The organism is Catellatospora tritici, assembly GCF_019083965.1.
Classification (GTDB): domain Bacteria; phylum Actinomycetota; class Actinomycetes; order Mycobacteriales; family Micromonosporaceae; genus Catellatospora; species Catellatospora tritici.
Genome location: NZ_JAHRCY010000011.1, coordinates 1 through 56,597 on the forward strand (window position 1 = coordinate 1; position 56,597 = coordinate 56,597).

Here is a 56,597-nt window from a genome sequence, read left to right on the forward strand (position 1 = left end):
TTCTACCTCTACCTGGCAGCAGCCCTCATCACCACACGCCAACTCATCCGACAAGCCCGCACCCACTACCGATGGGACAACCGCCCCACCACCCGACGCCTCAAATGAACCAATTGCCGGTCGCTCTTATCGCTTTGCGATGTAGAAGGTGCCCTTCCTTACGTCAGAAGACTTGGGTGAAGTATTCGCGGCTGAGGATGCGGAAGTAGATCCAGGATGGGAGCTTGTCGTATCCGGGTTGCACGGCCTGGAGCACGCCGACCTGGCTGACGTGCGCGTCGAGCGCGGCGCGCTTCTCGGCGGCGACTCCGTCGATCGCCATGGCGGCGGTCGGTACGGGCAGGCCCTGGGCCGGGTCGGCGGGGTACATGTCGCGGAAGGTGGGGGAGAGCTTCTTCGCCACCGTGATCATCGACTCGGGCAGGGTGGCCTGGTAGAAGTGGTGCACCGGGAAGCCAGGCTCGTGGCGTCGCTCGGCGAGCACCTGGTCGACCCATACGCCGACCTGCTCGTGGTCGGGGTGGCCGTAGAAGCCGACGCGGTCGTCGAAGCTGATCACGATCGTCGGCCGGTAGCGGTCGATCAGGTCGGAGATGGTCTTCTTCGGCCCGGCCGGGTCGGTGGTGGGCAGACCGCTGTCGGGGTAGTCGAACAGTTCGAGGTGGTCCACGCCGAGCGCCTTGCGCGCGTCGTCGACCTCGACCGTGCGCCGCGCGGCCAGATCCTGCGGGGACGACTTGGGCACGTTCGCGGCTTCGCCGCGAGTGAGGTATGCCAGGGTCAGGTCGGCGTCGGGTTCCTCGCTCATCACCCGCAACGAGCCCGCGACGGTGATCTCGTCGTCGGGGTGCGCGAAGATCGCGAGCAGCCGTTTGGGCTCGTTCTCCGGGAAAAGGCTGTCAACCAGTGGCACGTCGGTGTCGTTGACGTAGCGGTTGAGCCCGAACACCACGGCGGCGGGTAGGAGCACCAGGCACGCCAGCACCGAAACGATAATCTTCTTGCGGCGGGTGAGGTGCATGGCGGGTCCATTCGAGGTGGGGCGGGGTCCCCACCCTAGATCATCGCTCCAGGTCAGCGTTGCGGGCCGGTGTACCGGAGGAAGGCCGGGACCGCGAGGGCCATCGCCGCCATCGCGACCATCACCAGGATGCCGCCGCCGGATACGGCCAGGGTGACCCCGGCGGCCGGGGCGGCCACCCCGTGCAGCAGGTCGGCCAGGCGCGGGCCGCCGGCGACCACGACCGTCTGCACGCCCTGCATTCGGCCGCGCATCTCGTCAGTGGCCGCGGCCTGCAGGATCGCGCCCCGGAACACCATCGACATCATGTCGGCGACGCCCGCGAGCCCGAGGAAGAACACCGCCACCCAGATGGAACCGCTCAGGCCGAAGCCGATGATCGCCGCACCCCAGCCGCAGACCGCGATGGTCACCATCAGCCCGTGCCGGCGCAGGTGGGAGAAGGTGCCGGAGAGCAGGCCGCCGAGCAGGGCGCCGATGGGGACCGCGGCGTAGAGCAGGCCGAGCGCGAAGTTCTCGTTCACCCCGGGGTAGGCGGTGTGGGCGAGTTCCGGGAACAGTGCCCGTGGCATGCCGAAGACCATCGCGATGACGTCGGCGGCCATGGAGATCAGCAGCAGGCGGTGGGTGGCCAGGTAGCGGAAGCCGTTGATCACGTCGCGCAGCCCGGCCCGCCGGGCCGTGCCGTTGAGCGGGGGTATGGACGGCAGTCGCCATACGGCCCACAGCGCCGCGCACAGGGCCAGCGCGTCCAGCAGGTACAGCAGTGGCAGGCCGAGCGCCGGGATCAGGGCCGCGGCCAGCATCGGGCCGAAGATCTGACCACCCTGCATGACGGTGGAGTTGAGCGCGCCCGCGGCGGGTAGTTCGGCGGCGGGCACCAGCCGGGCCACCGAGGCCGTACGCGCGGGCATGTTCATCCCGAACAGCGCCTGCTGCACCGCGACCAGGACCAGCAGCAGCGGGATCGAGCCGAGGCCGAACGCGGACTGCACCCAGAACAGCGTGCACAGCAGGGCGATGCCGCTGTTGGTGCAGAGCAGCATCTTGCGGCGATCGACGGTGTCGGCGATCGCGCCGCCCCACAGCGCGAACACGATCAGCGGGATCAGGCCGGCGGCACTGGCGATGCCGACCCAGGCCGACGAACCGGTCATGTCGTAGATCTGCTTGGGCACGGCCACCGCGGTGAGCTGACTGCCCACGGCGGTCACGATGGTGCTGCTCCACAGGCGCCGGTACGGCCGGTGTCGCAGCGGCCGGGTGTCCATGAAGAACCGGCGGCGGGGCGGGGCCTGCGCCGGCTCTTTCTCCGTCGTCACAGCCTCGCTCACGGGCGGCACAGTAACCCAGCCCGTACCGCTTCCACCAGGGACAGTGGCGCACGAGACGCCCCAGCCGAGGGTGCGGAGATGAAACGGACTCACTAGAGTGCCCGGCCATGGGGACGATGAGCACTCTCAGTGACTGGCGGATGAAGTTCTTCAAGTGGGTCGGCCTGCCGATCATCGCGTTCATCGGCTTCTTCGGCGGCGCCACCGACCTGGTGCCCGCCTGGCACGCGCACAACGGCCACGGCACGGTGGGGACGTTCACGGCGCTGCGTTACGAGTGCGGTCGGCACGACTGCGACTTCCACGGCTCCTGGGCGGCCGACGACGGCAGCAGCCGCCGCGAGGACGTCATCCTGTACGACGAGCCGGACGCGCTCCGGCTGGGCGAGACCATCCCGGCGCTGGACAGTGGCGCGCGGGCGGGCGTCTTCGGCACCGAGGGCGGCACGACGTACCTGCTCATGGCAGGTCTGACGCTCGGCGGCGTCGCCGCGCTGATCGGCTGGGGCTTCGTGCTGTCGGTGCCGCTGCGCAAATGGCGGGCCAAGCGGGCGGCACGCGAGGACGCCAAGGCCCTGTTCTGAGCGAGCCGCTCCAGGGGGCCTGGCGCAAAATCAGTCACCGATCACCGGCAACCATTCCGCGTTCGGGTGTCCTCTAGTACGCCGACATCCGGCATCGGCGACGATGCCGCCGCTCACCAACGGGGAACCCACGATGGATGCACTGTCAGCAGAGTTCGAGACGTTCGTCCGGCATCGCGCGCCGTCGCTGCTACGCGCGGCCTACCTGCTCACCGGGGACCAGTACCTGGCCGAGGACCTCGTCCAGGTCGCGCTCGCGCGCACCCACCTGGCCTGGCGCAGGCTGCATGACCAGGGCAACGCCGAGGCGTACACGCGCAAGGTGATGTACCACCAGCAGGTCTCCTGGTGGCGGCGACGCCGGAGCGTCGATGTGCCGATGGAGACCATGTCCGTGCGGGCCACCGCGCCCGACCATGCCGCCGACGCGGCGTTGAAGATCACCCTGCGGGCGGCGCTGCAGAAACTGTCGGACAAGCAGCGGGCCGTGCTGGTGCTGCGGTTCTTCGAGGACCGGACCGAGGCGGAGACCGCCGACTACCTGGGCGTGACCGTGGGCACGGTCAAGTCGCAGACGTCGAAGGCGCTGGCCAGACTGCGTACGCTCGCGCCCGAACTCGCGGAACTCGCGGGCGACGTGCGGCCGGTGGATCTGGCGGAGCGGGCCGTGCGCACCTCCGGTCGGCTCCGGGCGCGCCAGGCGGTGGCTGTCTCGGCCGCCGTGGTGGCGGCGATCGCGGCGGTCGTGAGCATCGTGCTGGCCGTGCTGCCCCCACGCGACCAGGCACCCGACCCCGCCGTGCCGGTGTCCCCGTCGGCGTCGACGTCAGCGGCCCCGCCGGTCTCGCCGACGCCGTCGACCAGGCCGCCCGCGGCGGTGCTCGGCGGCTCCGCCTACTGGTTCACCCCGGCTTCGGGCGGTTCGGACCGGCTCATGGCACTGGTCGACGGCCAGGTGCGCGAGCTGCGCAGCCTCGGCGCCGACGAACCCTGCGTGCGAACCTCGGTGCGGGTGTCCCCGGACGGGGCGACGGTGGCGTGGGTCCGCGGCGCCGGCGAGGACATCATGGGCGAGCTGGTGGTGGGCGCCACCACCGGCGGCTCGGCGCGGCCGCTGGTCACGAACGTGCTCTGCGGCGGGCTGCTTTGGAGCCGCGACGGGGCGAGGCTGTTCGTGCAGGGCGGCGCCACCGGTCAGGGCGTGGTGACGGTGTCCAGTGGGAAGTTCACCCCGATGGCGCGGGCCGCCTGGGATATGGCACGTGGTCAGGAGCTGGACGGATACGTCGGGGGCGTCAGTGGCACGGAGCTGACCGTGCGGCGTGCCGATGGCGGCGACCCCAGGACTGTCGCCTACACGCCGCCTCACGTCGGTGACACCGAAGTCCTTTCGGTGTCGGCCGATGGGCGCTATGCGGCGGTCGGCTTCCCGCACAGTGACCCGGACACGAGCCCGGTGGTGTACGCGGTGATCGACATGACCAGCGGACAGAAGGTGCGGTTCTCGATGGCGGGCGTCGACTCCGTCTTCTTCCAGGCGGACGGCACGGTGGTGGTGGCCGCCGGGGCGCGGCACCGGATCTATCACCTCGCGGCGGACTTCTCGGTGCTCTCCGAGGGGCCACTGCCGACAGGGGCTTCGGCGGACCGGCTGTTCCAGTACCTGCCCTGACGCGACGACGCCGGTGGGCTGCTCGAAAGGGCAGCTCACCGGCGTCCGGGCATCGTCGGCCGACGATCTTGTTTCACGTGAAACAAGAACTTATGGGGCTAAAGGGTCATACTGCGCAGGTGTCGTCGTCGCAGGACTCGCCGCGCGGGGCCAGGTCCTTGAGCAGCGGGGCGGCCGACTCACGGCGGCGCACCTCGTCGAGGACCTCGCGCAGCGTCGACGGGTCCTGGGCGCCGCTGATGGCGTACTTCCCGGCGAAGACGAACATCGGCACGCCGGTCACGCCGAGTTCGCGTCCCATGGCGAGCTCGTCGAGCACCTCGTCGGCGCCCGCGGTCGAGCCGAGGAAGTCGCGTACCGCCTGCTCGTCGTGGCCCAGGCCCACCGCGGCCCGCACCAGATCGTCCTGGCGGCCGAGGTCGAGGCCGTCGGTGAAGTGGGCGCGGTGCAGCGCCTCCACCATCGGCCGCTGGTCGCCCTGCTCCCCGGCCCACCAGATGAGCCGGTGCGAGTCGAAGGTGTTCGCGCCGATCGCCCGGTCGAAGTTCATGACCAGGCCCTCCTCGGCCGCCACCGAAGTGACCTGGCCGAACATCCGGCGGGCGTTGGCCTCGCCGCCGTAGCGGCGGCCGAGCCACTCCACCAGCGGAGTGCCGGTCGATTGCGCGGACGGGTCGAGCTGGAAAGCGCGCCAGCGCACGGAGACGTCCGGGCTGTCCGCGAGCGCGCGGTAGAGCCGCTGCTCGCCGATCCAGCACCAGGGGCACACCACGTCGGAGTAGATCTCGATCTGCACGCGGACTGCAACAACGCCGGAACACCGGCGATTCCTGGTGTTAGGAAGAGCACTACCCGCAGGCAGGTGCCCCGGTGGCAAGATGGCGCGGTGAGTTGGAGCAGGTATGTGGCGTTGGGCGACAGCTTCACCGAAGGCATGGACGACCCGTACGCCGACGGTGTGTTCCGCGGCTGGGCCGACCTGGTCGCGGGGCGCCTGAACGAGCTGTCCGGCGGTGACTTCGGTTACGCCAACCTCGCCATTCGCGGCCGCCTGTACGACGCGATCGTCGGCGAGCAGCTGGAGCCCGCCCTGGCGATGAAGCCGGACCTGGTCAGCTTCGCGGCAGGCGCCAACGACGTGCTGCGCCGCCGCTGCGACCCGCCCGCGCTGATGGCACGCTTCGACGCGACCGTGGCCCGGCTGCGCGCCACCGGTGCGGACGTGCTGCTGTTCCGGTTCGCCGACGTGATGTCCCGGCTGCCCGGCAACAACCTGGTCGCCCCGCGCATCCGCTATCTCAACCAGGCCGTCGGCGACGTCGCGGCGAAGAACGGCGCCCGCCTGGTCGACCTGTGGAACGACCACGAGTACGCCAATCCGGCGCTGTGGAGCATCGACCGCCTGCACCTGTCCGCCGCCGGGCACCGCCGCACCGCCGCGCACGTGCTGGCCGCACTGGACGTCCCCGCCGATCCGACCTGGTGGGACCTGCCGCCGTGGCCCGAGCGCAGGTCGTGGCTGGTCACCAAGGGCGACGACCTGGCCTGGGCGGGCCGCTACCTGGCTCCGTGGATCAAACGGCGGCTGACCGGGCGGTCCTCGGGCGACTCGGTCACCGCCAAGCGCCCGACCATGGGCCCGATCTGACCTCTCGGACCGACCTGTGCAGACGTTGTGAAGCGACGGAAAACAGGTCCGCGTCGGGTGGCACGGCGCCGATATGCTCCCGCTGCCGACGGCGACAACCGCCGTCGCAACGGGGAGGAGTTCTCGGCGTGCGCGCACGAAAGTTGCTTGCCGCGTCAATCGGGACTCTGCTGGTCGCAGGGTTCGTCACCGTCATCGCATCACCGGCCCAGGCCTTCTGGGTCCAGAGCATCTCGGCCACCAGCCGGGCGTACACCGACTCGAAGCTGCCCACGCAGTCCTTCGTGAACGTCGCGGGTGACGTCCCGCTCGGTGCCTGGTCCGACGGAGCCGGTGCCAAGCACCGGTCGCGGGCGTACTTCACGTTCGACATCTCCCGCTACGCGGGCAAGGTGATCAGCAAGGCGGACGTCGTCGTCAAGGAGGCCTCCGCGGCCGACTGCGCCGTCGCGCAGCCCATCGAGCTCTGGCGTACCGATCCCATCACGAGCACCACGAGCTGGGACGACGCGCCTCGGCGGCGCGAGCTGATCGGCACCACCAACGCGGGCGGCCCGGATGCCACCTGCCCCGGCTACCTGGTCTGGGATGCGCGGGCGGCGGTGCAGCGCGCGGCCAAGCGCGGTGACGCCACGTTCACCATCGAGATCCGGGTGCCGCACGGGTTCGAGGGGGACCTCACCCACGGGCGGAAGCTGAAGCCGTTCGCGACCGCCAATCTGGAATGGAACACCGCGCCGGTCAACGGCACGCTGGCCGTCGAGTATCCGGTCGCCGGCTGCACCACCCGCCAGGACCCGGTCGTGGTGCCGCCGTACCACATCACGCTTACGCACCGGTGGACCGATCCGGACACCAACGACTACGGCCGGGCCGAGTTCGCGGCGTGGCCGGTCGGGCACGAGGACCAGCGTATCGAGGCGCCGGGCAGCGGCTACGGGCCGAACTTCAGCAAGGTGGCCTGGGACATGTCCCGGTATCCGCACGGCACCGTGCTGGCGTGGACCTCGCGGGCGTACGACGGGCACGACTACTCGGCCTGGGCCAAGCCGTGCTTCGTCAAGATCGACGCCAAGGCGCCCCCGGCCCCGAAGGTGACCTCGGCGCAGTACCCGAACGACGGGCAGCCGCACACCGGTGCGGGCCTGCCCGGCACGTTCACGTTCTCGGCCCGCGGCACCAAGGATGTGGTCGGCTACTACTGGGGCCGGTACGGCGACACGTACAACTACGTCCCGGCGCCCGCGCCGGGTGCCGACGCCACCCTGCAGTTCACGCCGACGTCGTTCATGGAGAACCTGTCGGTCCAGTCGGTCGACAAGGCGGGTAACCGGTCGCCGAAGACCGAGTACGAGTTCTACGTCCGCTCTTCCGCGCCCTACGTCGTGGTGGAGGCCGTCGGTGTCGGCGTGTCCGGCAGCACGCTGGACATACACCGCGGCGACCCGGACACGACCGAGTTCGGCTACAGCATCGGCGGCGGCCCGGAGACGCGCGTTCCGGCCAACGCCGACGGCCCGACCCACGTCGACGTGGTCTTCTCGTCCCTCGGCTACACCGACGTGACAGTCAAGGCGTACGCCGGGACCGAGCTCATCGGTGCGTCCCGCCAGGACGTCATGGTCCGGGACCTGCCGCGGATCGAGTCGGCCGACTTCGCCTGGCCGGAGGTGGAGGGCCAGGTCGGCAGGCCGGGCACGTTCACCTTCCGCCCGGGTCGACCGGACGTGGTGGCGTACGAGTATGGGTTCCTGTACCACAGCGACCTGCAGCGCATCGACGCCGCCGCCGACGGCACCGCCACCCTGACCTGGACCCCCACCGAGCCGGACTGGTACATGCTCAACGTCCGCAGCATCGGCGCCGACGGGACGGTCTCGGAGACGAACCAGTTCCAGTTCAACGTGATCGACACCAAGCCGGTCGTGCGGTCGAGCACCTACCCGGACTACTGGGCGGGTGGCGGGGTGGGCGTCCCCGGCGAGTTCGAGTTCGACACCGCCATGCCGGACGCGGCCGCCTACGTGTACCGCTTCAACGACGGGGCCGAGCAGGTCGTCGAGATCGAGTGGCCGTACACCATGGCGCAGGTCACCCTCACCCCGGACCACTCCGGGACGAACACGCTGTCGGTGCAGACCCGGTTCGCCGACGGCACGTTCTCGCCGGTGCGGGAGTACGTGTTCCAGGTCAGCGACGCGCCGGTGGTGACGTCGACCGACTACCCGCAGTACAACCCGGCCGGCCGGCCCGGCCAGGCGGGCGACTTCACCTTCCACCCGGGACGCGCGGATACCGTGGCGTACCAGTACTCGCTGGGCTACGGCGATGAGCCGCAGACGGTCGCCGCCGGTCCGGACGGGACGGCGACGGTGCGGCTGACGCCGCAGTACTCCGGCTACCAGACGCTGATCGTGGTCGGCGTCGCCGCCGACGGCAGCCTCACCGCCGAGCGGCGGTACGAGGTGGTCGTACGCAACCCGTACGTCGACGTGACCAGCTACTACGACTCCTACGGCCCGACCGGCGGCCTGGGTGCCGTGGGCTGGTTCGAGTTCCGCACCGAGCTGAGCGAGGTCACCGCGTACGAGTACCAGATCAACGGCGGTGCCTGGCAGATCCTCACGCTCGACGGCAACCCGGCGCGGATCGAGGTGACCATGGACCGCAACGGGGAGAACCTGCTGTCGGTGCGCGGTCGGGACGGCGCCGGTGTGATCACGCCGCAGACCGACTACCCGTTCCTGGTCGGCGTCCAGCCCCGCCTCACCTCGACCGACTACCCGGCGGGGGAGTACAGCGGCGGCCCCGGCGTCGCCGGGCAGTTCCACTTCCTGCCCGGCAGCCCGGACGTGGTGGAGTACGAGTACCAGGCCGGTTACACCGCCCCGGTGGTCGTGCCCGCCGACGCCGACGGCACGGCCACGGTGACGTGGGCGCCGCCCTCGGGCGGCTACTACGGCTGGTACCTGCGGGCGCACCTGGCCGACGGCACCTGGTCCGAGCGCGCCTACTACGGCTTCGGCGTGGATAGCTGAGGTCTGACCCAGACGGCGGCCCGCTCCGGAGCGATCCGGGGCGGGCCGCCGTCTGCTGTCACGGCGCGACGTTGAGGTGGGCGAGCACCCGCTCGCCCAGTTCGGTGTCACCGCCCACCCACACCTGCTGTCGACCGCGGTCGCCGCGGCCGGTGCTGAGCAGCGCGAACCCCTGCCAGGTCAGCGTGATGTGGGTGGTGCTCGAGTGCGTGTCGGCGGCCGCGACAGCGGCGCGACCCTGGTCGTCCACGTGCACCGCGAAGTCGGTGGGCACCTCGCCCATGACCGTGAAACGGACCGTCGAGCCGGCCGGGACACCGGCGCCCTTGGCCACCACCTTGGGCAGCGCCTGCAGGATGAGGTCTCGCGAGATCCGCGCCCCGGGTGAGGCCAGACCGCCCGGCCGCCGGATGGCCCGGCGGACGTCCTGTTCATGCGTCCACAGGTCGAAGGCGCGGGCGGTCAGCTGCACCACGAACGGCACCGGCGAGTGCGACCAGATCCACCAGCCGATCGCGTCGGCCGGGGGCAGGCCCGAGGTGAGTTGGAGCTCGCGCTGGGCTCGTACCTCGGCCAGTTCGGCGAGCACGGCCGCGCGTCCGGCACCGCGACGCTGGGCGACACCCTGGTCGATCCAGGCCTGCGGCGGCCCTGGCGGCAGGGGCAGGCCGCCCTCGGCCATCCACTTCTCGCCCGCGACGACGTGGGCGTACACGTCGCCGACCGTCCACAGCGGCAGGTCCGTGGCCGCGTCCCACTGTGCGTCGGTGAGCTCGGCGCCCAACGCGACCAGCGAGTCGAGGGTGTGGCGGCAGGCTTTCGCCGCGCGTTCCAACGATGACATTCCCGGAGCCTCTCCGTTGCCCGACGACATTTCAAGGGGCTGATACCCGCCGGGGCCAATACCGCACGCGATGTCGGGACCGCGGGCTCGGCAGCTGTCGCCGTCGCCGGGTACGGTGTCCCGCGTGAACCTCTCATGTCAGGTCGATCCGGGCGGCAGCCCTGGCCTCGACCGGACCGGGCCGTGCCACACCGCCGACGCGCAGAGCCGCGCGTCATGACCGGGCCAGAGCACGTACGCGAACTGATCGACCAGTGCTGGAACGCGCCGCGCGGCCCCGCACAGGTGGCGCTGGCCGAGGAGGCGATCGCCCAGGCTGACGCGATCGGCGACGACGAGCTGCGGTTCCAGGCGCGGATGGCGGCGACCGAGGCCTACTACCGGGCGGGTTCTCCGGCGCAGTGCTTCGCCGCGTTCTCGTGGTGCCTGGCCCGCTACGACGAGCGGCCCGAGCGATACGCCGACAGTGAGAGCCTGCTGCTGTGGCACTTCAAGTACCAGGTCCATGCGCTGCCCCGGTTCCCCGAGGTGCCGTTGGAGCGCGCCTACACGGTGCTGGAGGACATGCAGCGCCGCTACCAGCAGGGCGGCCACAGTCTGCAGGCCGTACACAAGCTTCGCTGGCTGGTGGCGGCCCACCTGGGCGACCTGGACACGGCCGGATACCACTACGAGCGGTGGCAGGCGGCGGCCCGCGACGAGAACTCCGACTGCGACGGCTGCGACCCCACCGCGATGGCGCAGCACCTCAGCCACGTCGGGCGCGACGAGGACGCGATAGCGCTGACCGGCCCGGTGCTGGAGGAGCGGCTGTCCTGCGTGGAGCAGCCGCAGGAGATCCTGACCGCGCTGCTGCTGCCGTACCTGCGTACCGGGCGGGAGGAGGAGGCGCGCCGGGCGCACCAGCGGGCCTACCGCCTGCTGCGGTCGCAGCACGGCAAGCTGGCGAGCATCGCCGAGCACGTCCGCTTCCTGGCGCTCGGCGGCGATGTCGCCCGGGGTCTGCAGGTGGTGGAGCGGCATCTGCCGTGGCTGGAGGAGGCGCCCTCACCGGCGGCGGAGATGGAGTTCGCCGCCGCGTCGGCGCTGCTGCTGCGACTGCTGGGCGCGGTCGGGCACGGCGAGCTGACGGTACGCGGGTCCCGCCGCAGCGTGGCCGTGCTGGCCGACGAGCTGGCCGCGCGGGCGACGGGTCTGGCGGCCCGCTTCGACGCGCGCAACGGCACCGGTGCGCAGAGCGCCCGGATCGCGGCGCTGCTGCAGGCCGAGCCGGTCGTCGCGCCGACGCCCCCGCCCGCGGGCTGGCGCGTGCCGTTGCCGCGTACCTCCGGGCAGGCCACGCCCGACCCGCTGCCGGACGTGCCCGCCGACGCCGACCTCGACGCGCTGCTGGACCTGGTCGAGGAGGCGCTGCGGCGCGACCTCGAACCTCGGGTGGAGGCCCTGTGGCTGCGCATCCGCCCGTTGAGCGAGCGGAATCCGCTGACCGCGCTGCAGCACGGCCGCCTGGCCGACCTGGCCGGGATGCGCCTGCACAGTGAGGCCACCGAGGAGACCGAGCGGGCGTGGGCCGAAGCGCTGGAGTGGTACGTCCAGGCCGGTGACCTGGTGCGTCAGCACCGCATCCGGGGTCGGCTGGGCCTGCACCGCTGCCGCCAGGGCCAGGTGGAGGAGGGCCTGGCCGAGGTCCGTGCCACCACCGACTACCTGCTCGAGCACGCCGACGACCGGGACCGCGCGGGCGCGCTGCGGCGGCTTGCCGTGGCGCTGCTGCACGCGCAGGAGCCCGCCGAGGCGTTGACCGTGCTGGACCGGGTGGCCGGGATCGCCGAGCCTGACCCGGGCGCGCGGGTCCGACTGCAGGTGATGCTGCTGCGGGCGCAGGCGCTGGGGGCCGACGGCCGGGTGCGCGAGGCCGCCGACGCGGCGCAGGAGCTGGTCACCCAGGCGACCGCCGACGACGAGCGCGAGCTGATCGGCCTGGGTGAGTTCTTCCTGGGGCAGGGGTTGACCATGTTGGACGACGCGGCCGGGGCGGTCCGCGCCTACGACCGGGCCCTGACGCACACGCTGCCCGAGCCGCTGGAGCGGGAGGTGCGCGAGCGCCGCGCGGTGCTGCTGGCCGGCACGCCGCGCGCGGCCGAGGTGGTCGACGACCTGGCCGCGATGGTCGAGCGGATGGCCGACGACACCGACGAGGACGAGGACACCGACCACATCCGGTTCCACCTCGCGGTGGCGCTGTTCAACGCCGGGCGGACCGAGGAGGCGGCCGAGGAGGCCGAGGAGGCGGTGGCCGGCGCTGACGAGGTGGGCAACCAGCACCTGGCCGATCAGGGTCGGCACCTGCTCGCCGCGGTGCACCAGCGACTGGGCGACCCGGACCGAGCGGTGTCGTACCTCGACCAGCTGGCCGACAACCTGGACGGGTTCGACAACGCCGCGGCTCGGGCCAGGGTGCTGGAGCAGGCCGGTGAGCTGCTGTTCGACCTCGACCGCGACGATTTCGCGGCGGTGCGGCTGGGCGCGGCGGCGGCGGCCTACGCCCTGGCGCGGCTGCCACTGGACGAGATCCGGGCGCTGCGGCGGCAGACCGTCGCGGCGATGTTCGCCGACGACAGCGCGCAGACGCGGGCCACCCTGGCCCGGGTCGACGCGGCCGCGCGGGCGGTGCCGCCGGGCCTGGCCGCCGAGCCCGAGGCCGGGTACGAGCTGGCCTGGGTCGCCCTCGACGGTGCTCGCGCACTGGCCGGTATCGGCGAGTCCGAGGCCGCGCTGTCCCGGCTGGCCGGCGTGGCGCGGCGGTTCGAGGAGCTGGAGTCGTTCGGGGAGGCGCTGCTGGCCGAGCTGACCGAGGGCGAGGTGCTGCTGGCGGTGGGCCGGGCCGAGGCCGCCGAGCCGGTGCTGCGCGCGGTGGTGAACCACCTGCCCCGCGATTCGGCGACGCTGCCCCGCGCGGCGTACGTGCTCGCACACGCGCTGCTGCTCACCGGTCAGGGTGACGAGGCCAGGAGATTGGCCGGGGAATATGGGTTCGAACTGGACTAAACGGACGTTAAGTCGGCACTTGACCGGCGAGTAGCATGTCTCGGGTGACGGCAGTTGAGCAAGACGTAGCAGCACCCCCAGCAGCGGCGACCCCCACCAAGGCGCCCCGCCGGTCCCGTCGCGAGGAGATCCTCGAGATCGCGGTCGGCCTGTTCGCGGCTCGCGGCTACCACGGTGTTTCCATGGACGACATCGGCACCGCCGCCGGAGTCACCGGACCAGCGCTCTACCACCACTTCGCCGGCAAGGAGGCGATGCTGGTCGCCGCGTTGATGCCGGTCAGCGAGGGCTTGCTCGCGGGCGGCCGCGGCCGCGTCGCCGACCACGGCGCCGACCCGCGTGTCGCCCTGGAGGCACTGGTCGACTTCCACGTCGACTTCGCCCTCGCGCATCCCGCCGTCATCGCCCTGCACCTGCACGAGCTGGACCGCCTGCCCGAGGAGCCGCGCCGGGAGATCCGCCGCCTGCAGCGCCAGTACGTCGAGGAGTGGGTGCAGGTGCTCACCGCCCTGCGGGCCTCGCTCAACCCGGGCGAGGCGCGAGTGCTCGCGCACGCCGCGTTCGGTCTGATGAACTCCACCCCGTTCCTCGGCGGTGAGGTCGACCGGCAGCGGCGGGCGACGCTCCTGCGCGCTGCCGCCCTGGCGGCGCTGCTCGGCTGAACCATCGTTAAGGCCCGCCTCCTTCCGTGTTCGGCCGACCGTCTAGCCTCAGCGATGGTTGTCTGAGCATCGGGAGGGGACCTAAATGATCGAGTCGCTGCTCGTCGCGAACCGGGGAGAGATCGCTCGGCGGATCATCCGCACCGCCAACAGCCTGGGCATCCGCACGATCGCGGTGTACTCCGAGGCCGACGCGGAGCTGCCGTTCGTGCGCGAGGCTGACGAGGCCGTGTGCGTGGGCCCGGCCAATCCGGCCCAGTCCTACCGCAACGCCGAGGCGATCCTGGCGGCCGCCAAGCAGACCGGCGCCCAGGCGATCCACCCCGGCTACGGCTTCCTGTCGGAGAACGCGGACTTCGCTCGTACCGTCGAGGCCAATGGCCTGATCTGGGTCGGGCCCGGCGCCGAGGCGATCACCGCGATGGGCGACAAGATCAATGCCCGCAATCTGATGGCCGCCGCGGGCGTGCCCGTCGCGCCCGGCACCGCCGACCCGGCCACCTCGGTCGAGGTCGCCCTGACGGCCGCCGCCGAGATCGGCTACCCGGTCATGGTCAAGGCCGCCGCCGGTGGCGGCGGCATGGGCATGGGTGTCGCCAACGGCGAGGCCGAGCTCACCGAGCAGTACGGCAAGGTGCGCGCGTTCGCCGAGCGCATGTTCGGCGACGGCTCGGTGCTGATCGAGCGCTACTTCCCCCGGGTACGCCACGTCGAGGTGCAGATCCTGGGCCTGGCCGACGGTCGGGTCATCGCCCTCGGCGAGCGCGAGTGCTCGGTGCAGCGACGCAACCAGAAGCTGGTCGAGGAGTCGCCGTCCCCGGCACTGTCCGGCGAGCAGCGCACCCTGCTGCTGGCCGCGGCGGTGCGCGCGGGCGAGGCGGTCGGCTACCGCAACGCGGGCACGGTCGAGTGCCTGTTCGACCCGACCACCGGCGACTTCTTCTTCCTGGAGATGAACACCCGGCTCCAGGTCGAGCACCCGGTCACCGAGTCGGTGTTCGGCGTCGACCTGGTCGAGGCGCAGTTGCGGGTCGCGGCCGGACTGCCGGTGCAGTTCGACCCGGACGCGCTGGTGTCCCGGGGCCACGCGATCGAGCTGCGGATCAACGCGGAGGACCCGAAGCGGTTCCTGCCCGGCCCCGGCGTGATCACGACGTGGGTGGAGCCGGGCGGCGAGGGCGTGCGCGTCGACTCCGGGTACGCGCAGGGCAACACGGTCACGCCGAACTACGACTCGCTGCTGGCCAAGGTCGTCGTGTACGGCGTCGACCGGGCTGAGGCGATCGCGCGGGCCAAGGCTGCGATCGCGGCGTTCGAGCTGGTCGGACCGAAGAACAACCTGCCCTTCTTCGCCGAACTGATGAACAACCCGGAGTTCGTCTCAGGCGACTACGACACCGCCATCGTCTCCCGAATGCGCTGACCCGCCCGCCCGCCCCCCGCCCGCCCGTTCGATCATCGGGTCCAAGTTGCCGGGCAACTGGGCGTATCTTGCCCGCTCATTCGCCCCACTGCCCGGCAACTTGAACGATCTTGGGGGCGTTCGCGGGTGCGGGGTGGGCGGAGAACTTAACGAGCGCTAAGGTGACGGCATGGGTGGTGTGCTGCCGAGCAAGGTGTCGATTCGTGAGGTCGGGCCGCGAGACGGGCTGCAGAACGAGGATCCGGTGCCGACCGCCGACAAGATTCGGCTGGTCGAGGCGCTGAGCGGCACCGGCGTGCGGCGGATCGAGGCCGTCTCGTACGTCCACCCCAAGGCGATCCCGCAGATGGCCGACGCCGACGAGGTGTGGGCGGGCATCGCCCGCGACCCCGGGGTGCGTTACAGCGCGCTCGTGCCCAACCTGCGCGGTGCCGAGCGGGCGCTGGCGGGCGGGTTCACCGAGGTCGAGGTGGTCGTGTCGGCCAGTGACACGCACAACCGCCGCAACATCAACCGGGCCACGGCCGAGTCGCTGGACGAGATCGCGCCGTTGATCGAGCGGCTGCACGCGGGCGGTGCCACCGCCGAGGTGATCATCGCGACGAGCTTCGGGTGCCCGTACGAGGGGGACGTCGATCCGGTGCGGGTGGCCGGGATCGTGGACCGGGTGGTCGCCGACGGGGCGGACCGGGTCGCGTTCGGGGACACCACCGGGATGGCGACGCCCCGCCGGGTGCGGGAGCTGCTCACGGCGGTGCGCGACCGCCAGCCCGACATCCCCGTGCTGCTGCACTTCCACAACACCCGCGGCACCGGCCTGGCCAACATCCTCACCGCGCTGGAACTGGGCATCACCGAGTACGACGCCAGCGTCGGCGGACTGGGCGGCTGCCCGTACGCGCCCGGCGCCTCCGGCAACGTGGCCACCGAGGAGGTCGTGCACATGCTGCACGACATGGGCGTCGACACCGGCATCGACCTTGACGCGATGATCGAGGCCGCCCGGCTGGCGGAGAAGATCGTGGGCCGCGAACTGCCCTCGGGCGTGCTCCGCGCCGGTCCGCGCTACCGCACCATCTCCTGACCTCGAACCGCGTCGCACCACCGGTGCGTCGCGGCCTGGATGGCGGGGTCAGCCGCGATGATCGCTATTGACGGTCAAAAGGTGGCCTTTAGCTGCATCTTTTGACCATTGATTCCGATCATCGGCCGGAATCCGATTCTCGGTAGTGTCATAAATCGGACAAAAGGGGCCGGAATAGGCGCTGGAATGCGGTCGGTGCGGCGGAGTGTGGGGCCAATTGAGCGTGTCCCGGGATGGGTCGGCTCGTTGACCGATGCGATGCCACAAATGCCCTATTTGTGCATGGCTGAAAGGCCGAAGTGGGCGCATGTCGACAGCCGAGGGTCCCATGCCTTCGGCGCGCTCCGTACAAGGGTCGCTACGCGAAGTAGCCGTGGCGTCACGTGGAACTCCCCCGTGGCAAAACAGACCGAAAGGCACTGCGACTCTCATGACTGGAAACTCGCTGGGCTCGTTGACCCGTAACTCGGTCAAGGTCGGCGTGCTCTCCGCCGGGATCCTGCTGATGGGCACCTCAGCCGCGCACGCGGCCGACAACTGGAACAGCTCGTTCAACAGCGGCATCGGTTCCGGCAACCAGATCAAGCTGCCCATCCAGGCCCCGATCAACATCTGCGGCATCGCCATCGGGATCCTCGGCGACGCGACCGCCAGCTGCACCGGCGGCGCCGAGGCGCAGTACCCGGCGGACGCGCTGGCCACCAACTGGAACAGCCAGGGCAACTCCGGCATCCTCAGCGGAAACCAGGTCTTCGTCCCGGTCCAGGCCCCGATCAACGCCTGCGGCGTGGGCGTCGGCGTGCTCGGCGACGCCTCGGCCTTCTGCCAGGGCGGCTCGTCGGCGGTGTTCGGTGACGGCGACGGGCAGGCGGGTGGCCAGCAGCAGGGGCACGACCCGTACGACAACAACCACGGCACGTACGGCAACCACAAGTGGAAGCACAAGTGGAACGCCAAGACCGAGAGCTCGCCGCTGGACAAGGTCACCGACCTGCTGTCGCTGGGCGGCCTGTTCGGCGGTGGCGCGCAGGCGACGCCGGCGGGCACCGACGCCGGGTTCGACCTGGACGCCAAGTCGGCGCTGCGCAAGCGCTACCAGCACCAGCAGCAGGGCAGCTGCGAGCTGAACTGGAACACCTCGTTCAACTCCGGCATCCTCAGCGGGAACCAGGTCTACGCCCCGATCCAGCTTCCGATCGACGTCTCCGGTGTCGCGGTCGGGGTGCTCGGCGACGCCTCCGCCAGCAGCGTCGGCGGCGCGAGCGCCGTCTACTGCTGACCCGCGCCCCGAACGCGTGAGGGCCGGCGCTCCGCGCCGGCCCTCACGCGTTTTATGTTGCCGGGCAATCGGGCGTATCGGCGGCTCGAAACCCACGATTGCCGGGCAACTTGGGCGATCTGGTGGGCGGGCAACTTGGGCGATCTTGGGGCGGGCGCACGCGCGCGGGTGGCCCGCGTCCCATACAGTGGTAGCCTAACGATCGTTTAGGTGCGGTCGTCGGGAGGGAAGCGCGATGAACGAGGAGCTGGACGGGCTGCGGGCCAGGGCGGCCGCCGGTGGTGCGGAGAAGTACCACCAGGCCAACGCGGTCAAGGGCAAGCTCTTCGCGCGCGAGCGCATCGCCCGGCTGGTCGACAAGGGCTCGTTCGTCGAGGACGGGATGTTCGCCAACGCGCTCGCGGGCGACCTGCCCGCCGACGGCGTGGTGACCGGCAACGCCACCATCGACGGGCGGCCGGTCTGCCTGATGGCCAACGACTCGACGGTGAAGGCGGGCAGCTGGGGCGCCCGTACCGTGGAGAAGATCATCAGGATCATCGAGCGGGCGTACGCGCAGGGCGTGCCGATGGTCTACCTCGTCGACTCCGCCGGCGCCCGCATCACCGACCAGGTCGACCTGTTCCCGGGTCGGCGGGGTGCCGGGCACATCTTCTACCAGCAGGTGAAGTCGTCGGGCAGCATCCCGCAGGTGTGCGCCCTGTTCGGGCCCAGTGCCGCCGGTGGTGCCTACATCCCCGCGTTCTGTGACGTGGTGGCCATGGTGGACGGCAACGCCTCGATGTACCTGGGCTCCGACCGCATGGTCGAGATGGTCACCGGCGAGAAGACCACGCTGGAGGCCATGGGCGGCGCGAAGGTGCACACCGAGCAGTCCGGCGTCGGCCACTTCCTGTGCAAGGACGAGGACGAGGCGCTGGGCGTGGTGCGGCGCTACCTGTCGTACCTGCCGTCGAACTGGACCCAGCAGCCACCCGCGCACGAGGCCGCGCCCGCGCCGCAGGCGGATCTCGCCGAGATCATCCCCGACAGCGAGCGCCGCGCGTTCGACATGCGCAAGCTGGTCAAGGGCCTGCTGGACAACGGCGAGTACTTTGAGATCCAGGCGCGCTGGGCCAAGGAGCTGACGGTCGGCTTCGGCCGCCTCGACGGCCAGGTGGTCGGCGTGGTCGCGAACAACTCGCTGCACAAGGGCGGGGTGCTGTTCGTCGACTCGGCCGACAAGGCGAGCCGGTTCGTGCAGTTGTGCGACGCGTTCAACGTTCCGCTGCTGTTCCTCACCGACGTGCCGGGCTTCATGGTCGGCAGTGCGGTGGAGCGGCAGGGCATCATCCGGCACGGCGCCAAGATGGTCTCCGCGATCAGCGAGGCGACCGTGCCCAAGATCTGCGTGGTGGTGCGCAAGGCGTACGGCGCGGGCCTCTACGCCATGGCGGGACCCGGCTTCATGCCCGAGGCGACGATCGCGTTGCCCACCGCCAAGATCGCAGTTATGGGAGCAGAGGCGGCGGTCAACGCCGTCTATGCCAACAAGATCGCGGCCATCGCGGACGAGGCCGAGCGCGAAGCGTTCGTCGCCGCCAAGCGGGCCGAGTACGAGACCGACATCGACCTGGTCCGGCTCGCCAGCGAGCTGGTCATCGACTCGATCGTGGAGCCCGACCGGCTGCGCGACGAACTCATCCAGCGGTACCGCGCCGCACACGGCAAGGACCGTCACTTCTCGCGCCGCCGACACGGCGTGACTCCGGTTTAAGAGAGGCCGAGATGACCGACTTCGGGCTGTCCGAGGAGCACCGGGAGCTGCGCGACACCGTGCGCCGCTTCGCGCAGGACAAGGTCGCGCCGGTGATCGGCGAGCTGTACGAGAAGCACGAGTTCCCGTACGACCTGGTCCGGCAGATGGGCGCGATGGGCCTGTTCGGCCTGCCGTTCCCCGCCTCCGTGCCGGGCGCCGACGGCGACCTGGAGATCGGCGGGATGGACGGCGACTACCTGGCCCTGTGCCTGGTGCTGGAGGAACTGGCCCGGGTCGACTCGTCGCTGGCGATCACGCTGGAGGCGGCGATCTCGCTCGGCGCCATGCCGATCTTCAAGTACGGCACCGACGAGCAGAAGCGCCGCTGGCTGCCGCCGCTGCTGAGCGGCGAGGCGCTGGCCGGATTCGGACTGACCGAGCCGGGCGCGGGCTCGGACGCGGGCGGTACGCGTACCACCGCGCGGCTGTCCGAGGACGGCTCGGAGTGGATCATCAACGGCACGAAGTCGTTCATCACCAACTCGGGCACGACCATGACCAGCCTGGTCACCGTCACCGCGCTGACCGGCCCGGACGAGATCTCCTCGATCATCGTTCCGTCGGGTACGCCGGGCTTCACGGTGGCGCCGGGCTACTCCAAGGTCGGCTGGTGTGCCTCGGACACCCACGAGCTGACCTTCGTCGACTGCCGGGTGCCGGTGGGCAACCTGCTCGGCAAGCGCGGCCGCGGCTTCGCGCAGTTCCTGCACATCCTGGACGAGGGCCGGATCGCGATCGCGGCGCTGGCCACCGGCCTGGCGCAGGGGTGCGTGGACGAGTCGGTGAAGTACGCGACGCAGCGCGAGGCGTTCGGCCACACGATCGGGTCGTACCAGGCGATCCAGTTCATGATCGCGGACATGGAGACGCGCGCCCACACGGCGCGGCTGGCCTGGCGCGACGCCGCGCACCGGCTGATCGCGGGGGAGCCGTTCAAGCGGCAGGCCGCCATCGCCAAGCTGCACGCCAGCACGGTCGCGGTCGACAACGCCCGCGCGGGCACCCAGATCCACGGCGGGTACGGCTTCATGAACGAGTTCCCGGTGTCCCGGATGTGGCGCGACAGCAAGATCCTGGAGATCGGCGAGGGCACCTCCGAGGTCCAGCGCATGATCATCGCCCGCGACCTCGGCCTCGCCTGACAGACGTAAGGAAGGGCACCTTCTTATCGCAATACGTGGTGGAAGGTGCCCTTCTTAACTTCAGCGCAGGTGGCGGGCGGCGTCGGCGAAGATGCCCTCCAGGTACTTCGTCCTGGTGGGGTAGCCCTCCCAGCCGAGGTCGAAGACGACCGAGACGAGGTCGCCCTTGCGGACCACCGAGATCAGGAACGTCGCTTTGGTCGGCGTCCCGCTTTCCAGCGGGCCGCCGGTCACCCGGATCATCCGCAGCCGCAGCGAGTCGTCACCGACCTTCGGCGCGTCGACGACCTGGTAGTCGAAGGTGGAGTGGCCGCGGGGATACGGACCGCACTCCGCCAGCGCGGCCCGCAGCTCCTTCAGGTAGTCGGCCGCGCCGGTGCCGGAGTAGCGGGTGATGGTCTGCGCCACGGTCGAGGTGTCGACGGCGACCGGGTCCGGATCGGCGTCGAAGTGGAACCTGAAGCCCCGCCGGTCGGCGATCAGGTCGTTGCTGTGGTGGGTGGCTTCGAGGCACGGGCGGGGCAGCAGGATCGGGTCGTAGCTCGGCTCTCCTGGCGCGGGCGGCGGCGGGTTGAAGCAGATCGCCTGCTCCGGGTCAGGGGTACGGGCGAACAGCGCGAGGCCGAGCGTGCCCGGGTACCGGTCCTGGCAGCCCGACGCCGGGCTCTCGGCCGGGCTGGGCGATGGTGCGGCGGACGGCTGCGCGGACGGTGTACGCATCGCCGTCGAGGGCACGGTGCTCGGCGTGGGCGTGGCAGGCGTCGCGGAGCACGCCGTCACGGCGCCCGCCGCGATCACCGCGCCCACGACGGTCAGCAACACGGTGCGCAGGCGCTGGTCGGATGTGGATGGTGGCCTCATGGCATCTCCTGTCCCGGCCCGCCGCGCGGCGCGGTTCGGGCCTCCCCGTGATCGGACGATGACCGAGTGCGACCCGGTCCTCGATGAGGACGGCTGGGGCGGCCGATCGGTTGCAGGTTCGCGGTGGCGGCTTCCGTACAGTCAGGACAGTGGTGAGCAGCAGCACAGGTGGTGCGGAAAGTAGACGTGGGACTCCCACGTTCGGGTTCCAGTGCGTAGTCTTTGCGGCCATGACCCCAGGTCAACCCGGCGCGGCCGAACCGGTCGGCGCCGCGGCCGCCGAGCCCGACGCCGCCGACGCCGCAGCGACGTTCGGAGTGCTGCTGCGCGCGCACCGGCACGCGGCCCGGCTGACCCAGTCGGAGCTCGCCGCCCGGTCGGGGCTGGGCGTGCGTACGGTACGGGACCTGGAGCACGGCCGGGCGGCGCGGCCGCAGCGGACCACCATCGAGCTGCTCGCCACCGCGCTCGGCCTGACCGGCCGGGCCGTCACCGACTTCTACGCCGCCGCCCGCGGGCACCTGCCGCAGCTGCCCGCCCCGGGCCGCCCCGGCGGGTACGCACTGCCCACGCCGCCCGAGCTGTTCGGCCGGGAGGAGGAGGTCGCGACGCTGCTGGCGCACCTCGGCGCGCAGCCGGGGCTCACCACCCTGGTCGGCCTGGCCGGGGTCGGCAAGAGCGCGCTGGCGCTGACGGCCGCGCACACGGCGCAGCCCCAGTTCGCCGGGGGTGCGGTGGCGATAAGTATCGCGGCCGGGGACACCGCGGCCGACATTCGCGAGGTGCTGTGCGCCGTGCTCGACGTGGCGCGCCCGGCGGACCTGCCGGCTCGGCTGCGCGAGCCGGTGCTGCTGATGATGGACGCCGCCGACCACTCGCCGGAGGCGTTCGCCGAGGTGCTGGCAGAAGTGCTGGCGACCGCCCCGACGCTGCGCGTGCTGGCGTCCGCGCGGGCCCCGCTGGGGCTGCCGGGCGAGCGGGTGTGGCCGGTGGGGCCGCTCGCGCTGCCGCCCGCGGGCATCGGCACGCTCGCCGAGGCGGAGCAGCATCCGGCCAGCGCCCTGTTCCTGGCGCGCTGGCGGCAGGTGCGGCGCCCGTCGGCCGACGTCGAGGTGAGCGCGCTGGTCGCGCTGGTACGCCGACTCGGCGGTCTGCCGCTGGCGATCGAGCTCGCCGCCGCGCGCGGCCGGGTGCTGGACCCAGCCGAGATGCTGGCCCGCTACGGCCATCGCCTGCTGGAGCTGGGCGGGGCCGACGACCTGGTCACGCTGCGGGATGTGGTCACCGCCAGCTACCGGCTGCTGGAGCCGCTGCAGCGGATGGCGCTGCGCAGCCTGTCCGTCTTCGGCTACCGCTGGTCCATCGAGCTGGCCGAGGAGCTGATCGGCCAGCGCGTCGACGTGGTCCCGGCGCTGGAGCGGCTGGTGGACCTGGGCCTGGTGCAGGTGCGCGGCTCGGGCGCACTGCGGTTCGTGCTGCTGGACGTGGTGCGCGAGTTCGCCGCGGAGCAGGCCGCGGCGGCGGGGGAGACGGCGCAGATCCGCGACCGTCATGCCCAGGTGTTCGCCGACTTCGCCGATCGCAACGCCCCGGCCATGGCGGGAGCGACGCTGGCCGCCGCGGTGGCCCGCTTCGACGACGTCGCCAGCGACCTGTGGACCGCGCTGGTGTACGCCGCCGAGCATGATCCGGTGACCGCGCTGCGGCTGGCTGCGAAGCTGCCGCGCTGGTGGCGCTTCCGGGGCCGCGATCAGCAGGGGCGGCAGTGGCTGCGACGGCTGCTGGACGACCCGCGAACCGCCGACGCCGATCCGCAGCTGCGCGCCTGGGCCGACCTCGGCGTGATGCAGTTGGCGGCCGAGCATGGCGCGGGCCAGGCCGAGCTGCCGCGGGCCGAGCAGGCACTGGCGAGCTTCGTGCTGGTCGGTGACATCGCCGGTGAGCTGGCCGCGCGGGGAGTGCTGCAGGCCGTGCAGCAGGCCATCGGGGCGTACGACGAGGCGCGCCGGCACGGCGAGGCGACCCTGGCGCTGGCCACCCGCACCGGCCGGGTCCGCGACATGGCCATCGCCCAGAACAACCTCATCTGGCACGATCTGCGCAACGCCGATCTGGCCGCGGCCCAGCGGCGGCTGGCGGCGGTCGAGCGCCTGGCGGCACGGGCGGGCGAGCACGAGTTGCGGGCGCTGGCCCGGGCCAATCTCGCCGAGGTGCTGCGGCTGGAGGGCCGGTTCGAGGAGTCGGTGCGGGCGGGGCTGCAGGCGGTGGAGATGCTTGCCGAGGCGGGTGATCCGAGCATCCACCGGCGCCGGGTGCTGGGCGTGGTCGGGCTGTCGTACGCGTTGGGCGGGCGGCTGCCCGAGGCGGAGAAGGTGCTGGCCGAGATCCGGGTGCAGCTCTGCGGGCCGCCACTGACCGAATCGGACAGTGCGGAGCCGGGCGAGGACTGGCACTGCGCGATGATCGAGGCGACCCTGGCCGAACAGCGGGGCCACCGTGCGCTGGCCGCCTCCTGGTACGCGGCGGCCGCGCGCCGCGAGGGCGGCCCGGACCTGCGTGACGTGGCGGAGGCGCTGGTGGGGCTGGTGCGCACCGGCACCGATCAGGAAGAGGCCCTGTCGCGGCTGTGGCGGTTGTGTGAGAGTTCGGGCATCGTGCTCACCGAGTGGCAGCGCGCGCAGATCGGCTGACCGGTAATCCGGCTCGGCGCGCACCGCGTTCGGCGGTGCTGCGCCCGGCGCGGGCGGCCCCCCGACGGTCGGTGCCTAAGCAACCCGCGACACCTCGGTGCCGCACCCCCCGCCGTCTCCGCCCGCGCCGAATCAGCCCCCGTGATCGGAGCCGGCTGAGCCGCTCCTCCCACAGGGCCATGACGCTAGCAACAGGCACCAGCCGTTATGCCCGTTTCAGTGTTCTTCACGTGCTGCCCCGGCCATTTCTGCCGCCCCTTCTGCCGCACTGCGGCAGTCGTGCGGCAGATCGTCCTGGCGGGACATCTTGCCGAGGTTCGTTCAGCGTCGCGCCGGGGCCGTCGACGGGCGCCGGGGCGCCCGCATCTCGATGGCCGGTGCGGCGTCGGGCCGGACCGCGTCGCGTACCACGCGCAGTCCGGCGACCAGGCCCTGCAGCTGGCGCTGCGTCAGTGGGCCGATGAGCCATTCGTCGAGGATCTCCAGGTGGCCGGGGACGGTCTCGGCCAGGCGGGTCAGCCCCTGCGCCGTGAGCACGGCGAAGGAGCTGCGGCGGTCGGTGTCGCACGGCACGCGGGCGACCAGGCCCTCGCGCTCCAGCCGGTCGACCATGCGGGTAACCCCGCTGGTGCTCATGGCCGTGTGTCGGGATAGGTCGGTCATGCGCAACTGCCGTCCCGGCGCGCGCGCGAGTCGGAGCAGCACCTCGAACTCGATCGCGGCCAGGCCGTGCGCCGCGAAGTGCTCGGCGCAGAGGCTGTTGAGGCTGGTGTAGGCCTCCGTGAGGAGGCGCATTGTGGTGAGCCTCGAATCATCGAGGAGTTCCATTTCAGTATCGTATCGGGCGGGATGGCACATATGTTGCCCTTCGTGTCCCGAGGAATGGGATGTTGACGCGTCCGAACGGGACGACCGCCCGATCCTGTTGTCGCACAAGGCAAGTACTCTGAGAGTTCGCGTGCTTACCGTGCGTCGGGAGGGCTGATGGGCCAGGAAGTATCGCAGGAGAGCTTCACCCGGCCGGAGCGAGAACGCTACCGCCAGAAGGTGCGGCGCTGCCTCGACGTGTTCGCCATGATGCTCAACGACTTCACCTTCGACTCCGACTACCCGATGACCGGACTGGAGATCGAGCTCAACCTGGTCGACCCGGAGCACCGGCCGACCATGTGCAACGACAAGGTGCTGGCCGACCTGCGAGATCCCTACTTCCAGCTCGAACTCGGCCGGTTCAACCTCGAACTCAACGTGCCGCCGCGCCTCATCGCCGGTGACGGCCTGGCCCAGTACGAGGCGCAGATCGGCGCCAGCCTGCGCGACGCCGGCACGCACGCCCACAGCCACGACGCTTCGGTGCTGACGATCGGGATCCTGCCGACGCTGACCACCGAGCACACCGTCGCCAACAACCTCTCCACCAGCGGGCGCTACCGCGTCCTCAACGAGGAGATCCTGGCCGCCCGGGGCGAGCAGATCGGGCTGGACATCCGTGGCGTGGAACGGCTCAAGGTGCACACCGACTCGATCGCGCCCGAGGCGGCCTGCACCAGCCTGCAGTTCCACCTGCAGGTCTCGCCGGCCGACTTCGCGGCGTACTGGAACGCCTCGCAGGTGATCTCTGCCCTGCAGGTCGCGGTCGGCGCCAACTCGCCGTTCCTGTTCGGACACCAACTCTGGGACGAGACCCGGATCGCGCTGTTCGAGCAGGCCACCGACACCCGCCCGGACGAGCTGAAAGCCCAGGGGGTACGCCCACGGGTCTGGTTCGGCGAGCGCTGGGTCACCTCGATCTTCGACCTGTTCGAGGAGAACGTCCGCTACTTCCCACCGCTGCTGCCGATCATGGACGACGAGGACCCGCTCGAGGTCGTACGCGAGGGTGGGGTGCCCAAGCTCGCGGAACTGCGGCTGCACAACGGCACCATCTACCGCTGGAACCGCCCCGTCTACGACATCATGGCCGGGCGCCCACATCTGCGGGTCGAGAACCGGGTGCTGCCCGCCGGTCCGACCGTGGTCGACATGCTGGCCAACGCGGCCTTCTACTACGGTCTCGTGCGCTCCTTCGCCGAGGACGACCGTCCACTCTGGACGCAGCTGCCGTTCAGTGTGGCGCAGGACAACTTCCATGCCGCCGCCCGCCGAGGCATCGCGGCCCCGGCCTGGTGGCCGCGCCGTGGCGAGATCCGGATCACCGACCTGGTGCTGGAGCTGCTGCCCCGCGCGGCCGCCGGACTGGACCAGTACGGCGTCGATCCGGCCGAGCGCGACCGACTGCTCGGCATCATCGAGCAGCGCTGCCTGCTCGGGCGCAACGGTGCCACCTGGCAGATCCAGACCGTGCGCGCGCTGCAGGGCGAGGGCCTGAACCGGCCCGAGGCCCTGCGCCGCATGGTCGGGCGATACGCCGAACTCCAGCAGAGCAACGAACCGGTGCACACCTGGCCGATCTGATGGCTGAACAGCGGATGGCGGGGTGGTCCGGCGTCATCGAACGTGATGAGTCACCCGGTGCCTCGCGGCGAGCCGGGACGAGCCATGTTCGGGAGGGATGCGCTCGTGGTCGACGGGGACGGGATCAATCAGGTGCTGCGGGTGCGCGCCTCGCGTCTGGGCGGCGTGCTGGTCGGGGTGCTGGTGCTCGCGCTGAACACCTGCGGCGGTCCCACCGGTGTTCCGGCACCCGGGCCGTCGAGCATCGCCGCGCCCGCCCCACCGCCGCCGTCCGTGCTGCCCACCCGGAACGTGCCACTGCCCGAACCGGCGCCCGCCCCGTCGCCCACGCCGAGTTTCACCCCGCGCGGCTTCACCGTCGTCGGCTCGGGCGACGTGCTGCTGCACAACGGTCTGTGGGCCCAGGCGCAGCGTGACAGCCGCGGCGGCGGATACGACTTCCGGCCCATCCTGGCCGGGGTGAAGCCGGTCATCTCGGCGGCCGACCTGGCGATCTGCCATCTGGAGACACCGCTGGGCAACCCGGGCGGCCCGTTCACCGGATACCCGATCTTCAAGGTGCCGCCGCAGATCGTCCCCGCGCTGCGCGACACCGGCTACGACGCGTGCTCCACCGCCTCCAACCACTCGATCGACGGTGGCGAGGCGGGCGTGCGCCGCACGCTCGACGCGCTCGACAAGGCAGGGATCGCCCATGCCGGGATGGCCCGCAGCCAGGCGGAGCAGGACACCCCGACCATCGTGACGGTGCGGGGCGTACGGGTCGGGCTGCTGTCGTACAGCTTCGGGTTCAACGGGCTGCGGCGGCCAAAGGGCAAGGAATGGCTGGTCAACCTGCTGGAACCGGACCGGGTGCGGGCGGCGGCCAGGCGGGCGCGGCAGGCCGGCGCCGAGGTCGTCATCGTCTCCATCCACTGGGGGACCGAGTACGAGCACAACCCGAACAGCCAGCAGCGCGATGTCGCCAAGCGGCTGCTGAACGACGGGTCCATCGACCTGATCCTGGGCCACCACGCGCACGTGGTGCAGCCGTTCGAGCGGATCGGGGAGCGGTGGGTGGCCTACGGCATGGGTAACCACATCTCGTACCAGGGGTTCTCCGACGACACCCGGGACGGGGTGATCAGCCGCTTCACCTTCACCGAGGTCGGGGCGGGGCGATTCCGGATCACGAAGGCGGAGGCGTTGCCGACCTACATGCGGCTCAACGACGGACCGGCGCGGGTGCTGCTGGTGTCGGCCTGTCCGGCCCGGTTGGCAGGGGCGTGCCGGGCCAGCGGCGACCGGTCGACACGGGTGCTCCGCTCCCGTGGCGCCAACCCGGACCTGCTCACCATCCTGCGCTGACGGCCCGGGTCCGCCGCGGGTTACTTCTTGGGCTTGCGACGGGTGGGGCTCGGCGACCCGGTGGCGGCGTCAGCGCTGGTGGCGGCCGACGGAGTCGGGATCGCGGTGGTCTGCTCCGCGGCGTCGGTGCTGCCGTCGGACACGGCCGTTCCGCTGGGCGCCGAGGTGTCCTTCTCGGCGGCGGTGGCGGAGACGGTGGAGACGGCGGCGGCCGGGACGGCGGCGGCCGGGGCGAGCGGCGGGTTGGTCGGCGTACCGAGCGGACGGGGCTTGGCGCGGCCCTGGGCCGGAACCACGGGCTTCGGGCGCCGGGGCCACCCGACGACGATGGCGAGCACCGCCCCCACGAGGCCGGTGACCACTGAGTACGGCGCGATCAGGTGGGCCGACAGCTGTTCCGGGGCGACCCCGTCCAGGGTCGGCGCGGCGAGCAGGTAGGCGGCGGCCACCAGGGCGGGGCCGGCGGCGCCCGACAGCACGATTCCGGCCTGGGCGTCCCGGCGACGCACCGCGGGCCAGGCGGCGAGCAGTCCGATGAGCAGGGTCGACACGGCGGCGATGACGGCACCGGGCAGATACAGGCTGCGGAACCAGGGACCGTCGGCGGTCACCGGCCATACGCCCAGCTGGGAGACGCCGGGATCGCGGCCCGCGGCGAGGCTGTCGACGGCGGCGGTCACCGCCAGCAGCCAGAGCCAGGCGCCGGTGGCGAACAGGTTGGCGGCGATGGCGCGAGCGGACAGGGCGGCGATGGCGAGCAGCAGGCCGAGCAGCACCCCGGCCACGGCGTACCCGCCGACGAGCAGGTGCGGGGCGAAAGTGTCGGCCCGGTGGGCGCCGCGCGCCGGGATGGCGGTCAGCGCCACCACGAGCAGGCCGCCGAGTGAGGCGGAGATCGCGAGTGCGACTCGCCACAGCACCCGGACGACTGTCGACGTTTGGACACTCGGCCCGGACAGCCGGTCGGCCACGACGGCGCCGAGCACCACCGAGAAGGCGGAAATCCATACCGTCCAGGCAAGACTCGCCAGCCACGCGGCCTGCCCCGCATCGGGCAACGCGGGCAGCCAGGAGAAGACGCCCAGCCCATACCCGATGCCCAGCTGCGCTGCTCCGGCGCTTGCGGAGACACCAGCGGCGGCGACGATCGCGCCCCATCCCGAGCGCGTGCCCTGGCCGTATAACGACATGATGCCGAGGGTATAGCAACGCGAGGCGGCTTCGTGTGAACGGTTTACTCTCGTTGCGGCGTCCGAGGCAGGCGTCGCGACAGAGGAGAGCATGATGACCGATCCGTGGCAGACGGTGGTCGACCAGCCGCAGCAGCGTCGCCGCGGGTTGAGCCCTGGCGCGATCGCCGCCGTGGCGACCGGCACTGTCGTGATGGCCGTGGCGGGCCTGGCGATCGGCTGGTTCGCCGCCGGTGACGCCGGTACGCCGCAGGCGAACGGCAGTGCATCCCCGACCGCCGCGGTCGAGTCCATCGCACCGACTGCGTCCCCGTCCGCACTGCCCTCGCCGTCGGTGGCGGTGAGCCCGTCCTACAGCGGCGCCACGATCCCCAATGTCGAGGGAATCGACTTCCGCGATGCGTACAAGCAGCTGCGCGCCCTCGGGCTCACCGTGAACGTGCGCTTCGACGAGCCGGGCGAGACGGCGAACGGCAACGTGGTGAGGACCGAGCCTGGGGTCGGGACGCCGCTGAAGAAGGGCACCGCCATCAAGGTGTTCGTGGCCGGGCCGGTCTTCAAGCTGACCATGCCGGACGTCTCGGGCGGCTCGTGCGAGCACGCCAAGGATGTGCTGCTGGACAGCGGTCTGCAGGTCGAGAAGTACATCGGGAACAAGCAGGACCCGTTCAAGGAGGCGTCGATCACCCCCGGATCGGAAGTGTCCTGGGGCGACCGGATCACGCTGACCTGCGAGAAGCCGGTCGAGACGTCGCCGGAGCCGTCACCGGCCGCTCCGGCGGCCTGAACCCGGCGCGCCCGGTACATCCGATAACAGTGAATTGTCTGATCGACATGGTAGGACGGCAGCATGTCTGAGGCGCAGCAGCACGACGACGGCGACGAGGCCGAGAACGGCACCACGCCGAAGGGGCCGGAGCCGGGCGACGAGCCCACCACGGTGCTGCCCGCCGGGGCGGTGCCGCCGGGCGACGCCGACCGGACCGAGGTCATCAGCTCGTCCGACGTGCCGCCGATGGATCGCACCTCGGTGCTGCCGCCCGCGGAGGACGTGTGGACCGGTCGGGCCGGCGTGCGCCCGCCGCGGCCGGTCCAGGAGGACACCCTCCCGCCCGAGTACAGCCCCACTGAGCGCAGCTGGCTGGGCCCGGTGCTGATCGGCGTGGTCGGGGTGCTGCTGTTGGCGGTCATGGGCGTCGCGATCTGGTTCGCGCTGCGCGAGGAGACGCCGACGCCGCTGCCGAGCGAGTCGCCGACATCGGCGCCGAGCCCGGTCGCGCCCTCCAGCGCGGCGCCGAGCCCGTCACCCTCCCCGTCGGTGACCACCGGCCCGGCCGCGGTGCCGGAGAACCTGGTCGGCATGACGCAGGAGCAGGCGATCGCGGCCCTCGAAGCGGTCGGCCTGAACCCGGACGTGGATCTGCGCCAGACCGACGAGGTCGCGCCGGGCACGGTCGTGGCGACCGAGCCGGAGCCGGGCACACTGCTGGCGCCCGGCTCGACCGTGAAGATCATCGTGGCGGTGCCGATGCCGAGCCCGTCGCCGGAGCCCAGCCCGTCGCTGTCACCCTCCCCGGAGCAGAGTCCGAACGGCTGACGTTCACCACTGCCGTCGGCGGTACGACACGATCACGATGCCGCCGACGGCCAGGCCGATGCCGATCATCCCGGTGGAGATGAGCGATCGCGCCATCAGCTCAGGCGGCAGGTTGTGCCTGGTGTTCATCGCGGCAGGCGCCGATGCCTGCTCGTGTTCCGGCGTCTGGGCGACATACTGCGCCGCCGGTCGCGCCTCGCCGGATCCGGCCGTGGCCTGGACCGGCGTGAACAGCGCCGCCGCCAGAGCCGCGCCGCACAGCGCGGCCAGCCGGTGTCGATGTGGAACGGTCGCTCTGGCGCTGGTGCCAGTCGCGATCCTTCGGTTGTCCATGGCGCCGTCTCCCGGGTGAGCGGGTGCCGTGCCACGCGAGGGTCGACGATAGTGGCTCGTCACGGCCGTCTGCCGCAACCGGGCGCGGACCGCCGTCGAGGCTCGGTCGTCATCCGTGGCGAACGCCGAGGACGACGGGGACTGAGGTCGCGGAGCCCGTGTCTGAGTCGCAGCGCAGCCGGCCAGGCGAGTCGCTACCGTCATTCACTAGGGTTATTCGATCGTAATCCGGTCGGTGCCGACACGAGTGGAAATCGTGAGTCTTCCTCGGAGTGGTCGGTGAACGCGAACGCGCCCCGGCACCGGTGAACCGGTGGGGGCGCGAGGAACGCGTCGGGTCAGTGCGCGGCCGCGACCGCCGGGCGGCCGTGCAGGGTGGGCCGGGAGTTGTGTCCGGCTGGGCGCTGCACCGCGGCGACGTTGCGCGGACGGGTGACACCGTCGGGGACCAAGCGCAGGCCCGCGCGCTGCACGAAGATGGAGCGGCGCTCGACCGCGTCGCCGGCGGCGTTGAGCTGGTAGCCGTCCAACCACACCCAGCCGTCGTACGTCGGCCAGTCGTGCACGCGGATCACGCGGAACATCATCGGGCGCTGAAACTGCACGCTGGCTTCTCGGGTCACATGGAGGATGTCGCCGGCCTGGGGAGTCACCATGTCTCCTGCTCGTCGTCGGACAGGGCCGTGTACACAACACGGATTCGGTTGTCGCTCGTTGAACGCTCAGAGAGAAGGCACTGTCGACCGAGCGTGATCACGGAATCGGCAAGATCGGACTTTCCAGTGCCATAACAGACACTGTGCCCCAAGACTTTGCCTAATGCAAGTTGCAAGATGCGTATGCGCTCCGGAGCCGTTCGTCTGGTATGTGACTGGCTGACGAGAATGCCGCGTGGGCGTACTGTGTCGCACTGTCTGTGCGTTCGGCTGCTTGAAGATTCCCCGATCGTCGGAGCAAACTCGCAACACGACAGACAATCGATCTGCCGGCGGGGGTGGCTTCGTGTGTCGGGCCCTCGCCGACTACGTCGCGGAGGTGCGCCGTGACAGTCCGACAGAGCCCCACCGTGCGTCGCAGACGGCTAGGCGCCGAACTGCGTCGCAGGCGAGAGCACGCCGGAATCACGCTTGAGTACGTGGCTGACAAGCTCGAATGCTCCCAATCGAAGATCTCCCGGATCGAGACCGGGCACAACTCGGTCACCTCTCGGGATGTGCGCGACATGCTCACCCTCTACGGTGCGCCGCCCGAAGACGTCGACGAGCTGGTGGAGATCGCCAAGCAGGCCCGCCAGAAGGGCTGGTGGCATCCGTACACCAACGTCCTCGTCGGCGCGTATGTCGGCCTGGAGGCGGCTGCCAGCGAGATCTGCGCCTACGAGCAGCAGGTGGTGCCTGGGCTGCTCCAGTCGGCCGAGTATGCCGAGGCGATGCTCCGGGCCGCCTGTCCGGATTGGTCGAACGATCAGGTGATGCAACGGGTGCGTGTCCGATTGAAGCGTGGCTCGTTGCTCACCCAGGACGATCCGATCAGGTTCTCGGCGGTGCTCGATGAGTCGGTACTAAGCCGTCCGGTGGGCGGCGACACGGTCATGCGGCGACAGTTGCGACTACTCGCCGAAGCGGCGTCAAAGCCGAACGTGACCCTTCAAGTGCTGCCCTTCGAGCGCGGTGCACATGCCGGCATGGACGGAACTTTTACCATCCTGGAATTCGCTGAAGCGGGTGACTCCGCCGTGGTTTACGCGGAGAATGCCACCGGCGGGCTCTTCCTGGAGAAGTCCGACGACTTGGAGAAGTACCTTCTGATCTTCGAACACCTTCGGGGGGCAGCCCTGAGCCCTTCGGAGTCCGCCGCGCTGATCGCACAACTGGCGGAGGAGCCACTATGGAAATCGAGACCAAGGGGTTTCGAGTCGATCTGAGCCAAGCACAGTGGTACAAGAGCACTCGAAGTGGACCGAACTGCGACAACTGCGTGGAAGTCGCGTTCGTAGGTGGCGCCATCGCTCTCCGTGACTCCAAGAACCCGACCGGCCCGGCGCTGATCTTCACGCCCGCCGAGTGGGACGCTTTCGTCGAGGGGGCCAAGGACGGCGAGTTCGACCTCTGAGTCGATCGCCGAAACCGCACCTCAGTCCGTATCGGTGCCCTTCCGTCGGTTCGGCGGGAGGGCACCGGTCGGTTCAGAGTGGCACTCGGTTGAGCGCGGCGCGGCGGCGCTCCACCATCGTCCGGCGGGCCTGCTGCAGCCACTCGCGGCGGGTGCCCGGTGCGGGCGGGAAGTCCAGGCCGAACTTGAACCAGGCCGGCGGCTGCGGCATCCGGGCGTACGCGTCGATCAGGTCGTCGAGGATGCGGGTCAGTTCCTCGCGCGCGTTGCGCCCGGCCGAGAGCGTGTCGTGGTGGGTGCGCAGGTAGTCGGCCCGTCGGGCGGCCACCGTACGCAGCCTGGTGCGCATCTCCTCGAACCGGCCGCGCTGGATCGCCGCCAGTACCGCCGCGGCGCGGTCGTCGCGCAGGTGCCGGGCCAGCGCGGTGCGGTGCCCCGGGCGCAGCCACGAGGAGGGGCGGGCCAGGGCGGTCACGGTCGCCTGGATGCGCAGGGCGACCTTGTGCTCCGCCTCGTACGCCTCCTGGTATCGCTGCTCGACGAGCGCGACCTGAGCCGGGTCCGGACCCGCCGGGGCCGCGGCCGCCACCCGCTCGGCCTCGTCCACCAGCCGCCACAGCCACCGCTCGTCGTCGTCGACCAGTTCCAGCGCATCCTGGACCGGGAGGTCGTCGAACGGCTCGCGTGCCGCCGGGACCAGCGGCTGGCCGGACGGGAACGTGGCTCGGGCGCCCTGGCCGCAGTGGGCACAGGGCGGTAGCTCGCGGACCAGCCGCGAGATCTCTCCGATGAGCTGTGCCGGCGTCACCTGCGACGGCAGTGGTGTGGACGCCGGATCAGCGGCCATGGTGGTTCCCCCGCACGTGTTGGACAACTAGCAGACCCTGCGCATAGTGACGCAGGTGTTACGGGCGGTAACGGTTGCGGGTTGACCGTGGCCTGCCCTCCGCTGGGCTCGTTGTATCAGACAGAACCCCCTGACACCCCGCCAACTCGCCGGAGCGGTAGGAAGATGACGATCCCCGAGCACGTGCCCAGCCACAACGCCATCAACGGCGGCCGCGAGCGGTTGCTGCGCGAGCCCGAGCGCCCCCAGTTGCCGGGCGACACCATGCTCGAACCCGCGACCTCGTCCATACCGTCGCTGAGCCTGGAGGGCTTCGGTGACCCGTCGTTCCCCACGCCGAACTGGCTGGACATGTCGACCGAGTCGATGGTGGACCACCCGCTGCTGCGTGGCCTGTTGATGGAGCTGCCGCCGCGCGGCTCGCACCCGTCCCCCGAATGGCTGAGCCGCTGGTTCGACGCGACCCGCGCCGTCCTGGACCTGGTCTACAACCGCCGCTGAGCAACTCTGGGCGTTGAAAAGGGCACCTTCTTCTACGCAAAGCGATAAGAAGGTGCCCTTCCTTACTTCTCAGACGGCGAAGGAGTTGGGGGCTTCGGCGGCGGGTTGGGGCGGGGTGGCGCGCCACAGCCGCACCTTCTGTGCCCCGAGCCGGGCCAGGTACTTGGGGTTGAGGATCAGGTACCGGCGCCACAGCCGCTTGGGCTCCAGACCCAGGCGCCACAGCCACTCCAGGGCGTACTTCTGCATCCAGGCCGGCGGCTTGCGCAGGCCGCCCGCGTGGTAGTCGAAGGCGGCGCCCACCGCCAGCAGCGGCATGTCCAGGTACGGCCGCATCGCGTAGGTGAACTTCTCCTGCCGCGGGCAGCCCAGTCCGACCAGCACGATCCGCGCGCCCGACGCGGCGATGCGGGCCGCGATCTGCGGCGCCTCGCCCGGCTCCACGCCGCGGAACTTCGACGGCTCGGAGCCGGCGATCTTCAGAGCGGGGTACTTGGCGATCAGGGCCGGGATCAGGCGGTCGAGCACCGGCTGGGTGGAGCCGTAGAGGTACACCGGCAGGCCCTGTTCGGCGGCGCGGCCCAGCACACGCAGGGTCAGCTCCGGGCCGTACACCCGGTCGCGCAGGCCCGCGCCGTGCAGCACGTTCAGGGCCCAGCGCACCGGCTGGCCGTCCGGGGTGATCAGGTCGAAGCTGTTGAGCTGCGCGCCGAGCGTACGGTCGGCCACGCCCTCCATCACGCCGTGCACGGCCAGGGCCGTCACCGCGAAGGGGCGGCCCTCGGTCGCCGCGCGGATGATCCGCTCGGTGGCGTCGGCGTAGTCGGTGGCGTCGACCAGGACGCCGAGCACGTTGCGCTTGCTGTCGCGGTTCACCGTCGTGGTCATCGGGGCCCTACACCCACTTGTCCGCGTTGGCCTCGTAGATCTCGCGCAGGATGGCGGGGACGTCGTAGGTCATCCGCCAGTCCGGGTAGTGGGCCTGGAACTTGGCCATGTCGCTGACGTACCACTGGTGGTCGCCGATGCGGTTCTGCTCGACGTAGTTCACGCTGGCCTGCTTGCCGGTGATCTGCTCGGCGATCGCGAACGCCTCCAGGTGGGAGGTGTTGGAGAAGCGGCCGCCGCCCAGGTTGTAGACCTCGCCGGCGCGCGGGTTGCGGTAGAACGCCTCGAACGCGGTCAGCACGTCGTGGGAGTGGATGGCGTCGCGCACCATCTTGCCCTTGTAGCCGTACAGGTTGTAGGTGCGGCCCTCCATGACGCAGCGCATCAGGTACGCCAGGAAGCCGTGCAGCTCGGCGGCCGAGTGGGCCGGGCCGGTCAGCGTGCCGCCGCGGAAGGAGGCGGTCCGCAGGCCGAAGTAGCGGCCGTACTCCTGCACCGCCACGTCCGCGGCGACCTTGGAGACGCCGAAGATCGAGTGCAGGCTGTTGTCGATCGTCATGTCTTCGGTGATGCCGTTGGCGAACTGGTGGCCCGGGTCGATCTCGTACCGGGTCTCCTGCTCGACCAGCGGCAGCCGGTTCGGGGTGTCGCCGTAGACCTTGTTCGTCGAGCAGAAGATGAACGCCGCGTCGGGGGCGTGCTGGCGGGTGTACTCCAGCACGTTGAGGGTGCCGCCCGCGTTGACGTCGAAGTCGGTGAACGGCTCCTTGGCGGCCCAGTCGTGGCTGGGCTGCGCGGCCGTGTGGATCACGAGCGAGATGTCCTTGCCGTACCGCTCGAAGATCTTGGAGAGCACGTCGCGGTCGCGGATGTCGACGTCGTAGTGCGTGTACCCGTCGCCGAGCTTGCTGGTCAGGTTGACCAGGCTCCACGCGGTCGAGCCGTCCTCGCCGAAGAAGTACTTGCGCATGTCGTTGTCGATGCCGACCACGTGCATGCCCAGGCCGGCGAAGTGACGGGCCGCCTCGGAACCGATCAGGCCGGCCGAGCCGGTCACCAGCGCAACGCTCACCACATACTCCCTGTCACCATCGACGGACGCGACCAGCCGAGAGCTTACCTGGCCTGCTGGCCGAAACGGGGAGCGCGTAGGGAGAGAGCGCCCACCTTCACGCAGCGTGACGAGCGTGCTGCGTGAAGGTGGGCGCGCGGCGTCAGTACAGCTTGATCCACTCGCGGGCGGGCCCGGCGCCGGGGCTCAGCCACAGCTCGGAGCCGTACGCGAACAGCGTCCCGTCCGGCAGCTGGTCGATGTCCGTGAAACCCGGCAGGCCCGGCACCTCGGTGAGCACGCCGCGCTCGGTCAGGTACCAGGTGCGCCGGGTGTCGCTCAGGACCAGGCCGCCCCGCGCGCCCAGGGAGCGCACCAGGCGCGGATCCTGCCCGTCAAGGCCGAGGTAGACGCGGCGCCAGTCGCCGTTCTCCAGGTGGAGGACCAGGCCGGCGTCGGCGACCAGCCAGACGTCGTGGCCGTCGGGGGAGAGCACCAGGTCGGGCAGGCTCCCGGCCACCGTGCTGTACACCTCGGGCAGCCACTGCCAGGACCGGGCGCCGTCCTCGCTGACCTGGACCCGGATCCTGCCGCCGGGGGCCGTCTGCGAGACCACCCAGAGCCTGCCGTCGCCGCCCCGGTGCACGATGGGCGCCCCCGTCGTGGGGCCGCGCAGCTCGGGCTGCACCGGGACCGAGCCCGACCCGAGCCGCACCAGCTCCATCGTGGCGCAGTTCAGGTCGGTGGTCTTTTCGTCGAAGCCGGTCGCCCCCGGGCATCGCACCGCGTAGCCTTCCCGGCCGGCGCGCCGGGACTGCGCCAGCTGCGCCTGTGGCGGCGGCTGGTTCGGCGGGTACGACGCGAAGTGCGCCCCGCCGTCGGTGGTGAGCAGGAAGCCCTCGCCGCTCACCTGTAGGACCATCGTCTGCCCGTCCAGTGGGTACATGCCGATCGCCTTGCCGGCCAGGTCGGGGGTGGCCGCCCGCCGCCAGGTGCGGCCGCCGTCGCCGGTGACGGCGAGCGCCACCGGGCAGGGCAGGTGGCCCTCGCAGCGGTCCACCATGGCCCAGCCGTGCTCGGCGTCGGTGAAGACGACCCCGGGCGCGGAACTGCTCTCGAACCCGGGCACCCGGACCGGCCGGGTGGGGTGGGCCGGTGACGGCGTCACGACGGTGGCCGGGGTCGGGCCGAGCGCCGGTGCCCTACCGCCCCCGCCCGACACCCCCGCCAGCAGGACAGGAGTGGCGACCGCCAGCAGAGCAAGCGCCCCGAGGCCGCCGCGGCGGGTGCGGCGCCGGCGGCGTACCGCGTGATCGACCAGCTCCAGCCCGGCGGGCCGGAAGGCGCCCGCGCACGCGGTCTCGAACTCGGCGAACGTCTCCTCAACGAGCGGCTCGGACACGGCTGTTCTCCTCTCGGGGGTCGGTGAGCGAGACGGCGAGCGCGGCGCGGCCCCGCGACAGCCACGACCGCACCGTGCCCTCGGCGACGCCCTCCTGCTCGGCGATCTCGGCGGTGGTCAGGTGGCCGAGGTGGTGCAGCACGACCGCGCGGCGCTGGCGCGCCGGTAGCGTGGCGAGCGCGCGGACCAGGGCGACCCGGTCGGGTCCGGGGCCGGGCGAGTGCTCCTCGCGCTGGCGGGACAGGTAGCGAAGGGCGGTCAGCCGACGGCGCAGTCGGCTGGTGGCGAGGTTCCAGGCGACCCGGCGCACCCAGGCGGCGGGGTCGTCGTACGCGCTGATCCGCCGCCATCGGTCCAGCGCGCGGCAGAACGCCTCCTGGGTGAGGTCCTGCGCCTCGGCGTGGTCGCCGAGGTACGCGTAGAGCTGTGTCGCCAGGCGCTGGAAGTGGCTGCGGTAGAGATCCGCGAACGCCGGGTCGCCGCGTGGGGCGGCGGGTGGTGGCGCGGGTGGTGGCATGTTCTGCTCCCCGATGGTCGGCCGCCGGGGTGGCGGTTCCCACTGACACGCCCCGCCGTCGGGGGATGTTGCAGCCGTCTTCGGTCAGCCCGGGGGGAGGGCTACGGTCACGGTGAGGCCGCCGCCTTCGCGCGGCACGGCCACCACCTCGCCGCCGTGCGCCCGGGTGATCGCGGCCACGATGGACAGGCCCAGCCCCGCACCCTGCCCGGTCACCCGGTCGCGGCCGAGCCGCCGGAACGGCTCGAAGATCACCGGAATCTCGTACCGGGGCACCACCGGTCCGGTGTTGGCCACGGTCAGCTCCCGGCGGCCGTCGGGCAGCGTACGGCTGGCCACCCGCACCCAGCCACCGGCCGCGTTGTGCCGGATCCCGTTGTCGACCAGGTTCTGGACCAGCCGCTCCAGCAGCACGGGGTCGCCGTCCAGCTCGGCCTCGGCCGCTTCGGCCCGCACCTGCACCTCGGCGGCGGCCGCCTCCGCGGCGGACTGGGCCACCACGTGCTCGACCACATCGGCAAGGTCGACGGTCGACCGGTCGGCCAGCTCGTTCTCGGAGCGGGCGAGCAGCAGCAGCCCGTTGATCAGGCGCTCGTGCCGCAGGTTGATCTCCAGCAGGGTTTCACCGAGCCGTTTCACGTCGTCACTGGCGGTGCGCCGGTGCATGGCCAGCTCGACCAGCGACCGGTTCAGCGTCAGCGGCGTACGCAGCTCGTGTGAGGCGTTGGCGACGAACCGGCGCTGCCCGTCGAAGGCCTGGTCGAGTCGGGCCAGCATGGCGTCGAAGGTGTCGGCCAGCTCGCGCAGTTCGTCCCGGGGGCCGGTCAGCGAGATGCGTTCGTGCAGGCCACGGTCGGCGGCGGGGGCGGCGCCGATGCGGCGGGCGGTCTCGGTGATGCGGTGCAGCGGCGCCAGCAGCCGCCCGGAGATCAGCCAGCCCATGGCGACCGAGAACGCGCCCACCACGGCCAGCGCCACCGCGCCCTGGGTCAGCAGCGAGGCCCGGGTGGCGTTGCGCAGGTCGTCGGCCTGGGTGCTGAGGTACAGCATGGTGTCCGGGCTGCCCTGGATCAGCAGCCGCTGCTCCTTGCGGCCGACGATGCCGCTGGCGGCCTTGCCCGGATCGGGCAGGTCGAACGAGAACGGCTGCAGCAGCTTCTGGTCCAGCAGGAAGTAGGTGACGGCCAGCAGCGCCAGCCCGGCGACCAGGAACAGCACGCCGTACGAGAGGGTGAGCCGGGCCCGGATGGTCAGCCGGCCGGGAGCCAAGATCTTGATCATGGAATCTGGTACCCCACTCCGGCGACGGTGTGCACGACGGCAGGTTCGCCCAGCTTGCGGCGCAGTTTGAGGATGGCCAGCCGGACCGCCGAGGTGAACGGGTCGGCGTGCTCGTCCCACACCTTCTCCAGCAGCACCTCCGCCGAGACCACGGCCCCGTCGGCGCGCAGCAGTTCGGCCAGCACCCCGAACTCCTTGCGCGACAGCGGCACGTACCGGCCGTCGCGGAAGACCTCGCGCCGGGCCGGGTCGAGCCGGATGCCCGCCCGCTGCAGGGTGGGCGCGGCGGCCGTCCGGCTGCGGCGGCCCAGCGCGTGCACCCGCGCCGCCAGCTCCGGGAAGGCGAACGGCTTGGACAGGTAGTCGTCGGCGCCCAGCGACAGCCCGGCGACCCGGTCGCCGATCTCGGTGGCGGCCGTCAGCATCAGCACCCGCGCGGTCGACTGCGAGCCGATCAGCACCCGGCACACGTCGTCGCCGTGCACCCGGGGCAGATCCCGGTCGAGCAGGACCACGTCGTAGTCGTTGACCGCGATCCGCTGCAGCGCGGCGTCCCCGTCGTACGCCACGTCGACGGCGTGCGCGTCGTCACGCAGCCATTCGGCGATGGCGTCGGCGAGCAGCGCCTCGTCTTCGACCACGAGCACCCGCATGTCCGGTATCCCTCCCTTGCCGGCGTACCCGGCCCGCCAATAGTTACCCAACGTGATGTTTCTTCGGCGTTAGCCCTGGTGGAAACGGTGGCGAAACGGCGGGGGGCGAAGAGTCCGAGCCGTGCCGCGGCGCTGTGCCCGCGGCCGCCGCGACGGCGTACACCGCGATTTCCCGGTTGTCGCCGCCACCTGCACCCAGCAGTGCCCGCCGCGACGCGGCCGGGTTCGCGGCGCGGTTCTCACGAGGGAGACACCTGATGACCACGAAACGGCGGTGGGGCGTGCTGCTCGCCCTGCCTCTGGCGGGCACCCTGGCCCTGGCCGGGTGCGCGCAGGCGCCCGAGGACGACGGCATCGCCTCGGTGGGCGGGGGCAAGGCCACCGCGACGCCGAGCGTCGGGCCGAGCCTGAGCCGCCAGGAGAAGGGGCTCAAGTTCGCCCAGTGCATGCGCGAGCACGGCATCGACATGCCAGACCCCGACGCCGACGGCCGGATCACCATCAAGGGCGGCCCCGGCGACAAGGACAAGATGGACGCCGCGAACAAGGCGTGCGAGCAGTACGCCCCGTTCGGCGATCGCGGCGGCCCCGGGCCGGACCCGCAGATGGCCGAGAACATGCGCAAGTTCGCCCAGTGCATGCGCGACAACGGGGTGCCGAACTTCCCCGACCCCGACGGCGGCCGAATGATGATCGACGAGTCCGTGGGCGGCGACCCCGACTTCCCCGCCGCGCAGAAGAAGTGCGAGGCCGAGTTCCTGCCCGGCATCGTCAAGGGCGGCCCGGACGGACCCGGGGGCAAGGCGTGACCGACACCCAGACCCAGCCGGGCCGCCGGCGCCGCCACCGGTCCGGCCGCACGGTCGTGCTGGCAGCGGGCGCGGTGGTCGCGCTCGGCGCCACGGTCGCGGCCGCCACCGGATTCGGGGGTACGCCGCAGAGCCCCGCCGCCACCGGGGCGCTGCCCCCCGCCACGGCCACGGTGACCCGGCAGACCCTGCTGGACACCCAGACCGCCGACGGCGAGCTCGGCTACGGCACCACCAGCACCCTGGTCAGCCGCCTGCAGGGCACGGTGACCCGGCTGCCCGAGGCGGGCGCGGTGCTCCGCCGCGGCCAGGCCGTCTACCGCCTCGACGACGCCCCGGTGGTGCTCATGTACGGCACCGTCCCGGCGTACCGGCCGCTGCGGCCGGGGACCGAGGGCTCCGACGTGCGCCAACTGGAGCAGAACCTGCGGGCGCTCGGGTACACCGGGTTCACGGTCGACGGCACGTACAACGCCTCGACCGCGTCGGCGGTGAAGAAGTGGCAGGACAAGTTGGGGCTGCCGGAGACGGGCATGGTCGAACTGGGCCGGGTGGTGTTCACGCCGGGCGAGATCCGGGTGGACAGCCTCAGCGCCGAGGTCGGCGAGCCCGCCGGGCAGGCGGTGCTGACGTACACGGGCACCACCCGGGTGGTCGTGGTGCAGCTGGACGTGACCGACGAGCGACTGGCCAAGAAGGGTTCGGCGGTGACGGTGCGGTTGCCGGGCGGCGGCACGGTCCCGGGGAAGGTCGCCAGGTCGTACACGGTGATCGAGGCGGGCGACGGCAGCCCCGGCTCGTCGGCCGAGACGAAGATCGAGATGGTGGTGACCCTGGCCGACCAGAAGCCGCTGGGCACCATGACCCAGGCCGCCGTCGACGTGGTCTTCACCGCCTCCGAGCGCGAGAACGTGCTGACCGTGCCGGTCGCCGCGCTGGTGGCGCTGCGCGAGGGCGGCTACGGGGTCGAGGTCGTCGAAGGCTCCACCACCCGGTACGTCGCCGTCGAGGCTGGGCTGTTCTCCGACGGCCGGGTCGAGGTCAGTGGCGACGGGCTCGGTGAGGGCATGACCGTCGGGATTCCCCGATGATCGTCCTGGAGGACGTCCGGAAGACGTACCCCGGCGGGGTCACCGCGCTGGACGGGGTCTGCCTGACCGTCTCGGCCGGGGAACTGGCCGCGATAGTGGGCCCGTCCGGTTCGGGCAAGTCGACCATGCTGCACGTGGTCGGCACCCTGGACCGGCCGAGCGCGGGCCGGGTCGCCATCGACGGGTACGACGTGGCCGGGCTGTCCGACCGCAGGCTGTCGGCACTGCGGGCGGCCCGGATCGGGTTCGTGTTCCAGCAGTTCCACCTGGCCGCGGGCGTACCGGCGCTGGACAACGTCGCCGACGGGCTGCTCTACCGGGGCGTCGGCCGGGCCGAGCGGCGCCGTAGGGCCGCCGTCGCGCTGGCGCGGGTGGGCCTGTCCCACCGGCTCGACCACGAACCGCACGAGCTGTCCGGCGGCGAGCGCCAGCGCGTCGCCATCGCCCGCGCGGTGGTCGGCGACCCGCCACTGCTGCTGGCCGACGAGCCGACCGGCAACCTCGACTCGGCCTCCGGTGCCGGGGTGATGGAGCTGCTGCACGACCTGAACCGGGGCGGCACCACCGTCGTGATCATCACGCACGACCGCGAGATCGCCGCGGGCCTGCCCCGGCAGGTGCACATGCGCGACGGTCGGATAGTGGCCGACGAGGTGACGCCATGACGACCACGATCAGCCTCGACCCCGGCCTCGAGCCGGGGCCGGACCCGGCCACCCGGCCCCGGCTCGCCCCGGCCCGGCTCGGGCCCGGGGACGTGCTGCGGGTCGGCGGCGTCGGCCTGCGTACCCGGCCGGTGCGGGCGTTCCTGTCCGCGCTCGGCATCGCCATCGGCATCGCCGCGATGATCGCCGTGGTGGGCATCTCCTCCTCGTCGCGGGCCGAGCTCGACCGCACCCTGGCCGCGCTCGGCACCAACCTGCTCACCGTCGCCCCCGGACACACCATGTTCGGCGAGGACGCGCACCTGCCCGAGGAGTCGGTGCCGATGATCGGGCGGATCGCCCCGGTCGAGCGGGTCTCGGCGGTCGGGAAGGTGTCCGACGTCAAGCTGTACCGGTCCGACCTGATCCCGAAGGTGCAGACCAACGGCCTGTCCGTGTACGCCGCCCGCACCGACCTGCCCGCCGTGCTCGGGGCGACCCTGCACAGCGGCGGCTGGCTCAACGAGGCCACCGCGGGCTACCCGGCGGTGGTGCTCGGCGCCACCGCGGCGCAGCGGCTCGGCATCGGCCACGCCTCGCCCGACACGCGCGTGTTCCTGGGCGGCGAGTGGTTCACCGTCGTCGGCATCCTCGACCCGGTGGCGCTGGCGCCCGAACTCGACACGGCGGCGCTGGTGGGCTGGGCCGTGGCCGAGCAGCGGCTCGGCTTCGACCGGTACCCGACCGTCGTCTACACCCGGGTGAAGGAGAACGCCGTCGAGGCGGTACGCGGCGTGCTGGCCGCCACCGCCAACCCGCAGGCGCCGAACGAGGTGGACGTGTCCCGCCCGTCCGACGCGCTGGCCGCCAAGCAGGCCGCCAACCAGGCCTTCACCGGCCTGCTGCTGGGCCTGGGCGCGGTCGCGCTGCTGGTCGGCGGGGTCGGTGTGGCCAACACCATGGTCATCTCGGTGCTGGAGCGGCGGGCCGAGATCGGACTGCGGCGCTCGCTGGGCGCCACGCGCGGACACATCCGGCTGCAGTTTCTGTCCGAGTCGCTGCTGCTGTCGGCGCTCGGGGGCGGCGGCGGGGTGCTGCTCGGGATCGCGGTGACCGGCGGGTACGCGACGTACCAGGACTGGCCGACGGTGGTGCCGGCCTGGGCGATGCTCGGCGGGGTGGGGGCGACGCTGGCGATCGGGGCGGTGGCGGGGCTCTACCCGGCGGTGCGCGCGGCCCGCCTCTCTCCCACCGAAGCCCTCGCCACCCCCTGACCCCGGTGCGGAAGGGCACCTTCGTCGCATCGCGTCAGCGAGGCGAGCAGCAGTTCAGCTCGCGCTACGCAGCAGAAGGTGCCCTTCTTCACTCGGGCCGCTGAACGGGCCGCCGAAGTCGCGACAGGTTGCGGACACAAGGTGGGGCAGGTTGTGGACAAAAAAAGTGAGGGGCTCCTGTCGGAGCCCCTCACTTGCTGGTGGGGAAGGGGGGAGTTGAACCCCCACGCCCTTTCGGGCACACGGACCTGAACCGTGCGCGTCTGCCATTCCGCCACTTCCCCAACGGGGACATGTCACTGCCCCGGCAGACTTGCTGTCCTACTGTCTTACTGACCTGCTGGTCTTGCTCTTGCGCCGGACCATTATGGCATGTCCCGGACACTCACCCGGAGTGACCTCCCGAAGCGTGCTGGCACAGCTTACGCTATGCCTGCTCCGCTTCGCCAACCGGTTACCCGGCGGGCGGTGCGGACAGAACATTAACACGACCACCTGGCCAAGTGTGAAATCGGAAGCGAGGATGGGTGATCGTGCGGGCGTGGCGTCGGCAACGGCGAACGTATTGGGCGAAGACGCGGGAGTGGAGGGCAGATAACATCATGTCCTCGGAACCCGAGGAGGACCGGTGAGCGTGTTGCAACGCTTCGAGAAACGGCTGGAAGGCCTGGTAGAGGGCGCCTTCGCGAAGGTGTTCAAGGGGGTCGTCCACCCTGTGGAGATCCTGAACGCCATGCAGCGGGAGGCAGAGGCCCACAAGGCGATCCTGGTCGGTGGGCGCACGCTCGTGCCGAACCGCTATGTGATCGACCTCTCGCCGTATGACCACAGCCGGTTGGCGCCGTACGCGGCGGCGCTGGCGCAGGAGCTGGCGCAGTCGCAGGCCGAGTTCATCGGTGAGCAGGCCTGGACGGTGTACGGCGACGTCATCGTCGAGATCGAGCGCGGCGACGGGCTCGACACGGGCATGTTCCGGGTCTCGGCCGAGGTCTACACGGCCGACCAGGCACCGCAGGCGACGTACGAGGCACCTCCGGCGTACCCGTCGTACCAGCAGGGTGGTGGTGGCGCGCCGCACGGCGGTGGCGCTCCCGGCACCCGCAACGTACGGCTGGTCTCCGGCGACGGGCGGACGTTCCCGCTGGCGATCGGTTCGACCACGATCGGCCGCGGCGACCAGGCCAACCTGCGCCTGCCGGACGTCGGCATCTCGCGCCGGCACGCCCGCCTCGACTTCGACGGCGCCCAGGTGGTGCTGACGGACCTCGGCTCCACCAACGGCACGATGGTCAACGGTCAGCGCGTCTCGGCGGTCGCCCTCAACCCGGGCGACATGATCCAGATCGGCACCACGACCCTGACGTTCCGCGTGGACGGCTGATCGGGTTGCCCGAGATCGTTCTCACTGCCGCCAGGTTCGGATTCCTCGTCCTGCTGTGGATCTTCGTGTTCACGGTGGTCGGGGTTATCCGCCGTGACCTGTTCGCCGGTTCCCGTACGGGCCGGCTGGTCGCCGCTCCGCGCGGGATCACCGGCACGGCGGCGGCGGGGGGTGCGCGGCCGGCCAAGGTCAAGAAGGGTCGGGCCGCGCACACGCTCGTGGTCACCGCCGGCTCGCTGGCCGGCACCAAGATCACGCTGGGCGAGGCTCCCATCACTATCGGCCGCGCCGAAGACTCCACGCTGGTCATCACCGACGACTACGCATCGGCGCGGCATGCCCGCCTGGTGCCGCGCGACGGCCAGTGGATGGTGGAGGACCTCGGCTCGACCAACGGCACCTACCTGGACCGCACCAAGGTGAGCGGACCTACTCCCGTACCCCTCGGCGTGCCGATTCGCATCGGCCGCACTTCCCTCGAATTACGGCCATGACAATCATCCTGCGTTACGCGGCTCGCAGCGACCGCGGTCTCATCCGGGACGGAAACCAAGACTCCGTCTACGCCGGACCGCGGCTGCTTGCCGTCGCGGACGGCATGGGTGGCATGGCCGCCGGCGACGTCGCCAGCAACATCGTCATCGGGGCCATGGCCCCGCTCGACGAGGACGTCCCCGGCGACGCGATCGTCGACTCGCTGCGGTCGGCGGTCAACCTGGCCAACCAGCAGCTGCGCGACACCGTGGACGCCAACCCTCATCTGGAGGGCATGGGCACCACGCTGACCGCGATGCTGTTCACCGGCTCCAAGCTGGGGATGGCCCACATCGGCGACTCGCGTGCGTACCTGCTGCGCGACGGCGAGTTCACCCAGATCACCAAGGACGACACGTACGTCCAGATGCTGGTGGACGAGGGCCGGATCAGCGCCGAGGAGGCGAGCAGCCACCCGCAGCGGTCGCTGCTCACCCGGGCCATGGACGGCCGCGACATCGAGCCGGAGTACTCGGTGCGTCCCGTGCACAACGGCGACCGCTACCTGATCTGCTCCGACGGACTGTCCGGCGTGGTGAGCGCCGAGACCATCGGCCAGACCATGCGGGAGTACGTCGACCCGCAGGCCTGCGTCGAGCGCCTGATCGCCCTCGCCCTGCGCGGCGGCGGCCCCGACAACATCACCGTGATCATCGCTGACGCCACCGACGAGGACATCGTCGAGCAGGCGCCGGTGGTGGGCGGTGCGGCGGCCCGCGACCGCGGCAACAGCTCCGAGGGCCAGGTCGAGTCGACCCCGGCCGCGCGTGCCTCTGCCCTGACCTCCTCGCCGCGCCCGTCGGCGCCCGAGCCGCCGGCCCCGCAGGCCGAGCCGAGCCCGCGCGCCGCCCGGCACCCGGTCCGGACGACCCTGCTGGTCGTCGTGCTGCTGGGTCTGCTCGGCGGCGGGTTGTGGCTGGCCTGGCAGTACACCCAGACGCGCTACTACATCGGGGCGACCGAGACCGGCCAGATCGCGATCTTCCGCGGCGTGCCGGGCCAGATCGCCGGATTCGACCTGTCCGAGGTGCGCGAGGTCAGCCAGACCAGTCTGGACGATCTCACCGCGCTCGCCCAGGAGCAGGTGCGCAAGGGCATCCAGGCCGACAACGAGGCCGACGCCCGAGCCCGCCTGGACGACCTGATCCGCGACGATCCGTCGAATATGAACATCCTGCCCACCTGCCCACCGTCGGCGAGCCCGTCGCCGTCGCCGTCCCCGTCGGTCTCGGGCACACCCGCCCCGACGGCCAGCGCCACCACGCCGAACGAGCCCGTGGTGCCCAGCCCGGTCCCGTGCCGGTCGAATTGAGCCTGAGGACATAGTGACCACCCCTCACACCGCTCCTCCTGTGACCGCGCCGGACACCCCGGTCGAGACCGCGTCGCGCTTTCCGCGCCTGGACGCGGCGGCCGCCCGTGCCCGCCGCACCGAACTGTGGCTGCTGCTGCTGGGCATGGCGCTCGTCGCCGCGTACCTGGCGATGGTCGAGGCGAACATGCTCGACCGGGTCACCATGGACTTCTGGTATCCGGCCGGGGTGCTGACGGCGGTCTTCCTGGCCCTGCACGTGGTCATCCGGCTGCGCGCGCCGTACGCCGACCCGGTGCTGGTCCCGGCGGTGGCCCTGCTCAACGGCCTCGGTGTGGGCTTCCTGCGCCGCCTGGACCTGGGCCGGGCCAAGGCGTCCGAACGCGTCGACCTGGCGATCTTCGCCGGTGACGGCGGCAAGCAGCTGCTCTGGACGCTGATCGCGGTGACCGGGGCGGCGGTGCTGCTGTGGTTCGTCCGCGACCACCGCTCGATCTCGAAGTACGCTTTCACGCTCGGCCTGGGCGGCATCGTGCTGGTGATGCTGCCCGCGGTGCTGCCCGGCAGCATCTCCGAGGTCAACAACGCCAAGCTGTGGATCCGGTTCGGCGGCTTCTTCGCGATCCAGCCCGGCGAGTTCGCCAAGCTGGCCCTGCTCTCCTTCTTCGCGTACTACCTGGTGCGCAAGCGGGAGGTGCTCGCGCTGGCCAGCCGCCGCATCCTGGGCATCGACTTCCCGCGCGGGCGCGACCTGGGCCCGGTCATCGTGGTCTGGGCGATGAGCCTCCTGGTTCTCGTCTTCGAGAAGGACCTGGGCACCTCGCTGCTGTACTTCGGCATGTTCGTGGTGACGCTCTACGTCGCCACCGAGCGGGTCAGCTGGCTCATCATCGGTCTGCTGCTCTTCTTCGGCGGCGCGGTGCTGGCGTACGTGCTGGCCGGCATGGTCGGCGGCCCGTTCACCAACTTCGGGCAGCGCGTCGACATCTGGCTCGACCCCTTCGCCGACCCGTACCGGCGCGGCTACCAGTTGGTGCAGTCGCTGCTCGGCCTGGGCACCGGCGGCCTGTTCGGCACCGGCCCCGGCGCGGGCAACCCGCTGCAGGTGCCCGAGGTGCGCAACGACTTCATCTTCGCGGGCATGGGTGAGGAGATCGGCCTGTTCGGCCTCACCGCCCTGCTGGTCATGTACCTGCTCGTGGTCGAGCGCGGCATCCGCGCGGGCCTGGCGGTGCGCGACTCCTTCGGCAAGCTGCTCGCGGGTGGCCTGGCGTTCACGCTCGGCCTGCAGGTCTTCGTGATCATCGGAGGTATCAGCAAGCTGATCCCGCTGACGGGTCAGACCACGCCGTTCCTGTCCGCGGGCGGCTCGTCACTGGTGGCCAACTGGTTGCTGGTGGCGCTCATCCTGCGCATCTCCGATGCGGCCCGAACCCCCGCCGTGACTGGAGGTGCTCGCCGGTGAACGCCCCTCTGCGTCGTGTCGGTGTCGTCGTGATGGTGCTGTTCGGCCTGCTCTTCGCCAACCTGAACTGGGTCCAGGCGTACAAGGGCAACGACTACCGGACCAGCCAGTACAACGGCCGCGTGCAGATCGACGAGTACGACCGCCAGCGCGGCTTCATCATGGCCGGCGGCAAGGAGGTCGCGCTCAGCAAGGAGACCGAGGACAACCTCAAGTACCTGCGCACCTACCCCAACGGGCCGGCGTACGCGCACGTGCTGGGGTACAAGCCGGTCAACGGCGCGGCCACGGGTATCGAGCAGATGGAGAACGACTTCCTCGCCGGCACCTCGGACAAGCTGTTCGCCGACCGGCTGCGGGACATGTTCACCGGTGAGCACACCGCGGGCGGCAACGTCATGCTGACCCTGTCGCGCACGGCGCAGGAGACGGCGTACAAGGAGCTGACCAACAACCGCAACGGCGCGAAAGTGGGCGCGGTCGTCGCGCTCGACCCGACGACCGGCGCGGTGCTGGCGATGGTCTCCATGCCGAGCTTCGACCCGAACCCGCTGGTGCAGCACAGCGACAGCAAGGCCTCCAGCGCGTACGACACGCTCAACAACCGGGCGGACAAGCCGCTGCTGAACCGGGCCACGCAGGAGCGCTGGCCCCCGGCGTCCACGTTCAAGGTGATGGTCTCGGCGGCCGCGCTCGGCAACGGTGCGAACCCGGAGACGCTGGTGGAGGCGGGCCCGACGTACCAGGCGCCCGGCACCACGCACGTGATCAAGAACTCGCACGCGGACGTGTGCCCCGACGACAAGATCACTTTGAAGCAGGCGCTCACCGTCTCCTGCAACACTGCGTTCGCGCGGCTGGGGGTCGAGCTCGGCGCGCAGCAGCTCACCGACACGGTGAAGGCGTTCGGCTTCTACGACGACGAGCTGCGGGTGGGCAACCTGTCGACGCTGGACAAGGCGCCGCGGGTGGCTGAGAGCGTGACCGGTCCGCTGACCACCTCGTCGGGCGGGGACGACAAGCCGACCATCGCCATCTCGTCCATCGGCCAGGCCGAGGTCAAGATGACGCCGATGCAGGGCGCGCTGATCGCCTCGTCGATCGCGAACGACTGCTCGCAGATGCGGCCGTACCTGGTGGACCAGCTGGTCGGGCCGGACCTGACCTCGAAGCTCTACGTGGCCTCGCCCAAGGAGCTTCGCCGGACCTGCACCTCGACCGTCGCCGGTCAGCTGCGGGAGATGATGGTCAGTGTCGTCGAGAACGGCACCGGCAAGAAGGCGCAGATCGACGGATACGTGGTCGGCGGCAAGACCGGCACGGCCGAGAACGATGAGGATGCGAAGTCGCACGGCTGGTTCATCGGATTCGCGATGAAGGATGGTCGGCCGGTCGCGGCGGTGGCGGTGTTCCTGGAGAATGCCGGCAAGGGCGGCAGTGGCGAGGCCGCTCGTATTGCGGGACAGGTCATGCGTGGTGTGATCGCGGACAAGGGTGGCAAGTGATGGTCTCCCCGGGCACGCTCCTTAGCGGCCGTTACCGCATCGACGAGCGGATCGCGTCGGGCGGCATGGGCGACGTGTGGCGCGGCACCGACACGGTGCTCGACCGCGAGGTCGCCATCAAGGTGATGCTGACGGCTCTGCTGGAGGAGCCGAACTTCGTCGAACGCTTCAAGGCCGAGGCCCGCACGATGGCCACGGTCAACCACCCCGGCGTGGTCCGGGTGTACGACTTCGGCATGGACCAGGTCGCGTACCTGATCATGGAGTACATCGAGGGTGACCCGCTGGGGCGCACCCTCAACAAGTTCGGTCGGCTCACCGCGGCCCGGACCATGCTGCTGGTGGCGCAGGCCGCCGACGCGCTGCAGGCCGCGCACGAGAAGGGCATCGTGCACCGGGACGTAAAGCCCGGCAACCTGCTGGTGCGCCCCAACGGCACGCTGGTGCTCACCGACTTCGGCATCGCCCGCTCGGCCGCGGCCGGGCAGCTCACCGCCACTGGCGCGGTGATGGGCACGGCCTCCTACCTGGCGCCCGAGCAGGCCTCGGGGGTGGGTGCCTCGGCCTCGTCCGACATCTACTCGCTGGGCGTCGTGGCGTACCAGTGCCTCACCGGCAACCGGCCCTACGACGGCGACACCCCCATCGAGATCGCGATGAAGCACGTGAACGGCACCCCGCCGCCGCTGCCGAACGAGATCCCGCCGGTGGTGCGCCAGATCGTGCAGCGGGCGATGGCCAAGGAGCCGGCGAAGCGCTGGCCGTCCGCGGCCTCTTTCGCCGAGGCGGCCCGGCAGGCGGGCAATGCGCTCAACCAGAGCGGCCCCACGCTGCCGATGCAGCCCGTGGCGGCGACCCCGGTCGGGGCGCGCCCGGTCAGCCCCGGTGGCCGTCCCGTCAGCCCCGCCCAGCCCGCCGCGGGCGGGTACCGGCCGGGAGCCGCGCAGGTCCCGGCCTCGGCCGCGCCGAAATCACCCGCGCAGCGGCCGATCTCGGCACCGCCTCCCGTCGTTGAGCGCAGTGGCGGGAAGACCGCTCTGATCGTCATCCTGGTGGTGCTGGGCATGCTGGGTGTGCTGGCCTGCGCCGGCTACCTCGGCTACAAGGCGAGGAAGGCGCAGAACCAGGGCAACGGGTCGCGGGCCGGTTCCGCGTATTCGGAACAGGTCACACTTTCAGCTGCGGGTTGGCTGAACCGAGCCGACCAGGTGAGCATGGACCAGATGATCGAAGGACGACGTACGCGATGAACGCGCAGGCGCGCCTGCTTGGCGGCAGGTACCAGGTCGGCGAACTGCTCGGCTATGGCGGCATGGCGGAGGTGCACCGTGGCCGCGACTTGCGGCTCGGCCGTGACGTGGCGATCAAGATGCTGCGTACCGATCTGGCCCGGGACGCGACGTTCCAGATGCGGTTCCGGCGCGAGGCGCAGAACGCCGCCGCGCTGAACCACCCGGCCATCGTGGCCGTGTACGACACCGGCGAGGAGCGCGCGCCCACGGGCGAGGTGCTGCCCTACATCGTCATGGAGTTCGTGGCCGGGCACACCCTCAAGGAGGTGCTGGCCGCCGAGGGCCGGATGGTGCCGCGCCGCGCTCTGGAGATCACCGCGGACATCTGCGCGGCGCTGGACTTCAGCCACCGCCACGGCATCATCCACCGCGACATCAAGCCCGGCAACGTCATGTTCACGCCGAATGCCCAGGTCAAGGTCATGGACTTCGGTATCGCGCGGGCACTGGCCTCCGGTGCGACGACCATGACGCAGACCTCCGCCGTGATCGGCACCGCGCAGTACCTCTCCCCGGAGCAGGCGCGCGGCGAGCAGGTCGACGCCCGCTCGGACGTGTACGCGGCCGGCTGTGTGCTGTTCGAGCTGCTCTGCGGCCACCCGCCGTTCGTGGGTGACTCCCCGGTGGCGGTCGCCTACCAGCACGTACGGGAGGAGCCGCCCGCGCCGAGCCAGAGCAATCGCGACGTCACCCCCGACGTCGACGCGGTCGTACTCAAGGCGCTGTCGAAGAACCCGGCCAACCGCTACCAGTCCGCCGGTGAGATGCGTGCCGACCTGCTGCGCGCCGCCGCGGGCCGTCCCGTGCTGGCCACCCCGGTGCTGCGCGAGGACCAGACGGTGCCGATGACGGCGCCCGCGCGCACCGGCGGCCGTAACACGTCGCCGGCCCGGGTCGGCGACGCCCGCCGCCGCCGCGCCTCCGGCTGGGTCATCGCGACCCTGACCGCGCTGGGCGTGCTGGCCGTGGTGGCGCTGACGGCCGGCCTGATCCTGGCGAACCGGCCCAAGGAGGTGAACGTGCCCAACGTGGTCGGCAAGACTCAGGCGGATGCCCAGAAGTTGATCGTCGCCCAGGGCCTGCGGTGGAAGCTGGGCAACCCGATCTCCAACTCGACCTGTGCCAAGGACACCGTGGCCCAGCAGAGCCCGGAGCAGGGACAGACGGTTCAGGAGAACGCTGAGGTCACGTTCAGCATCTGCGGTGGGAAGCCGACCACGGAGGTGCCGTCGCTGGTGGGCTTGACCAAGGACGACGCGCTGTCCCAGCTGCAGCGCGCGAACCTGGTGGCCAACGTCCAGGAGGAGCCGAGCATTCAGCCCGCCAACACCGTGACCAGGTCGGACCCGGCCAGCGGGACGTCTCTGGAGGTGGGCTCGACGGTCACTGTGTTCATCTCGAAGGGTGACCTGGTCAAGGTCCCCGGCGTGGTGGACAAGCCCGTGGACCAGGCCGTCGCGGCCCTGGAACTCGCCGGGTTCAAGCCGAAGATCGTTTACGCCACGACCACCGACGCGGATCATGACGGCACGGTCAAGACCCAGGACCCGGGTGCGGGCATCCTGAAGCCGAAGGACTCCACGGTCACGATCGTGGTGTGGAAGCTGGAGGAGGCGCCGCCGCCCAGCCCGTCGGCATCCGCGTCGCCGCCCGCCTGACCCCTGGCCCGACGCATGACGGCGCCTTCCCGCTTCGGGAGGGCGCCGTTTCGCGTACGGCCTCAGCTCGTGAACGCGGCCAGCCGCCGCTGCTCCACCTCGGCGGCCAGCGCCGGTGCCCGATCCAGGGCCTCTGGCAGGCCGCACGAGGCCAGCCAGTTGGCCAGCAGCAGATGCCCGCCCTGGGTCAGCACCGCCTCGGGATGGAACTGCACCCCCTCGACGGCCAACTCCCGGTGCCGCATCGCCATCACCACCCCCGACTCGGTACGCGCGGTCACCTCGATCTCCGGGGGCAGCGTCTGCTCCGCGACGGCGAGGGAGTGGTAGCGGGTGGCGGTGAATGGGTCGGGCAGCCCGGCCAGCACCCCCACGCCCGTGTGGTGCACCTGCGAGGTCTTGCCGTGCAGCAGCTCCGGGGCGCGGACCACGGCCCCGCCGAAGGCCTGCCCGATGGCCTGGTGGCCCAGGCAGACCCCGAGCATCGGCAGGGTGCCGCCGTACGCCCGGATCAGGTCGAGGCAGATCCCGGCGTTGTCCGGCGTGCCGGGCCCCGGCGACAGCAGTACCGGAGCGTCGAATTTGCCGACCTCGTCGAGGCTGATCTCGTCGTTGCGGCGGACCTCGCAGTCCGCGCCGAGCTGCGCCAGGTACTGCACCAGGTTGTAGACGAACGAGTCGTAGTTGTCGATCACGAGCACGCGCACGCTGATCACCCCGCGGGCAGAACCGCGGTCGCCGACGGGTCCGGTGTGCCGATCGGTGTGCCGGACGGCGTGACGGCCGAGGGACCCGGAGCCGGGTCCTCCACCTGCGAGTATCCGCTCTCGGGGTCGCCGACCTGCACGTCGTCGAAGGGCAGCAGCGGCTCGGCCCACGGGAAGATCACGTACCAGAGCAGGGCGCCGACGACGCCGAGCAGCAGCACCGAGCCGCCGAGCTTGCCGGGCAGGCCGAACGGGAGCTTGCGCCAGATCCAGGCGTACATCAGGCACCGGCTCCCAGCTCGGCGGGCTGGCCGTCGGCGCGGGACTGCTCGGAGACGAGCGTCCCGTGGATGATCAGCCGCTGGTAGTTGTCGAACTTCGGATTGCAGGTGGTGAGCGTGATCAACTTTCCGGCGGTCAGGCCGGGCGGCGTCGGCCGCACCACCTCGACCGCGGTGGGCAGCACGATCCGCTGCTTGACGACCTCGTAGACGTACCACATCTCGGCGGTCTCCACGACGATGCGGTCACCGGGCTTGATCTGGTCGAGGTCCCAGAAGGTGGCCCGGTTGCGGTGGCCCGCCACGGAGAAGTTGCCCGGCTGGCCGGGCATGGCGCTGTTCGGGTAGTGGCCGGGGGCGTACCGGATGTCCTTCTGGGTCACGCCCTGCACCACCACCCAGTGCTTCTTCAGCTTGGGCAGGTAGAGCCGGGCCACGGCCTTGCCGGCCGCCGGTGGGGCCAGCGGCGCGGGGCTGGGCGCGGTCGACGGGGTCACGGTGGGGTTGTCCCAGGCCAGACCCTGCTCCAGCTCGCTCTGGTGGGCGTCGACGATGGCCGTCTTGCCCCAGACCTCGTACGCCGCGAACAGCAGGATGACCAGGCCGAACGTGATCATCAGCTCGCCGGTGCCGCGCAGCGTCGACCGGATCACCGAACCGACGGTCGTCCGCGTGTACTCCGCGTGGGCGCTGCGGTAGTTCTTCTCACCGGCGCGCACCGCCTTGACGGGCACCTGTGGGTCGCCGCCGCCCCAGCGCGGGCGCGGCGACGGCTTGGCGGGCGCCTCGTCCGGCGGGGGAGCGGGTGGCACCGCGCCGAGCAGGCCGGTCTCGTCGGTGGCCACGGCCCGACCGGTGGCTGTCGTCGGGGCGGGCCGGGCGATGCCCGAGCCGCCGATGCGGGGCAGCTGGGTGGTGGCGTCGGCGTCGACCGGGCGCGGCGGGGTCTGCTCGGTCGCCGAGGACCAGGACAGGGGCGTCTGGGGGCGCACGACCGGAAGCGCGGTCGTCGCGTCCGCCGACACGACCGGCAGCACCGTGGTGGCGTCCGCGGGGACGATCGGCAGCACGCTGGTGATGCTCGCGTCGGCGGGCAGGGCGTCGGCCACCACGCGGGGGAACGTGGTGGTCTCGTCGTCCTGGGGGTCCGGGGCGCGGTGCCTGCTCATGTGTGTGTCTCTGCCTCAGCGCTGGTGCGGGACGGAGGCGTGCCGCAGCTCAACCGACCCCTGGTATGGGGGCGCGACGATGTTCGTCTCCGTGCTGACGCTATAACCCAGACCGTAGTCGCGTACAGCGGCGCGGAACGCCTGCACGCCGGGGGCCGCGTCGAGCGCCGCGCGCAGCTTGGCCGGGTCGCCGATCGCGGAGATCACGAACTCGGGGGAGTATCGGCGGCCGTCGAGCAGCAGCGTGTTGCCGACGCACTGGACGGCGGTGGTGGTGATGACCCGCTGGCCCATGATGGTCATGGCCTCGGCGCCGCCCGCCCACAGGGCATTGACGACCGCCTGCACGTCCTGCTGGTGCACGACGAGGTCGTCCTGGCTGGCCGCGTCGGGGGTCTGCGCGCTCTTCGGGGCGTCGTTGAGGCGGACCGTCAGGCCTGGCCCGTGCACGCCGGAGAGCCCGGCGGCGGGCAGGTAACCGGCGCCGCGCCCCTGCTGCTCGATGATCGCGCCGTCGCCGCCCGCCTGCGTACGCGTGATCGTGTCGATTTCGTTGCGCAGCTGCTCGGCCCGGGTCTTGGCCCGGTCGGCCTCGGCCTGCTTCTTGTCGATCAGCTCGGACAGCTCCACCCGCCGGTCTTCGCGCAGCGCGAAACCCCCGGAGGCCGTCGCGCTCAGCGTGAACAGCAGACCGGCCAGCATCGCGATAAGTGGCACGCCGAGGGTCCAGCCGGTGCGCCCGTGCCCCGGGCGGCGGCCCGGACGGAACGCGCGCAGGGCCCTGAACACGGCTTTTCGCCACGACGAGGTGCCGGATGTGTATTCCAACACTCCCCCTTCGTGCCAAACTGCGATGACCTGACTACGCTATCTGTCGAACATTATTCAGGCCCATGCCCAAGGTCACCCAGACCGGTGTGGGCAGGGCCCCTCCAGGAGACCAACGTGCCGAAGTCGCAGGTCCGCAAGAAGAAGATCTACACGCCGCCGTCCGACGTGCTGCCGACCACTACGGCCGCGGAGAAGCGACCGAGCCCGATCTGGCTGCCGATCACAGCGGTCTCACTGATCGTCTTCGGTATCGCTTGGCTGGTCGTTTACTACCTGTCCAGCACGGAGTATCCGGTTGCCGGCTGGGGCTACTGGAACCTGGCCGTCGGGTTCGGTGCGATGG

General features: G+C 71.2%; 50 protein-coding genes, 1 tRNA gene and 2 pseudogenes (1 of these 53 running past the window's edge). 32 read left to right on the forward strand and 21 right to left on the reverse strand.

What is annotated here, in order from left to right:
* A pseudogene (locus KUA19_RS24170) lies at positions 1–108 on the forward strand (IS5/IS1182 family transposase); the annotation flags it as partial.
* A gap of 55 nt (positions 109–163) precedes the next feature.
* Here KUA19_RS24170 and KUA19_RS24175 read toward each other — a convergent pair.
* Positions 164–1,021 (reverse strand): PIG-L deacetylase family protein, encoded by an 858-nt coding sequence (locus KUA19_RS24175; RefSeq protein ID WP_217399308.1) that lies wholly within the window; start codon positions 1,019–1,021, stop codon positions 164–166.
* 53 nt (positions 1,022–1,074) lie between these two features.
* A complete protein-coding gene (locus KUA19_RS24180; RefSeq protein WP_308167615.1) occupies positions 1,075–2,355 on the reverse strand; it encodes an MFS transporter in 1,281 nt (426 codons plus the stop codon).
* A gap of 116 nt (positions 2,356–2,471) precedes the next feature.
* Between KUA19_RS24180 and KUA19_RS24185 the strand changes: the two genes are divergently transcribed.
* Both KUA19_RS24185 and KUA19_RS24190 read left to right on the forward strand, forming a co-directional pair.
* Complete coding sequence (locus tag KUA19_RS24185) at positions 2,472–2,939, forward strand: hypothetical protein (protein WP_217399310.1); 468 nt, start codon at positions 2,472–2,474, stop codon at positions 2,937–2,939.
* A 133-nt stretch (positions 2,940–3,072) separates the two neighbouring features.
* Positions 3,073–3,567, forward strand: a pseudogene (locus KUA19_RS24190) (SigE family RNA polymerase sigma factor); the annotation flags it as partial.
* A 1,150-nt stretch (positions 3,568–4,717) separates the two neighbouring features.
* Here the strand turns inward: KUA19_RS24190 and KUA19_RS24195 are convergent.
* The gene (locus KUA19_RS24195; protein ID WP_217399312.1) at positions 4,718–5,407 is read right to left on the reverse strand and encodes a DsbA family oxidoreductase; all 690 of its coding nucleotides are present in this window, start codon (positions 5,405–5,407) and stop codon (positions 4,718–4,720) included.
* A gap of 90 nt (positions 5,408–5,497) precedes the next feature.
* On the opposite strand from KUA19_RS24195, the gene KUA19_RS24200 reads away from it, so the two are divergent.
* Together KUA19_RS24200 and KUA19_RS24205 are read left to right on the forward strand one after the other, a co-directional pair.
* A complete protein-coding gene (locus tag KUA19_RS24200) occupies positions 5,498–6,259 on the forward strand; it encodes an SGNH/GDSL hydrolase family protein (RefSeq protein ID WP_217399315.1) in 762 nt (253 codons plus the stop codon).
* 128 nt (positions 6,260–6,387) lie between these two features.
* On the forward strand, positions 6,388–9,297 hold the full coding sequence (locus KUA19_RS24205) for a hypothetical protein (RefSeq protein WP_217399316.1): 2,910 nt from the start codon (positions 6,388–6,390) through the stop codon (positions 9,295–9,297).
* Between the two features lie 58 nt (positions 9,298–9,355).
* Here KUA19_RS24205 and KUA19_RS24210 read toward each other — a convergent pair whose 3' ends face one another.
* Positions 9,356–10,141: a maleylpyruvate isomerase family mycothiol-dependent enzyme gene (locus KUA19_RS24210; protein ID WP_217399317.1), complete on the reverse strand. Its 786-nt coding sequence runs from the start codon at positions 10,139–10,141 to the stop codon at positions 9,356–9,358.
* A gap of 216 nt (positions 10,142–10,357) precedes the next feature.
* Between KUA19_RS24210 and KUA19_RS44030 the strand changes: the two genes are divergently transcribed.
* The 7 genes from KUA19_RS44030 (at position 10,358) to KUA19_RS24245 (ending at position 20,577) form a co-directional block, all read left to right on the forward strand.
* Positions 10,358–13,189 (forward strand): hypothetical protein, encoded by a 2,832-nt coding sequence (locus KUA19_RS44030; RefSeq protein WP_217399318.1) that lies wholly within the window; start codon positions 10,358–10,360, stop codon positions 13,187–13,189.
* 128 nt (positions 13,190–13,317) lie between these two features.
* Entirely contained in the window at positions 13,318–13,851 is a 534-nt protein-coding gene (locus KUA19_RS24220) for a TetR/AcrR family transcriptional regulator (protein ID WP_308167629.1), read from the forward strand.
* An 85-nt stretch (positions 13,852–13,936) separates the two neighbouring features.
* A complete protein-coding gene (locus tag KUA19_RS24225) occupies positions 13,937–15,274 on the forward strand; it encodes an acetyl-CoA carboxylase biotin carboxylase subunit (protein WP_217399320.1) in 1,338 nt (445 codons plus the stop codon).
* Between the two features lie 181 nt (positions 15,275–15,455).
* Positions 15,456–16,358, forward strand: a complete 903-nt coding sequence (locus tag KUA19_RS24230; protein WP_217399706.1) for a hydroxymethylglutaryl-CoA lyase — start codon at positions 15,456–15,458, stop codon at positions 16,356–16,358.
* A gap of 430 nt (positions 16,359–16,788) precedes the next feature.
* Positions 16,789–17,637: a chaplin gene (locus KUA19_RS24235; protein ID WP_217399321.1), complete on the forward strand. Its 849-nt coding sequence runs from the start codon at positions 16,789–16,791 to the stop codon at positions 17,635–17,637.
* A 235-nt stretch (positions 17,638–17,872) separates the two neighbouring features.
* Entirely contained in the window at positions 17,873–19,393 is a 1,521-nt protein-coding gene (locus KUA19_RS24240) for an acyl-CoA carboxylase subunit beta (protein ID WP_217399323.1), read from the forward strand.
* 11 nt (positions 19,394–19,404) lie between these two features.
* Positions 19,405–20,577, forward strand: a complete 1,173-nt coding sequence (locus KUA19_RS24245) for an acyl-CoA dehydrogenase family protein (protein ID WP_217399325.1) — start codon at positions 19,405–19,407, stop codon at positions 20,575–20,577.
* Between the two features lie 60 nt (positions 20,578–20,637).
* On the opposite strand, the gene KUA19_RS24250 is transcribed toward KUA19_RS24245, so the two are convergent.
* The gene (locus KUA19_RS24250) at positions 20,638–21,438 is read right to left on the reverse strand and encodes a hypothetical protein (RefSeq protein WP_217399327.1); all 801 of its coding nucleotides are present in this window, start codon (positions 21,436–21,438) and stop codon (positions 20,638–20,640) included.
* Between the two features lie 230 nt (positions 21,439–21,668).
* Between KUA19_RS24250 and KUA19_RS24255 the strand changes: the two genes are divergently transcribed.
* Complete coding sequence (locus KUA19_RS24255; RefSeq protein WP_217399328.1) at positions 21,669–24,128, forward strand: ATP-binding protein; 2,460 nt, start codon at positions 21,669–21,671, stop codon at positions 24,126–24,128.
* A gap of 321 nt (positions 24,129–24,449) precedes the next feature.
* Here the strand turns inward: KUA19_RS24255 and KUA19_RS24260 are convergent, their stop codons facing one another.
* Positions 24,450–24,923 (reverse strand): MarR family winged helix-turn-helix transcriptional regulator, encoded by a 474-nt coding sequence (locus tag KUA19_RS24260; protein WP_254550043.1) that lies wholly within the window; start codon positions 24,921–24,923, stop codon positions 24,450–24,452.
* Positions 24,924–25,112: 189 nt separating this feature from the next.
* On the opposite strand from KUA19_RS24260, the gene KUA19_RS24265 reads away from it, so the two are divergent.
* A complete protein-coding gene (locus KUA19_RS24265; RefSeq protein WP_217399333.1) occupies positions 25,113–26,582 on the forward strand; it encodes a glutamate-cysteine ligase family protein in 1,470 nt (489 codons plus the stop codon).
* 84 nt (positions 26,583–26,666) lie between these two features.
* Positions 26,667–27,929 carry a CapA family protein gene (locus KUA19_RS24270; protein ID WP_217399335.1) on the forward strand — a complete coding sequence of 421 codons (1,263 nt, stop codon included), beginning with the start codon at positions 26,667–26,669 and terminating at the stop codon, positions 27,927–27,929.
* Between the two features lie 20 nt (positions 27,930–27,949).
* Here KUA19_RS24270 and KUA19_RS24275 read toward each other — a convergent pair whose 3' ends face one another.
* A complete protein-coding gene (locus tag KUA19_RS24275; RefSeq protein ID WP_217399337.1) occupies positions 27,950–29,119 on the reverse strand; it encodes a hypothetical protein in 1,170 nt (389 codons plus the stop codon).
* Between the two features lie 94 nt (positions 29,120–29,213).
* Here KUA19_RS24275 and KUA19_RS24280 point away from each other — a divergent pair, with 94 nt between their 5' ends.
* Entirely contained in the window at positions 29,214–29,906 is a 693-nt protein-coding gene (locus KUA19_RS24280) for a PASTA domain-containing protein (RefSeq protein ID WP_217399339.1), read from the forward strand.
* A gap of 63 nt (positions 29,907–29,969) precedes the next feature.
* The gene (locus tag KUA19_RS44035) at positions 29,970–30,716 is read left to right on the forward strand and encodes a PASTA domain-containing protein (RefSeq protein ID WP_217399342.1); all 747 of its coding nucleotides are present in this window, start codon (positions 29,970–29,972) and stop codon (positions 30,714–30,716) included.
* A 3-nt stretch (positions 30,717–30,719) separates the two neighbouring features.
* Here KUA19_RS44035 and KUA19_RS24290 read toward each other — a convergent pair whose 3' ends face one another.
* Positions 30,720–31,049, reverse strand: a complete 330-nt coding sequence (locus KUA19_RS24290) for a hypothetical protein (protein ID WP_217399344.1) — start codon at positions 31,047–31,049, stop codon at positions 30,720–30,722.
* A 338-nt stretch (positions 31,050–31,387) separates the two neighbouring features.
* Positions 31,388–31,702: a hypothetical protein gene (locus KUA19_RS43060; RefSeq protein ID WP_308167630.1), complete on the reverse strand. Its 315-nt coding sequence runs from the start codon at positions 31,700–31,702 to the stop codon at positions 31,388–31,390.
* 389 nt (positions 31,703–32,091) lie between these two features.
* On the opposite strand from KUA19_RS43060, the gene KUA19_RS24300 reads away from it, so the two are divergent.
* Together KUA19_RS24300 and KUA19_RS24305 are read left to right on the forward strand one after the other, a co-directional pair.
* On the forward strand, positions 32,092–32,973 hold the full coding sequence (locus tag KUA19_RS24300; protein WP_217399346.1) for a helix-turn-helix domain-containing protein: 882 nt from the start codon (positions 32,092–32,094) through the stop codon (positions 32,971–32,973).
* On the forward strand, positions 32,943–33,161 hold the full coding sequence (locus KUA19_RS24305; protein ID WP_212829282.1) for a DUF397 domain-containing protein: 219 nt from the start codon (positions 32,943–32,945) through the stop codon (positions 33,159–33,161). The genes KUA19_RS24300 and KUA19_RS24305 overlap by 31 nt, the downstream gene beginning before the upstream one ends.
* A 73-nt stretch (positions 33,162–33,234) precedes the next feature.
* On the opposite strand, the gene KUA19_RS24310 is transcribed toward KUA19_RS24305, so the two are convergent.
* Positions 33,235–34,008, reverse strand: coding sequence for a hypothetical protein (locus KUA19_RS24310; protein WP_217399349.1), 774 nt, complete (start codon positions 34,006–34,008; stop codon positions 33,235–33,237).
* Positions 34,009–34,173: 165 nt separating this feature from the next.
* On the opposite strand from KUA19_RS24310, the gene KUA19_RS24315 reads away from it, so the two are divergent.
* On the forward strand, positions 34,174–34,509 hold the full coding sequence (locus KUA19_RS24315) for a hypothetical protein (RefSeq protein WP_217399756.1): 336 nt from the start codon (positions 34,174–34,176) through the stop codon (positions 34,507–34,509).
* A 69-nt stretch (positions 34,510–34,578) separates the two neighbouring features.
* Here KUA19_RS24315 and KUA19_RS24320 read toward each other — a convergent pair whose 3' ends face one another.
* The 6 genes from KUA19_RS24320 to KUA19_RS24345 form a co-directional block, all read right to left on the reverse strand.
* On the reverse strand, positions 34,579–35,397 hold the full coding sequence (locus KUA19_RS24320) for a WecB/TagA/CpsF family glycosyltransferase (protein WP_217399350.1): 819 nt from the start codon (positions 35,395–35,397) through the stop codon (positions 34,579–34,581).
* Between the two features lie 7 nt (positions 35,398–35,404).
* Positions 35,405–36,469 (reverse strand): NAD-dependent epimerase/dehydratase family protein, encoded by a 1,065-nt coding sequence (locus KUA19_RS24325; RefSeq protein ID WP_217399352.1) that lies wholly within the window; start codon positions 36,467–36,469, stop codon positions 35,405–35,407.
* A gap of 142 nt (positions 36,470–36,611) precedes the next feature.
* A complete protein-coding gene (locus KUA19_RS24330) occupies positions 36,612–37,850 on the reverse strand; it encodes a beta propeller repeat protein (RefSeq protein ID WP_217399354.1) in 1,239 nt (412 codons plus the stop codon).
* On the reverse strand, positions 37,831–38,367 hold the full coding sequence (locus tag KUA19_RS24335; RefSeq protein ID WP_217399356.1) for a sigma-70 family RNA polymerase sigma factor: 537 nt from the start codon (positions 38,365–38,367) through the stop codon (positions 37,831–37,833). The genes KUA19_RS24330 and KUA19_RS24335 overlap by 20 nt, the downstream gene beginning before the upstream one ends.
* 84 nt (positions 38,368–38,451) lie before the next feature.
* On the reverse strand, positions 38,452–39,648 hold the full coding sequence (locus KUA19_RS24340) for a sensor histidine kinase (protein WP_217399358.1): 1,197 nt from the start codon (positions 39,646–39,648) through the stop codon (positions 38,452–38,454).
* Entirely contained in the window at positions 39,645–40,301 is a 657-nt protein-coding gene (locus tag KUA19_RS24345; protein WP_217399360.1) for a response regulator transcription factor, read from the reverse strand. Before KUA19_RS24345 ends, KUA19_RS24340 begins: the two co-directional genes overlap by 4 nt.
* Before the next feature lie 257 nt (positions 40,302–40,558).
* On the opposite strand from KUA19_RS24345, the gene KUA19_RS24350 reads away from it, so the two are divergent.
* Genes KUA19_RS24350 through KUA19_RS24365 form a run of 4 tightly spaced genes read left to right on the forward strand, consistent with a single transcriptional unit; the run spans position 40,559 to position 44,119 of the window.
* A complete protein-coding gene (locus tag KUA19_RS24350; RefSeq protein ID WP_217399362.1) occupies positions 40,559–41,110 on the forward strand; it encodes a hypothetical protein in 552 nt (183 codons plus the stop codon).
* Positions 41,107–42,201 (forward strand): peptidoglycan-binding protein, encoded by a 1,095-nt coding sequence (locus tag KUA19_RS24355; protein ID WP_308167616.1) that lies wholly within the window; start codon positions 41,107–41,109, stop codon positions 42,199–42,201. Before KUA19_RS24350 ends, KUA19_RS24355 begins: the two co-directional genes overlap by 4 nt.
* Positions 42,198–42,866 (forward strand): ABC transporter ATP-binding protein, encoded by a 669-nt coding sequence (locus KUA19_RS24360; protein ID WP_217399364.1) that lies wholly within the window; start codon positions 42,198–42,200, stop codon positions 42,864–42,866. The genes KUA19_RS24355 and KUA19_RS24360 overlap by 4 nt, the downstream gene beginning before the upstream one ends.
* Positions 42,863–44,119 carry an ABC transporter permease gene (locus KUA19_RS24365; RefSeq protein WP_217399366.1) on the forward strand — a complete coding sequence of 419 codons (1,257 nt, stop codon included), beginning with the start codon at positions 42,863–42,865 and terminating at the stop codon, positions 44,117–44,119. The genes KUA19_RS24360 and KUA19_RS24365 overlap by 4 nt, the downstream gene beginning before the upstream one ends.
* A 198-nt stretch (positions 44,120–44,317) precedes the next feature.
* Here the strand turns inward: KUA19_RS24365 and KUA19_RS24370 are convergent.
* Positions 44,318–44,403, reverse strand: a tRNA-Leu gene (locus KUA19_RS24370).
* A gap of 344 nt (positions 44,404–44,747) precedes the next feature.
* Between KUA19_RS24370 and KUA19_RS24375 the strand changes: the two genes are divergently transcribed.
* From KUA19_RS24375 to pknB, 7 genes are all read left to right on the forward strand, one after another.
* Complete coding sequence (locus KUA19_RS24375; protein ID WP_217399369.1) at positions 44,748–45,500, forward strand: FHA domain-containing protein; 753 nt, start codon at positions 44,748–44,750, stop codon at positions 45,498–45,500.
* A gap of 5 nt (positions 45,501–45,505) precedes the next feature.
* On the forward strand, positions 45,506–45,994 hold the full coding sequence (locus tag KUA19_RS24380; protein WP_217399371.1) for an FHA domain-containing protein FhaB/FipA: 489 nt from the start codon (positions 45,506–45,508) through the stop codon (positions 45,992–45,994).
* On the forward strand, positions 45,991–47,346 hold the full coding sequence (locus KUA19_RS24385; protein ID WP_217399373.1) for a PP2C family serine/threonine-protein phosphatase: 1,356 nt from the start codon (positions 45,991–45,993) through the stop codon (positions 47,344–47,346). Before KUA19_RS24380 ends, KUA19_RS24385 begins: the two co-directional genes overlap by 4 nt.
* A gap of 145 nt (positions 47,347–47,491) precedes the next feature.
* On the forward strand, positions 47,492–48,811 hold the full coding sequence (locus KUA19_RS24390; RefSeq protein ID WP_217399710.1) for an FtsW/RodA/SpoVE family cell cycle protein: 1,320 nt from the start codon (positions 47,492–47,494) through the stop codon (positions 48,809–48,811).
* Positions 48,808–50,316, forward strand: coding sequence for a peptidoglycan D,D-transpeptidase FtsI family protein (locus KUA19_RS24395; RefSeq protein WP_217399375.1), 1,509 nt, complete (start codon positions 48,808–48,810; stop codon positions 50,314–50,316). The genes KUA19_RS24390 and KUA19_RS24395 overlap by 4 nt, the downstream gene beginning before the upstream one ends.
* Entirely contained in the window at positions 50,316–51,566 is a 1,251-nt protein-coding gene (locus tag KUA19_RS24400) for a serine/threonine-protein kinase (protein ID WP_217399377.1), read from the forward strand. The genes KUA19_RS24395 and KUA19_RS24400 overlap by 1 nt, the downstream gene beginning before the upstream one ends.
* The gene (pknB, locus tag KUA19_RS24405) at positions 51,563–53,266 is read left to right on the forward strand and encodes a Stk1 family PASTA domain-containing Ser/Thr kinase (RefSeq protein WP_217399379.1); all 1,704 of its coding nucleotides are present in this window, start codon (positions 51,563–51,565) and stop codon (positions 53,264–53,266) included. The genes KUA19_RS24400 and pknB overlap by 4 nt, the downstream gene beginning before the upstream one ends.
* A 62-nt stretch (positions 53,267–53,328) precedes the next feature.
* Here the strand turns inward: pknB and KUA19_RS24410 are convergent, their stop codons facing one another.
* Genes KUA19_RS24410 through KUA19_RS24425 form a run of 4 tightly spaced genes read right to left on the reverse strand, consistent with a single transcriptional unit; the run spans position 53,329 to position 56,251 of the window.
* On the reverse strand, positions 53,329–53,973 hold the full coding sequence (locus KUA19_RS24410) for an aminodeoxychorismate/anthranilate synthase component II (RefSeq protein WP_217399381.1): 645 nt from the start codon (positions 53,971–53,973) through the stop codon (positions 53,329–53,331).
* Positions 53,974–53,978: 5 nt separating this feature from the next.
* Complete coding sequence (locus tag KUA19_RS24415) at positions 53,979–54,254, reverse strand: hypothetical protein (protein WP_217399758.1); 276 nt, start codon at positions 54,252–54,254, stop codon at positions 53,979–53,981.
* Positions 54,254–55,423, reverse strand: a complete 1,170-nt coding sequence (locus tag KUA19_RS24420) for a class E sortase (protein ID WP_217399383.1) — start codon at positions 55,421–55,423, stop codon at positions 54,254–54,256. The genes KUA19_RS24415 and KUA19_RS24420 overlap by 1 nt, the downstream gene beginning before the upstream one ends.
* 15 nt (positions 55,424–55,438) lie before the next feature.
* Complete coding sequence (locus tag KUA19_RS24425; protein ID WP_217399385.1) at positions 55,439–56,251, reverse strand: DUF881 domain-containing protein; 813 nt, start codon at positions 56,249–56,251, stop codon at positions 55,439–55,441.
* Between the two features lie 117 nt (positions 56,252–56,368).
* Between KUA19_RS24425 and KUA19_RS24430 the strand changes: the two genes are divergently transcribed.
* On the forward strand, positions 56,369–56,597 hold the 5' portion of the coding sequence (locus KUA19_RS24430) for a cell division protein CrgA (RefSeq protein ID WP_217399387.1). The gene runs 35 nt beyond the window's last position; only the first 229 of its 264 coding nucleotides appear in the window; it begins with the start codon at positions 56,369–56,371; its stop codon lies off the right edge, out of view.

What these genes read in the sequence shown, in the direction of transcription:
- KUA19_RS24175 (WP_217399308.1), bottom strand. Translation starts at nt 1,021, where the DNA reads ATGCACCTCACCCGCCGCAAGAAGATTATCGTTTCGGTGCTGGCGTGC.
- KUA19_RS24185 (WP_217399310.1), top strand. Translation starts at nt 2,472, where the DNA reads ATGAGCACTCTCAGTGACTGGCGGATGAAGTTCTTCAAGTGGGTCGGC.
- KUA19_RS24210 (WP_217399317.1), bottom strand. Translation starts at nt 10,141, where the DNA reads ATGTCATCGTTGGAACGCGCGGCGAAAGCCTGCCGCCACACCCTCGAC.
- KUA19_RS44030 (WP_217399318.1), top strand. Translation starts at nt 10,358, where the DNA reads ATGACCGGGCCAGAGCACGTACGCGAACTGATCGACCAGTGCTGGAAC.
- KUA19_RS24225 (WP_217399320.1), top strand. Translation starts at nt 13,937, where the DNA reads ATGATCGAGTCGCTGCTCGTCGCGAACCGGGGAGAGATCGCTCGGCGG.
- KUA19_RS24235 (WP_217399321.1), top strand. Translation starts at nt 16,789, where the DNA reads ATGACTGGAAACTCGCTGGGCTCGTTGACCCGTAACTCGGTCAAGGTC.
- KUA19_RS24240 (WP_217399323.1), top strand. Translation starts at nt 17,873, where the DNA reads ATGAACGAGGAGCTGGACGGGCTGCGGGCCAGGGCGGCCGCCGGTGGT.
- KUA19_RS24245 (WP_217399325.1), top strand. Translation starts at nt 19,405, where the DNA reads ATGACCGACTTCGGGCTGTCCGAGGAGCACCGGGAGCTGCGCGACACC.
- KUA19_RS24250 (WP_217399327.1), bottom strand. Translation starts at nt 21,438, where the DNA reads ATGAGGCCACCATCCACATCCGACCAGCGCCTGCGCACCGTGTTGCTG.
- KUA19_RS24255 (WP_217399328.1), top strand. Translation starts at nt 21,669, where the DNA reads ATGACCCCAGGTCAACCCGGCGCGGCCGAACCGGTCGGCGCCGCGGCC.
- KUA19_RS24260 (WP_254550043.1), bottom strand. Translation starts at nt 24,923, where the DNA reads ATGCGCCTCCTCACGGAGGCCTACACCAGCCTCAACAGCCTCTGCGCC.
- KUA19_RS24265 (WP_217399333.1), top strand. Translation starts at nt 25,113, where the DNA reads ATGGGCCAGGAAGTATCGCAGGAGAGCTTCACCCGGCCGGAGCGAGAA.
- KUA19_RS24270 (WP_217399335.1), top strand. Translation starts at nt 26,667, where the DNA reads ATGTTCGGGAGGGATGCGCTCGTGGTCGACGGGGACGGGATCAATCAG.
- KUA19_RS24275 (WP_217399337.1), bottom strand. Translation starts at nt 29,119, where the DNA reads ATGTCGTTATACGGCCAGGGCACGCGCTCGGGATGGGGCGCGATCGTC.
- KUA19_RS24280 (WP_217399339.1), top strand. Translation starts at nt 29,214, where the DNA reads ATGACCGATCCGTGGCAGACGGTGGTCGACCAGCCGCAGCAGCGTCGC.
- KUA19_RS44035 (WP_217399342.1), top strand. Translation starts at nt 29,970, where the DNA reads ATGTCTGAGGCGCAGCAGCACGACGACGGCGACGAGGCCGAGAACGGC.
- KUA19_RS24290 (WP_217399344.1), bottom strand. Translation starts at nt 31,049, where the DNA reads ATGGACAACCGAAGGATCGCGACTGGCACCAGCGCCAGAGCGACCGTT.
- KUA19_RS24310 (WP_217399349.1), bottom strand. Translation starts at nt 34,008, where the DNA reads ATGGCCGCTGATCCGGCGTCCACACCACTGCCGTCGCAGGTGACGCCG.
- KUA19_RS24315 (WP_217399756.1), top strand. Translation starts at nt 34,174, where the DNA reads ATGACGATCCCCGAGCACGTGCCCAGCCACAACGCCATCAACGGCGGC.
- KUA19_RS24320 (WP_217399350.1), bottom strand. Translation starts at nt 35,397, where the DNA reads ATGACCACGACGGTGAACCGCGACAGCAAGCGCAACGTGCTCGGCGTC.
- KUA19_RS24335 (WP_217399356.1), bottom strand. Translation starts at nt 38,367, where the DNA reads ATGCCACCACCCGCGCCACCACCCGCCGCCCCACGCGGCGACCCGGCG.
- KUA19_RS24340 (WP_217399358.1), bottom strand. Translation starts at nt 39,648, where the DNA reads ATGATCAAGATCTTGGCTCCCGGCCGGCTGACCATCCGGGCCCGGCTC.
- KUA19_RS24345 (WP_217399360.1), bottom strand. Translation starts at nt 40,301, where the DNA reads ATGCGGGTGCTCGTGGTCGAAGACGAGGCGCTGCTCGCCGACGCCATC.
- KUA19_RS24350 (WP_217399362.1), top strand. Translation starts at nt 40,559, where the DNA reads ATGACCACGAAACGGCGGTGGGGCGTGCTGCTCGCCCTGCCTCTGGCG.
- KUA19_RS24360 (WP_217399364.1), top strand. Translation starts at nt 42,198, where the DNA reads ATGATCGTCCTGGAGGACGTCCGGAAGACGTACCCCGGCGGGGTCACC.
- KUA19_RS24365 (WP_217399366.1), top strand. Translation starts at nt 42,863, where the DNA reads ATGACGACCACGATCAGCCTCGACCCCGGCCTCGAGCCGGGGCCGGAC.
- KUA19_RS24385 (WP_217399373.1), top strand. Translation starts at nt 45,991, where the DNA reads ATGACAATCATCCTGCGTTACGCGGCTCGCAGCGACCGCGGTCTCATC.
- KUA19_RS24390 (WP_217399710.1), top strand. Translation starts at nt 47,492, where the DNA reads ATGGCGCTCGTCGCCGCGTACCTGGCGATGGTCGAGGCGAACATGCTC.
- KUA19_RS24400 (WP_217399377.1), top strand. Translation starts at nt 50,316, where the DNA reads ATGGTCTCCCCGGGCACGCTCCTTAGCGGCCGTTACCGCATCGACGAG.
- pknB (WP_217399379.1), top strand. Translation starts at nt 51,563, where the DNA reads ATGAACGCGCAGGCGCGCCTGCTTGGCGGCAGGTACCAGGTCGGCGAA.
- KUA19_RS24415 (WP_217399758.1), bottom strand. Translation starts at nt 54,254, where the DNA reads ATGTACGCCTGGATCTGGCGCAAGCTCCCGTTCGGCCTGCCCGGCAAG.
- KUA19_RS24420 (WP_217399383.1), bottom strand. Translation starts at nt 55,423, where the DNA reads ATGAGCAGGCACCGCGCCCCGGACCCCCAGGACGACGAGACCACCACG.